This is a genomic window from Dysgonomonas sp. Marseille-P4677, assembly GCF_016652235.1.
Taxonomy (GTDB): Bacteria; Bacteroidota; Bacteroidia; order Bacteroidales; family Dysgonomonadaceae; genus Dysgonomonas.
In genome coordinates, this window is record NZ_JAEPKU010000012.1 from 1 (window position 1) to 56,037 (window position 56,037).

The window sequence follows — 56,037 nt, forward strand, 5'->3', positions numbered from 1 at the left end:
CTGCATTTACAATCATATCATAATGGACATAGGGTGGTTGAGGTACATTTATATTATACAGCATACCGTCTACCTTACGCTTGTAGACATCTAATTTACCATATAAACGATTATTAAATAATGAATAGTCTAACCCGAAATTAAGCTCCTTCTTCTCTTCCCACTTCAAGTCAGGATTGACGTTATGGGTAGATCCGAATGTACGAACCCATTCATTATTTATAAACCACCATTGATCCGACCCATACATCAAAGTTGATTTACCTGCCGAGAAACCATTATTACCGGTTATTCCATAGCCAACTCTTAATTTTAAATCATTAATAAAACTAAGATTTTCCATAAATGATTCTTCTGAAATCCGCCAGCCTCCAGATAAAGACCAAAAATCTCCCCAACGATTATTTTTTCCAAACTTAGAAGAACCTTCATGGCGCAGACTTGCCGTAACCATATATTTATCTTTGTATGAATAATTCGCACGCCCGAAAAAAGCAATCAGACGCTCTCGTGCATCTTTAGACGAAGACATTTCAGCTTCTCCATCCGAAAGATATGTCCCGGCATTCATATCCCAAACATCAATAGCATCGACCGGAAAATTGAAATTGGTCATATCCCACTTTTCACGATTTGTTTCAAAGAAACTATATCCCGCTGTGGCATTTATGCTATGCCCATTAAAATCTTTTATATAATTTGCATAAGAGTCTAAAGAAACATCGTCTCTTTTATCTATACCAAGCTTTGCTCTTCCTGTACGTTTTGCTTCCTGCATTTCTTTTGTCCATCGAGAAGTATATTCATGAAAATCCCACTGTCTATTTTGATAACCAATTGTTGTCTGAAATGAAAATTCAGGAGTGAAATTCAATTTTATCGTAACATCACCATTCAGCCATTTATCAAGTCCTCCATTATTCTTCAAATTACTTTCGGCCAATGCATTAAAATCTTCCCAACCTCCAAGCCAGATATTATAGCCAGTATTGCTTGGGTCGTTTGGATTATAAGCTGGACGTGTTGGATTAGACTTCAAAGCCTGATTGAAATTTGGCTGATGATTAGTTCTCTTTGCTTGTCTGTATGCAGCATGGGTTTTTAATTCTAAAAAATTATCTATAAACTTGAAGTTCGCATTTATGCGAGCTGAATAATCTTTTCTTGAATCGTTAATAACAACTCCTTTTTGATCTTGAGTAGTAAATGTTGCATAAACATTTGAATATTTAGTTCCACCTGTCACATTAAAAACCTGACGATGTGAAAATGGAAGATCCTTTGTCAATTCATCGTACCAGTTAGTATCTCCACCATAATCTTTCCCCCTATTGTACTCCAGATATTCTTGTGCAGACAAAACTTCCGGTTTTTTACGAATTGATTCTGTAGTAAACTCTCCTGTATATGTGAACTTTATACGACCTTCGTCTGTAGATTGTCCTTGCTTGGTTGTGATAAGGATAACTCCGGCAGCCGCACGTGTTCCATAAATAGCTCCGGCTGATGCATCTTTTAACACATCTATAGATAATATATCTTCCTGATTTACTGAACGAATATCCCCGCCTGGTATTCCATCTATAACTACCAAAGGCTGCTGACCGGCATTAATGGAACCGACCCCACGCAACTGAATTTCATTACTCGAATTAGGGCTCGATGTACCTGATATAACCAATCCTGATACTTTTCCTTGTAAAGCAGTAGCTATACTAGCGCCACCAACACCTTGTACCAAGTCTTTACTGCTCAATGAAGTAATGGAACTTGTAACGGCTCTTTTCTCCATTGTACCGTAACCCACTACTACAACCTCACTCAAAAGAGTATTATCTTCATGCATCAAGACTCTTAGAGGTGAATCGGAAGCTTTTACTTCCTGATTGGAGAAGCCAATATAACTAAATGTGATATTCGTTCCTTTAGGCACTGAGATTTCAAATTTTCCATCTACATCAGTAACCGTTCCTTGATCACCTCCTTTTACAGTAACACCGATCAGTGCAAATCCATCCTTATCGATCACTGTACCTGTTACCTTTTGCAAAGGCCTATTCTGGCTTATACCCTGCTCCTCTTTTCTTAGAACTATCTGATTCCCAGAAATTTCATATATAATTCCCTTTCCCTGAAAGACTTTATCTAAAGCTGTTTTAATTGAAGTATCTTTATAGTTTACATTAACTTTCTCTGAAAGGTCTAGTGTATTATCAAACATGAAAGTATAATTTGTAGTTTTCTCTATTGTTTTTATCAAAGTTTCTAAACTAACATCCTTCATATTTAAATTTACAGTTTGCTGTGCTTTTATCGGCAATATGAAGATAGTCAAGCTACAACAAACGATTAAAGTGAGTTTCTTTAGCATTTAATTGAATTTTAAGATTAGTAATTGATGTTTTTTAATTACATTTGAAAATAAGCAAGCCTCGTATAAGCTACGTAAATTACACAGCTTAATAAACTATTAAGAATAAGGGCATTGCTATCTTCGGGGTGTAAAGAATGGCCGTTCTTTACACCCTTTTTTCATGGTATTCTATTTATAGATTATGGTCACCTCCTTTCCATTAATATGATATTTCAATGGTGTCATTTTATTCATTAGTTCAAGTATTTCGGTAAGAGTTTCGGTTTTAATTCTAAATCTGTACCTCAAATTTTCTTTAGGTGATACAACTTTAATATTTACACCATACCAGTTTTCCATCTTTGAGAATACTTCATCTGTCGATGAATAATCAAAAATGAGTTCATCAAAGGTCCATGATATATAATTATCGGGATCGAATGTATGCCTATCCAAAAAACGCGTGTTTTTATTAATCGAAACTTCTTGATTTGGTTTTAGTTCGGTTAGTATTTTATTTGTATTATTTTCTAAGATACTCACTAAACCTTCCTGAAGAGATACTTTTATGTCAGGCGATTCAGAATAAGCAGCAACCTTAAACGTAGTACCATGTACCATAACATCTAAATGATCAACCCTGACTATAAACTTATTCTCCTCATCTTTAGTAACATCAAAATATGCTTCACCTTCCAGGTATACTATTCTGTTTTCTACATTAAATTGATTACTTAAGGTTACTTTGGTATCAGAATTCAACCATACTTTTGTTCCATCGGGTAAAAACAATTGTCCCTTTTCGCCCTTCGGCATATACATATATGTAAACTGAGGCTCATCGAAAATGCCCCCTCTTCCTCTAAAAAAGTTGAATCCGAGCATAATAAGAATTGCCACTGCTGCTGATATGGAACAACAATAAATTAATATGCGTTTAGAATATCTTTGGGATGTTTTAACCGGAATATAATCAATAATACTATTCCAAATATGAACCTTCGATGCTTTTACTTTCTTATCTATATTTCTATCTGATAAAATCCAAGCTTTTTTAAACTCCATGTATTCCTTCTTATTTTCTTCCGATTGGGCACACCATTGCAATAGAAATGTAATTTCATCATCGGAAGCTTCTCCGCTCAGACTCCTAGATATTATATCAAAAATATTATTGTTATTCATAAAAAAAATCAAGATTCTTTATATATATCACTTAATAAGAATAAAACCCCTATAGGAATTATTAAAAAAAACAATTTACCACCAAAGAAATAAAAAGCATAATGATTTCGTAATACGATTTAAGATTGTCTCGAATACATTTTAAAGCGTAAGACATTTGGTTTTCAATAGTCTTCACAGAAACATTATGCTTCTTGGCAATTTCTTTATATGAGAACTTTTCTTCTCTTACCAATCTGTATACAATCTTGGCCTTTTCAGGTAAAAGATTCACTGATTCTTGCACTTTTTCATAAAACTCTTCAAAGTCAATAATATCCGTTGCTTCTTCATTAATCATTTCCTCAATAAAGAAATCCTCAAGTAGATTCTTGCGATTCCGATTATTTCTAATAGCATTAATGATACGATTACGAACTACAAGATACAGGTATGCTCTAATATTAGTAATAGAAACGTTTTCCCTGTCTTCCCATAACTTAAGAAAAGCAGACTGAACAACATCTTCGATTAAGGTAAAATCAGTAGTGAACAAATACAAATACTTACAGAGCGAATGATAATATAAATTAAAAGTATGCTCGAACTCTTTTTCATCCATCATATTTCCCGTGAATATCAGATTAAATACAGGGCCTAAAATCAATTGTGTAATCACAATTGAATAAATCAGTAGAAAAACTCGTCTATTTATAAGGCTCAAATACAAATGTGGCGAAAATAAATAAAATAATTTCAGATTTCATTTGTTTTTTAATCCCCATCCTATACCCCCAAGATTATGATTGATTTACAAAAAAGACCTGCTAAAATTAGCAGGTCTTCTATTTTATTCTTTGCTTATCGTATCCTAGAATAAGTTATTTCTTTCAGAAAACTGGCTTAGAAGCCGATAATGAAGGTGATCCTCCCGATACATAGGGCCAGTTATCACCACTCCACTTTATTTCGTCCAATAACAAGACTCTTCCTTTAGGATTTTGAACATCTACACCATGATAAAACAACCAATCTTTACCACTTTTATCTTGTACTATCTCGGAACAATGCCCATTACCTACAAAACGTGAATTGGGGGCAATAACCACTGTATAGCCATTTTCCATCATATCCTTTCCCGACTTGTCGAAATAAGGGCCGAATAAAGATTTAGAACGCCCAACAACGAGTTGGTATGTACTATTTATCCCTTCGCAACAAGAGCCGATCGATGCAAATAAATAATAATATTCTCCTCTTTTATGTATATAAGTCCCTTCAAAAGCTGTTCCGGCTATTTGTTTTTTTTCAGCTCCAGACTTTATAGATAAGCCGTCATCACTTAGTTCTATACCATAAATCCCCCTAAAACTTCCCCAAATAAGGTATTTCTTTTCCTGATCTTCTATATAAAACTGATCTATAGAATTCTGCACATCTATTTCATTACTTCTAAAAAGCTTCCCCTTATCTACAAACGGGCCTTCAGGCTTGTCTGAAACAGCAACTCCAATGCCACAAGTCCATTCTCCACCCCAAACAGACATAGAGTAATAAAGACAATATTTACCATTTATATAATTAATGTCAGGTGCCCAAATTCCTCCATTAGATTCAAAACTGGGACGAGTATCTTCTGTAAATGCAGTCTTTACAAAAATCCAATCTATTAAATCTTCAGATTTATAAATCGGAACATTCCGTGTATCCTCAGTTGCATACAGGTAAAAAAAGCCATCTTGTGCCTTGATTATTGTAGGATCGGGTAAACTTAAGGCTATTACAGGATTATGATATTTACTATCTACGACAGGCTCATCTTTCTTATCGGTATTATTACATCCTACAGAGACAAGAGAAGCCAGAAACAAAATAAAGAACAGGATGAAATTGTATTTCTTCATTACTATACAGTTTTTTTGACAAAATATTACATGTACTACTGAATTCGACTGGGCAAAATATCGATTTATATACTTAGTTGTAAGTTGAACCAAAATATGTTTCAGGGCAAAAGAAACATATTGTATCCGATTGCGAATACAGAAGAACAAATGTAAATAGCTTTTAGATGCAAAACAATATAATTATATAAAAAAGCTACACTAAAAGTAAAATTGACTAATTTTAGACCTTTATAATTAGAAATATGAATTTAGAATCACTAACATCCGAAGTTTGTAAAATAGCAAAAGCTGGTGGTAAATTTTTATCAGAAGAAAGAAAAGTTTTCAATAGAAATAAGGTTGAGGAGAAAAACGCTCACGACTATGTATCATATGTGGATAAGGAAACCGAAAAATTATTAGTTCAAAAACTATCAGAGCTTCTGCCCGAAGCTGGCTTTATTACAGAAGAAGAAACCGTAGAATTTACGGAAAATGAATATTACTGGGTGATAGATCCTTTAGACGGAACAACTAATTTTATTCACGACAATGCGCCATACTGTGTAAGTATTGCATTAACTTACAAATCAGAACCCATAATCGGAGTTGTCTATGAGGTTTGCCGCGACGAATGCTTCTATGCATGGAAAGATGGAATGGCGCACATGAATGGTAATCAGATTTCGGTTTCTAATACAGGTGACATGAATAAAGCTTTGGTTGGACTTGATCTGCCATATAACGATAAACAATACAAGCCTGTCATTAATCATCTTATGAATACTTTATATGGAAATGTATCTAGTATTCGTATAAATGGATCTGCCGCTATGTCTTTATGCTATGTCGCTATAGGACGTTTCGATTTGTGGGTTGAAGCGTATATCAAACCTTGGGATTTTATGGCAGGAGCTTTAATTGTACAAGAGGCCGGAGGTATGATTACAGATTATAGAGGAAGTGATAACTTTGTTAAAAGTCATCATATTGTGGCTACTAACAATTTATTACATGAAAATACCTTATCTCTGGTAACCCCTTTCATCGATTCTTTGTAAAGGATCATTTTTTATAATCAAAATATAGAAGAAATACGTAAAATTTCTTTCTTATTACATGAAATATTTAACTGTTTTTTCCATCCTCGCTTTGCAAAGGAGATTAAAAAGTAATACTTTTGCTGTTCTTAAAAAACACTAATATAAAAGAATGGGAAAAAGCCTTGACATCGAATCTATATATAATATCTTATTCAAAGGTAAAGAATTTGTTGTAAGTCAAGAATCTATTTATGTTGTAAAAAAAAACTACGACTTTTTAAAAGAATTTTCTAAAGATAAAATCATTTACGGTATCAACACCGGTTTTGGTCCTATGGCTCAATATCGTGTTGATGATGCTTTTCTTAATAATTTACAATATAATATTATCCGGAGCCATTCTACCGGAGCGGGTAAACCTCTGAATGAGCTTTATGTAAAATCGGCCATGATAGTTCGCCTAAACAATTTGCTACAAGGTAAATCCGGTGTTCATCCGGAACTAATTAGGCTTTTATCTGATTTTATAAATAAAGGAATCTGCCCTTCCGTGCCCGAACATGGTAGTGTCGGAGCCAGCGGAGATTTAGTCCAACTAGCCCATATAGCACTCACTCTGATAGGAGAAGGTGAAGTCTTTTATAAAGGAAAGCTAAGAAATACTTCCGAAGTATTACGGGAAAACAATCTGACTCCTATTTCGATGCACATTCGCGAAGGCCTTTCTGTGACCAATGGCACGTCGGTGATGACAGGTATCGGCTTAATCAATCTTATTTATGCCAAAAGGCTTTTACATTGGGCTATTGTAGCATCAGTAATGGTCAATGAAATAGCTTCTTCGTATGACGATTTTATGTCAAAAGAACTCAATACTGCCAAGCATCATAAAGGACAAAACGAGATAGCCTCAATAATGCGTAATTGGAGTAAGGACAGTTCTTGTCTACTGAAACGCGAAAATTACCTATACAATAAAGAAAATAAAGACACTATACTTAAACATAAAGTACAGCCTTACTATTCGCTGCGTTGCGTACCACAGATACTGGGTCCAATATACGATACTTTGATATACATCGAAGATATTTTGACAGATGAAATCAACTCAGCATGTGATAACCCCATAGTAGACCATGAAAGTGAAAATGTATACCATGGTGGAAACTTTCATGGAGACTATATCTCTTTTGAAATGGATAAACTGAAAATTGCTATAACTAAGCTGACAATGCTTTCGGAAAGACAACTTAATTACCTGTTTCACGATCGTATAAATGAAATACTACCTCCATTTGTAAATATGGGAGTATTAGGTCTGAATTATGGTTTGCAGGCTTCACAGTTTACAGCAACATCTACCACAGCCGAAAGCCAGACTCTGTCTTACCCGATGTACGTACATAGCATTCCAAACAACAACGATAATCAGGATATTGTAAGTATGGGAACCAACTCTGCATTACTTGCTAAAACTGTTATTGATAATGGCTATCAGGTCATGGCAATTCTATTTATGGCAATAGCGCAAGCTATCGACATTTTAGACATACAAGATAATTTATCACCCAATACAAAAAATATCTATACCGAAATCAGAAATATTTTTCCTAAATTCGTTGAAGATACTCCTAAGTATAAGGATATAGCAAACCTAACTGATTATTTAACTAACAAAGAGATAGAAAAAACCTTATTATGAAATATGCACTGGTAACCGGAGCTAGTAAAGGAATAGGTCGTGCCATTAGCCTAAAGCTGGCCGAAATGGGATATTACATCCTTATCAATTATAATGCAAGCTACGATGATGCTATAAAGACGCTGGAACTGGTAAAAGAAGTTGGCTCTGATGGAGAACTCTTGAAATTCGATGTATCAAACAGTAATGAAGTGAAACAGGCTTTAGATACTTGGACTACGCAGCATAAAAACGAGTACATCGAAGTGTTGGTTAACAATGCCGGTATCAATAAAGACAATCTGATGATCTGGATGCCAGAAGAAGACTGGAGCAGTGTCTTAAATATAAGTTTAAACGGTTTTTTCCATGTAACACAGTATATGTTGAAAAATATGCTTGTAAAGCGATTTGGCCGAATTATAAATATTGTATCTTTGTCCGGCATTAAAGGGATGAAAGGGCAAACCAATTATTCTGCAGCAAAAGGAGGTCTCATTGCAGCAACTAAGGCCCTTGCAGCCGAAGTTGGTCCAAGAAACGTAACAGTAAATGCTGTAGCTCCGGGATTCATTGAAACAGACATGACTAAAGATCTTCCTGAAAAGGAATTGAAAAATATGATCCCTGTCGGGCGTTTTGGTACAGCAGAAGAGGTTGCATCTTTAGTAGGATTTCTTGCATCCAAAGAAGCTTCATACATTACAGGCGAAGTAATTTCTATTAATGGCGGTATATACACCTGAAGATACTATTTAAAAGCATAATGAAGAGAGTTGTTATTACAGGGATGGGAATTTATTCCTGCATCGGGAAAAACCTTGATGAGGTTAAAAATTCACTATATCATGGCAAGTCCGGCATTGACATTGATTCTGAAAGAATCGATTTCGGTTTTTTGTCTCCTTTAACAGGTATATTGAAAAGACCGGATATGAAAAAGTTACTCGATAGAAAAAAACGTAATTTTCTGGCCGAACAAGGAGAATATGCTTATGTGGCAACTCTTGAAGCATTCCAAAATGCAAAAATTGATGAGTCCTTTCTCGAAGCTAATGAAGTAGGCATACTCTATGGAAACGACAGTAGCGCACTACCGGTTATTGAGGCTGCTGATATTATTCGAAATAAAAAAAATACAGTACTAGTAGGTTCAGGATCAATATTTCAGTCGATGAATTCGACCGTAACAATGAATCTTTCTGTTATTTTTAAACTCAAAGGAATCAACTTTACGATATCAGGTGCATGTGCAAGCGGCTCTCACACTATTGGGCTGGCATATTTCCTTATAAAAAATGGACTACAGGACTGCATTCTCTGTGGAGGAGCGCAAGAAGTTAATCCTTATGCTGTAGGAAGTTTTGATGGTTTAGGTACATTTTCAAAACGTATAGATGAACCAACTAAAGCCTCTCGTCCATTCGACAAAAATCGAGATGGATTAGTTCCGAGTGGAGGTGCAGCCAGTTTAGTTGTAGAAAGCTATGAATCTGCAATAAAACGTGGAGCACCTATATTGGCTGAAGTTATAGGATATGGTTTCTCTTCGAATGGAGATCATATTTCCACACCAAATATAGACGGTCCGGTACGCTCACTTGAAATGTGCATAAAAGACGCTCGTATAAAACCCGAAGAAATACAATATATCAACGCTCATGCCACGTCAACTCCTATAGGAGACATGAATGAGGCTAAAGCTATACATAATGTGTTTGGAAACCACAAACCGTTTGTGGCATCTACAAAATCGATGACCGGACACGAAATGTGGATGGCCGGAGCAAGTGAAGCTATTTATTCGATACTTATGATGAATAACAATTTCATAGCCCCCAACCTAAACTTTGAAGAATCCGACGAAGCATCGGCTTTGCTAAATATACCTACTAAACGTATAGATACATCATTCGATATGTTCCTATCTAACTCTTTTGGTTTTGGAGGAACAAACTCAACATTAATAATAAAAAAATTCAAAGAGTAATTAGCCTTTAATGGAAATGACAAACGAAGAGATAATAGAAAAAATCAGAGAGACTCTGTCCGAAGAATTCGAAGTGGATATTGAAACAATACAACCTAGCGCTCCACTGATAGAAACGTTAGAAATGGACAGTCTCGATTTTGTGGATATGGTTGTACTTATAGAGCAAAATTTTGGGTTCACCGTAAGTGGAAATGATTTTGTAAATATAAAAACCTTTCAGGACTTCTATGATTTTATCATAGACCATCTGAACAAGCCAAATGACGAAATGGAAGGGTAAATCCAGAGGTGGAGCATTCGGATACCTGTTCTTTATTTTCTTAATAAAGAAAATTGGAATAAGAGCTGCTTATATATTTTTAGGTACGATTGTCTCATACTTCATCCTATTTGCACCTAAAGCAACAAAAAGCATTTGGAATTATTCTCGCAAAACACTAAACCTAAACGTAATACATTCTATAAAAATGCTTTTCCTCAACTATTATCGGTTGGGACAAACACTTATAGATAAAGTAGCTGTTGGAAACGGAATGAAAGACAAATACAATTTCCGTTTCGAAAATTACGACAAATTTCTAGATATACTTAATGCCGATACCGGAGCCATAATAATCGGTGCTCATATCGGAAACTGGGAAATTGGAACTCCTTTTTTCGATGAATACGGTAAAAAGATTAATATAGTACTGTATGATGCAGAATATCAAAGAATAAAAGACGTTCTACAGCAAAATACGGTTTCGGCAGATTTTAAAATTATTTCGGTGAATAATAGCGACCTTAACCATGTCTTTGCTATTAAAGAAGCCTTAGATAATAAAGAATATATTTGTTTTCAAGGCGACCGATATGTAAATGAAGAAAGATGTCTTAAAACTACATTTATGGGGAAAGAAGCAAATTTTCCTTTAGGACCGTTTTTATTGGCAGCCAAGATGAAAGCTCCTGTTGTATTCTACTTTGCCATGCGCGAGCGAAAAAAAACATACAGATTTCATTTTATACAAGCTACATCTTATAGAAAAGAAGACAATATTAGATCGGAACAACAACTTTTGAACCAATATGTCTCAGCTGTAGAAAGCGTTATTTGTAAATATCCCGAACAATGGTTTAATTATTATAAATTCTGGAACGAAAAATGAAATCTCAGTAAAATACCGATTTTTCCTAAAATTATAACTCTACTAAATATACACCTGTTATGAATCTATTCCCCGCCTTACATAAAAGATACTCCGAAGAACAATATTCGGCATCCGAAGCTCAACGGATTGCCCAAGAAATAGCTTTTGGACCTATTGTATTTCAGGTATCACGACTTATGGTTAAATTTGGAATATTTGAACTATTATCAAATCACCGGGAAGGATTAACTATTGAGGAAATAGGCAACGAGAAGAAATTATCGAAGTATGCTATTCAAGTATTGTTGGAGTCTTCATTATCTATAGGAACAGTACTGACCTCTAATGACCGTTACACTCTATCTAAAATAGGCTGGTTTCTACTGAATGATGACATGGCACGTGTAAATATGAATTTTAATCATGATGTAAATTATCTTGGACTCTTTAATCTGGAAGAATCTCTATTAAACGAGAAACCGGAAGGGTTAAAAGTATTTGGTGAATGGCCTACTATATACGAAGGATTATCTCAGCTACCTGAAGAGGTACAGAAAAGTTGGTTCGATTTCGATCATTTTTATTCCGATAATTCGTTTCCTCAAGCACTGGATATCGTTTTTAGAAATAAACCTCGCACCCTGCTTGATGTTGGCGGAAATACAGGTAGGTGGGCAACAAAGTGTGTAGAATATGATATTGATGTAAACGTCACCATCATGGATCTGCCACAACAACTAGAACTAATGAAAAAGCACATAGACGGATTGGAAGGTGCGAATCGTATACATGGTTATGGATGTAATCTTTTAAACAAAGATGTTCCTTTCCCTAAAGGATTCGATGTTATATGGATGAGCCAATTTTTGGATTGTTTTTCGGAAACGGAAGTAACAAGTATACTTACTCGTGCAGCCGAATCTATGACAAATTCTTCATTCCTTTATATCATGGAAACATTCTGGAATCGTCAAAAATTTGAGACTGCAGCCTACTGTCTGACTCAAACGAGTCTATATTTTACAGCAATGGCAAATGGTAATAGCAAGATGTACCATTCTGACGATATGGAACGTTGTGTGAAAGACGCCGGACTTGAAGTAGTAGAAATACACGATGGATTGGGACTAGGCCATAGTATTATGATATGTAAACGAATATGAAAAATCAAGCAATTATAGAAGGAAATAGTATATTGGATTTGATTCCTCAACGTCCGCCAATTGTAATGGTAGATAAGTTTTATGGGATTGAAGAGAATACTTCATATACCGGATTGACTATTACTGTCGATAATATATTTGTAGAAAATAATAAATTAAAAGAGCCCGGTATCATAGAACATATCGCACAATCGGCAGCTTCTCGTATAGGATATATCTGCCAGCAAGAGAATATTGATGTACCGTTGGGTTTTATCGGATCGGTAGACAAACTTACGATACATTCCTTACCCTTAGTTGAAGATAATCTACATACTGAAATAAAAATAATACAAGAAGTTGCTGAAATTACATTGATAAGTGCATCTGTGAGATCCGGAAACAGCCTTATTGCTGAATGCCGGATGAAAATATTTTTGAAAAAAGAATGAAAAAGCATAGATACGGATTAAAACAGCCATCACTAACAAACAGAACTTCGCTAAAAGTACGCTTTAGCGAAGTGGACTCTATGAAAATTGTCTGGCATGGTCAATATATAAAATATTTCGAAGATGGCAGGGAATCGTTCGGAAAACAATATGGAATAGGCTATTGGGATATCTATAACAGTGGCTTTACAGCTCCGATTGTCGATCTTGCTTGCCAATACAAACAGTCGCTGACTTTTGGAGAAGAGGCTATAGTGGAAACACATTACATTGCTTCTGATGCGGCAAAAATCATATTCGAATATACGATTTACAAAAGTGATGGAATAACAGTTGTTGCTACCGGAAGCACCATACAAGTATTCTTAAATTCGGAAAATGAACTGGAACTTACTAATCCGGAATTCTATGTGGAATGGAAAAAGAAATGGGACATTTAAAGAATACATATATCATCGCTGACAATATCATCAGCTCTCTGGGTTTTACCACTCAAGAGAATATAGATGCTATAGATTCATATAAATCGGGAATTACCTTTACTGATACAGGCGAAATATCCGATACTCCTATTCTTGCGGGATTGATAAATAAAAATAAACTATCTAAGTTAATTGATAAATACAATCTGGAAAAATACACCAAAGCAGAACAATTAATTATACTTTCAATCAAAGACTTACTATCTAAAAAGAAAATAACTTTAGATGAATGTGGGCTTATTATTTCTACCACAAAAGGAAATATCAACTTATTACAAAACCATACAGAGACAATTGACAAAAATATTTTCATAAGAGAAAGTGCGTCTCGAATCACCAAATACTTTGAGATGGAAGATAAGGCTATGGTTATTTCCAACGCCTGCATTTCAGGAGTATCAGCATTAATAGTTGCTCGCCGTCTTCTACTTGGGAGAGGTTATAAACACATAATTATTACGGGAATAGACGTATTATCACATTTCATTTCCAGCGGTTTTCAATCATTCCGATCCTTGAGTGAAAATTTATGCAAACCTTATGATTCAGAAAGAGATGGTCTGAACCTAGGTGAAGCCTGCGGCAGTATTTTACTATCTATCGAAGAAGAAAATAATAGTATCGTCCTCAGAGGTGGAAACATAAGTAACGATGCAAATCATATATCAGGCCCCTCTCGTACGGGAGACGGATTGTATTATGCTATAAAAGGTGCTATGGATGAAGCCGGAATTAAACCTAAAGATGTCGACTATATAAACTTACATGGTACTGCCACTGCTTTTAACGATGAAATGGAAGCCAAAGCTATTCATCTAAGCAAATTGAATGATGTTCCTATAAATAGCCTAAAGCCTTATTTCGGGCATACATTAGGAGCCTCGGGAGTCATAGAAACGATCATTTGTACTCATGAGTTGAGAAAGAATACGATATACGGCACACTCGGATACCAAAATAATGGAGTATCCTTACCTTTAAATATAAGCAACAAACATCTTGGTAGAGATAAGATTGATACTTGTCTAAAAACTGCTTCTGGATTTGGAGGGTGTAATGCAGCTATTGTCTTATCAAAACACAAGAATCAGCAGGAAAGTTTTATAGAAGATTTTAGATTAGAGCAAATTAGAAATTGCATAATAGAGAACAATACTATAAATGTAAATGGTGAAGTCGTTTTTAATTCATCATCAACAGATTTCTCCGTTTTCATCAGAGAAGCCTACAAAAACACAGAAGACAACAACCAAAAGTTTTATAAAATGGATGATCTCTGTAAACTAGGATATATTACAGCCTTATATTTACTTGATCAGATATCATATTCTCCCGATGAAATAGGAATTATCCTATCAAATTACTCCTCTTCTTTGGATACCGATATTAGACATCAACGTATTATAGATAAGGATGGAGACAGTGCAGCTAGTCCGGCTACATTTGTATATACGCTTCCAAATATCGTTGCGGGAGAAATCTGTATCCGCCATAAAATACAAGGAGAAAATACATTCTTTATTGAGTGCCCGAATAATTTAGATAAGCAAAATGAATATATAAAACTTGCCATGACCAGAGGAAAACTGCATCTTTGCATAACTGGCTGGTGCGAGTATATCGATAACAAATACAAAGCTGAATTTCGACTTATAAAAAAAGAAATATGGAAGAATTAATAGAAAAGCTAAAAAAAGAACTGATAGAAGAATTGAATCTGGAAGAAATGACTCCTGATGACATCGATGCAGACGCACCTCTATTTGGAGATGGGCTTGGTCTGGATTCGATAGATGCCCTTGAAATAATCCTTATACTGGAACGTAATTATGGTATTAAAATTAAAAAACCAGGAGAAGGCGAAGGCCGTGAGATATTCAAATCGGTAAGATCATTAGCTGAATTTATTTCTACACACCGAAAGTAATGCAGATTTATATTACAGGAATAGGAATTGTATCGGGAATAGGTATAAACGTGGAAGAGAACCTTCATGCTATTCGCGACAATAAACATGGTATGGAAAAGGTTAGTCTTTTCCCTTCCTCCATCGATGTTCCTGTATGTGAAGTAAAGTACACAAATACTCAGCTAACGGAATTGCTGTCTCTTTCAACGCATAAAACATATTCTCGAACAGCCTTATTAGGGATATTAGCTGCCAAAGAGGCTTTAAACGATTCGAAAATAGATATAAATGCTCAGCGGATCGGTTTTATATCTTCAACATCTGTCGGTGGAATGGACTTAAGCGAAAACTTCTATGTCGATTTCAAAGAAGATCAGACAAAGGGACGATTACGAAATATTATCCACCACGATTGTGGAGACAGTACTGAAATAATAGCATCTTACCTCGGTATCGCTGACTTTGTCACTACTATCAGCACAGCCTGTTCTTCTGCGGCAAATGCAATCATATTGGGCGCACGAATGATTAAAAATGGATTGTTAGATGCCGTCATTGTCGGAGGAACAGATGCCTTATGCAAATTCACATTGAATGGTTTTAATTCATTAATGATTCTTGATAAAGGACATTGCAAACCATTCGATCACGCACGCGAAGGGCTAAACCTTGGCGAAGGTGCAGGATATTTGGTCTTGCAATCAGATAAAACTTTAAAAAAAGAACCTTACTGTACTCTATCAGGCTACGCAAATGCAAACGATGCTTTTCATCAAACAGCGACCTCATCCGAAGGAAATGGGCCTTATCTCTGTATGAAAGAAGCTATTAAGATGGCCAATATACTTCCCGAACATGTGGATTATATAAATGTACATGGCACAGGAACGCCAAATAACGACCTCTCGGAAGGAAAAGCTATTATGAGAATTTTTGGCGATAACATTCCTAAATTTAGTTCTGTAAAGCCATTTATAGGACATACATTAGGAGCTTCAGAGGGTATAGAAGCTGCCCTTTCCGTTCTTTCAGTTTATAAAGGTTTGGTATATCCCAACCTAAATTTTAAAGAGCCTATAGAAAATACGCCCCTTATACCTGTTTCTAGATGGGATAGTGGCTTATCAATTAAGCATGTATTATCTAATTCTTTCGGCTTTGGAGGGAATGATTCTTCTTTACTTTTTTCAGCAATAGATAAAAAATGAAAAAGCCTTGTTACATAAATTCATTTGCTTCTATCCATCCTAGCGGCTTCACTGGGGAAGATAGAATGCTTCATGCAATTGAACCTGATTACAAGGAGATCATAACCAATGCCAATATGCGCCGCCGGATGAGTCACATTATAAAAATGGGTGTCGCTTGCGGACTGATGTGTCTTGAACAAAATAAAGATAAGAATATTGATGCTATTATCACAGCCACAGGATTAGGCTGCCTTGCTGATACCGAAAAGTTCTTAAACAATCTAGTTGAGAATGATGAGCAATTACTAAATCCATCAACATTTATCCAATCTACATTCAACACCATAGGTGCACAAATAGCCTTGCTTACGGGAAACCATTCCTACAATAACACCTATGTCCATCGTGGCCTCAGTTTCGAAAGTGCTTTGATCGATGGCATGATGAAAGTATGGGAGGGGAATAAACAAATTTTAATTGGTGCTGTAGACGAAGTAATTTCTACAGAATATACAATATTGAAAAGATTGGGAATGCTTAACAATATTAATATAGGTGAAGGTGCCCATTTTTTCACATTATCTTCCGAGAAAGATATACAAACATCTGTTGAATTAATGTCGGTAAGAACATTCACAGGAAAACTCCGATTTGAAAAAATATTGCAAAATACAATTGATTTCTTAAAAGATAATAAGCTGGAAACAAGTCAAATACATCACCTTATCACAGGACGTAATGGCAACAAAATAAAAGATAATATCTATAATGATATAGAAAAGCTATTTCCATCGGCTTCTACTTCAACATTCAAAGATATTTGTGGCGAATACCCTACAGCTTCGGCTTTTGGCATGTGGCGAGGAGTTAATTTACTAAAAGAGGCTGATAACGTTGAATATCTGCTTATTTACAATCATTATTACAATATAAATCATTCTTTGATCTTGCTAAGAAAATGTTGATATACCTTCTGCCCATAGTCATTATTTCTGTTATATTCCTTGTTTACGCATCATATAGCATTCAATCCGGAATATATCTGAAAGCATTATGCAGAAATCAACTCAAAGGAAAAACAATAGCTATTACATTCGACGACGGCCCCGATAGAGTACAAACGCCCAAAGTACTTGACATTCTGAAAGAATATAATATTACAGCCTGCTTTTTCTGCATTGGCAGTAAGATTGAAAATAACGAAGATATTCTGTTAAGAATAAAAGAAGAAGGGCATTTGATAGGAAATCATACTTTTAACCACTTTTTTTCGTTTCCTTTGTGTTCATACCGACAGATGGAAAAAGAACTGAGAGATTGTGAAAGAAAAATAGAAGAAGTTATAGGTGAGAAAACGATTTTGTTTCGTCCTCCTTTCGGTATAACAAATCCTACGATAGCAAAAGTAATTAGAGCAATGGGATATATCACCATCGGCTGGAATATCCGCTCTTTGGATACTTGTAGGAAAGAAAAAACGATTTTGAAAAGAATAAAACGAGGATTAAAACCGGGATCAGTCATTTTATTACATGACCCTCTGCCCTCTAGTGAAAGGCTCTTACGTAAAATATTAGAACTCGTAAAAGAGAATAATTACACAATAGAAAGAATAGATAAATTATTCGATATACCTAAAACAACGATATGAAACACTTGTATATTTATTGCTTATTAATTTTCACCTGTCTACCTCAAGTAAATGCACAGATGAAAAAGATGAAAGATATAGATGCTTTCAATAAACGTATAGTACAAGAAGCCGTATCAGTAAAAAGCATAGAAAGTGATTTTACTCAAATAAAGCATCTTGATTTATTCAACGAAGACATAACATCAAAAGGTAAATTCTATTATAAACACAGTGACAAAATAAGTCTTGACTATAACCATCCAACAAAATACCTGATTGTCATCAATGGTGAGAAACTAAAAATTGTATCTGATGGTAAAAAAAACGTTGTAAATCTTAAGTCGAACAAAGTAATGACTGAGATGCGGGCTATGCTTACAGCCTGTATGTCGGGAAATATTTCCCGGATATCGGGTTACAGCATGGAATATTTCGAAGATGCCGGTTCTTATCTTATCAAGATAAAGCCAACGAACAAATCGATACAAGCTTATATCTCAGGCTTCGATATCTACATGGATAAAAAAGATATGTCTGTATCTAAACTACGAATATCCGAAAATGCTACTGACTATACAGATTACCTGTTCCAAAATAAAAAATTTAATACATTGACAGATGATAAAAAGTTTTCGGTTAATTAGTATACTGTTAGCTTGTATACTTTTTGCATCTTGTTCCAGAAATACATATCCGTTGAAAACCGGTACTTCCCCTATTATATCTGTTGGAAATGAAGTACAGAAGTACAATATGGCGCTAGACTTTGCAGGAAAACATTTCAATGGAATGTTGATAGCTAAGAAAATGAATAATGGGGAAATACGTATAGTGGCATCGACCATGTTTGGTCTTACAATTTTCGATTTTGGGCTAGAAGGTGAAGATTGGATGGTCTACAGCTGCATAGAACCTATGCGTAAGGAACGTATCCTCAAATTGTTTGAAAAAGACTTCAAATTTCTATTCTTACAGAATAGAGAGGTAAAAAAAATAGAAGAGAAGGAAGAATACACTAAATTTGTAACAGGTGGAGGAATATCCAAAGGTGTTATTCACCTCACATCTGCAACAAGTGACAATCCCGAGAAAGTACAGATTAAACACTCATGGCTACGACTGACCATCAAGCTGGAAAAAATGAATGAGAATAATGCTACTGAATAATTTTTACGAAATAATAAGTATAACCGAAGAAAATTTGGTACAGACCTTTAATATAAGACTAAATTCCTCTCATCATATATATGAAGGGCATTTCACAGGTCATCCAATTGTTCCGGGGGTTTGTACATTGCAAATAATAAAAGATTGTGCGGAAACGATTATCCATAAGAAATTTGTGTATGCACAGATATCCTCTGCAAAATTTTTATCTTTAGTTGACCCTAAAGAGAATGATCTTATAGAAATAAATATTTCATTAAAAAATACAGATAATAATCAATATTCATTAATAGCAGAAGGTAAATATCAAAATACAGATACTATATTTATCAAAGTAAAAGCCACTTTGAAAGAGATTGATAATGAGTGAATACATCGATATGATGACATGGCAGGAAAAATTAAACAGCCTTAGCATCGTTGTTATTATACCTACATATAATAATGACAAGACTCTTCTGTCTGTAATTGAGGGCGTAAAACGATACAGTAAACACATTATAGTGATCAATGACGGTTCTACTGATACTACAGCACAAATACTGGCTACAACTACAGATATACAAACTATCACTCATCCTGTAAACAAAGGAAAAGGATACGCATTGAAAACAGGCCTGCTTGCTGCAAAAAAACTCGGATTCAGATATGCCATAACCATAGATTCGGATGGACAACACTATCCTTCCGATATCCCGGCTTTTGTCGATGAAATAGAAAAGCTGCCCGATACTATGCTTGTAGGGGCAAGAAATCTTACGGCCGACAATATGCCCGGTAAAAATACTTTTGCAAATAAATTTTCTAACTTTTGGTTTCGTTTAGAAACAGGTATAAAACTAAATGATACCCAGTCGGGATACCGTCTATATCCGCTTCATCGTATCGGAGAAATGAAATATTGTACGGCTAAATACGAATTTGAATTGGAGATGATTGTATTTCTGGCATGGAAAGGCGTAGATGTAAAAAATATTCCTGTAAATGTATATTATCCACCGGAGGGAGAACGCGTGTCGCATTTTCGACCGTTAAGAGATTTTACACGTATTAGTATACTTAATACAATACTTGTAATCATCACATTCTTATGGATACTTCCAATGAAGTTTTTCAAAAAACTAACGTGGACTAATATTCGTGCTTTCATCGATAAAGAAATTCTAAAATCAAAGGATACAAACAAAACAATTATATTATCAATCATGCTAGGTGTCTTTATGGGAATTGTTCCTATTTGGGGGTATCAGATGATTGTGACTGTTTTCTTAGCACATTTCCTGAAGCTGAATAAAGTAATATCATTGGTTGCATCCAACATCAGTATACCGCCAATGATGCCTTTTCTGTTATATGGTAGTTATGCAACAGGTTGTTTTCTGACAAACAGCCCCGTAACATTTGACTTTATCGACGTATCACTTGATAGTATGAAAACCGTTTTATTCCAATACCTCACAGGAAGTATCATATTTGCACTACTTTGCAGTATTATTGTGGGTATTATTTCAGGCTGTCTTTTATTGATATTTCGCAAAGAGAGGCAAGCAATAGATATTTAACTTAAATATAAATGAGTAGTTTTTTTGTAAATCTATATACATATTTTACACGACATAAAATAATTCTTTATTTGTCACTGATAGCAAGCATAGCTATTATGGGATATTTTGCTCTGCAACTCAAATTTGAAGAGAATATAACCCAATTCTTTCCAGATACAAAAAACGAAAAAAATCTGAATACAGTCTTTGATAATCTGCGCATCAAAGATAAGATTATTGTTATATTCTCTTCTTCTGACAATAAGGAAGAGACAGACAGCAATCTATTAATAGAAAGTGCTACACTATTTAGTGATAGCTTGCTGGCTAAAACAAAAGAAACACATGTCAATAACATACTTATCCGTATAGATGACAGTCTGAAAATAGAAATGCAGAACTTTGTTTACAATAATCTGCCTATTTTCTTATCCGACAGTGATTATTTGCGAATAGATTCGCTTTTTACTAAAGAAAAGGTGGCGGAGGTTATGCAACGAAACTACTCTAATCTGCTTTCCCCTGCCGGAAGTTTTCTCAAAGAATATATTATGAAAGACCCCTTCAGCCTTGGGGGAAATGCACTGAAAAGGTTGCAGGACTTTCAACTGGATAGTAACTTTGAACAACAAGACGGCTACATCTTTTCTAAGGACGGTTCCATGCTATTCATATTCATCACGCCTACTCATAGTATGGGAAGCACCGGCAAAAATGATAAGTTAATCACTGCCATCGAAGATGAAATTGCAGCAATCAATAAGGCTTATCCGTCAATAAAAGCTGAATATTATGGAGGACCTTCCGTAGGAGTATATAATGCTCGTCAGATAAAAGAAGATTCGGTGATGACCATCACTATATCTTTAGCAATCATAATCACTTTTATCCTATTAGTTTTCAAGCAAAAACGAACAATCTTTCAAATTATCGCCCCAAGTATTTTTGGTGGATTATTCGCTTTGTTTATAATTTCGCTGATAAAGGGTAGTATTTCGTCCATTGCTGTAGGTGCCGGCTCGGTAGTTATGGGTATTGCTTTGAGCTATTCTATACATATGGTTGTCCATCAAACCCATGTATCGTCTGTGATACAACTGATAAAAGAACTCACCTACCCTCTTACTGTCGGTAGCTTCACCACTATAGGAGCATTTTTAGGACTACTTTTCACCAGTTCGAGTTTATTACGAGACTTCGGTTTGTTTGCGTCTATGGCGCTTATTGGAACAATTATTTTTTGTTTGATATACCTTCCTCATTTTCTGAATGGTAAAGTGCATCAAAAAAGGAGCCTATTATTACGACTTATAGAGCGTTTCAATTCTTATCGTTTCGATAAAAATAAATGGCTGGTAGGCGGGATTCTGACTCTCACCGCCATTTGTATATTCACCTCGCGCAATGTGGGTTTCGATGCGGACATGATGCACATGAATTATGAGCCTGAACATCTGAAAGCAACAGAAAATAAAATATCTACGTTGATAGATAACGATAAGAAAACGATCATTTTTGCGAGTGTAGGTAAAGACATAAACGAAGCAACAAGAAATTATAATAAGACTAACAAGACATTATCTGATCTCGAATCGCAAGGTTTGGTTAGAGCCCATGCCTCTGCCTATTATTTTCTTATACCTAAGGATATACAAAAGGAACGTTTAGAGAAATGGAATAATTATTGGACATCTGATAAAAAAGAATATTTAAAAAGAAATGTGCAAAGCGAAGCCTCGGCGCTCCGCTTTCGTCCCGAAGCGTTCAACCCTTTTTATAAATGGATTGATTCTGATTTTAATTTACATGATGACTATATAGAAACAAACAAGCTGTTAGGCGACTGGCAAAACTCTACACCCGGTCTTACTATGTTAATATCGCAGGTACAACTCGATGACAAAAACAAAGATGAAGTATACCAGTATTTCGATAATAGTAATGAGGTAGTCATATTAGACCGTTCATACTTTACGAACAAATGGGTTTCAGCTATTAACGATGATTTTTACCTGATACTGTTTATCTCTTCATTCCTCATATTTTTCACCCTGCTCATTTCGTACGGACGCATAGAACTTACTCTGATAAGCTTCTCTCCTATGTTTATCAGTTGGATTATCATTATCGGAATAATGGGTATTACAGGTATGGAGTTCAATATAATTAATATTATCTTATCCACATTTATATTCGGCATAGGCGACGATTTTAGCATATTCATCATGGATGGCTTACAAAATAAATACAGGACAAATAAGCCAGTACTGAACGGACACAAAACAGCCATTTTCTTTTCAGCCTTTACCATTATTGTTGGTATAGGAGCGCTTATATTTGCACAACATCCAGCACTCCAATCTATTTCGGTAATGTCTATATTAGGAATGATCGTTGTAGTTCTGGTTTCATATACTATACCACCTATACTTTTTCGTATATTCATTTCGTCGCAAACAACTAAAGGCTTACCTCCATACACACTAGCTTCAATACTTATAACAGCATTTATTTATGGACTTTTCCTCGTAGGATGTCTAAGTCTGCGCCTGATAATGTTAATCTTATACCTTATACCGATAAAAAAGGTCAAAAAAAGACAATTCATATGCTTTCTGCTAATGCTCACCTGCCGCTCGATTTGCTTTGCAGGATTTGTATTGAAGAAGAAAAGGATAAATATAAGTAAAGAAACATTTAAGAAACCAGCAATTATTATTGCCAACCACCAGTCTTTCCTCGATATCCTTCTATTACTTTCTCTTAGTCCGAAACTAGTGATGGTAACAAACAAGTGGGTATGGAAATCACCGTTTTTCGGTTCTATAATAAGGTACGCAGGCTATTTCTGTACTAGTGAAGGCTATGAAAACTCTGTTTCACACATAAAAGAACGTATAGAAGAAGGCTTTTCGGTGGTTATATTCCCTGAGGGAACTCGTTCGTATGACAATAAATTGAAACGTTTCCATAAAGGAGCTTTCTATCTTTCCGAAACGTTGAAAGTGGATATTATACCTGTCATATTATATGGCACAGGAATGGTTATAGCTAAATCTCAGCCGTTTTATCTGAAACGGGGATATGTAGTTACTAAAATCCTACCACGCATTATATATCAAGATCGCTCTTTTGGCGATACATACAAAGAACGGACTAAAAAGATAGCATCTTATTTCGCTACCGAATATAAAACGGTATTAAAAGAATACGATACTGTTTCCAATCCTTATTTTTATAATATGTTGGTTAAAAACTACATTTATAAAGGTCCTGTTGAAGAATGGTATGTACGTATAAAAGTGAAGATGGAAAGAAATTACAAATTATTTGACGAACTTATTCCTAAAAAAGGGAAGATCACCGATATAGGATGCGGATACGGAACTTTAGGATATATGCTTTCTATGCAGTCGAATGAAAGGCAGATATTAGGTATAGACTACGATGAAGACAAAGCAAAAGTAGCACAATATGGCTATCTACACAGAGAGAATACAGAATTTATACATGCTAATGCTCTCGAGTATCCATTACCAGAAAGTGATGTATTCGTACTTAACGATATGCTGCATTATATGAGTAGCGACAAACAAGAGGATTTATTAAAAAGATGTGCAAAAAACCTTCTTCCTGATGGAATCATTATCGTGCGTGACGGAGATAAGCAAGATAAGGAAAAACAATGGCTTACAAATTTGTCAGAAATACTTTCCACTCGTATCTTTGGTTTCAATAAGACAAAGGAAAAGCTATGCTTTACATCTGCCGAGCAATTATATACAATAGCTAAAGATTGTAACATGACAGTGGAAAGCTTCAAGAATGATAAATATACTTCTAATACGATCTTTCTATTCAAGAGAAAAACAAATGAGTAAATACGATATTATCATAGCCGGAAGTGGGCTTGGCGGACTCGAATGTGCGGCAATTCTTAGTAAAGAGGGATACAATGTATGTGTCCTTGAAAAAAATGTATTGTTCGGAGGATGCTTGCAAACATATAAAAGAAAAGGGCATTTACTTGATACCGGAATACATTATATAGGGAGCCTTGATGACGGGCAAATAATGAACCAGTATTTTAAGTACTTCGGTATAATTGATAAGTTAAAGATGAAAAGGCTCGACACCGATTCATTCGACACAATATTCTATAAGAATAAAATATATAATTATGCAGTCGGTCACGATAACTTTGCAGATACATTATCTAATTCTTTTCCACATGAAAGGGAAAACCTAAAATCGTATGTATCTGCACTAAAAGAAGTAGGCAGACTCATCGATATAGACACGCTCAAAAAAGGTATCATAGCACAAAACGGCATGAAGTACTTCTACGCCTCTGCTGCTAACACAATAGCTGATACTGTCAACGACGAAACGCTGAAAAATGTTCTGGCTGCAACATCTATGCTGTATGGAGGTATCGAAAACATGTCGACATTCTACCACCATGCAATGATAAATAATTCGTACATAGAAAGCCCTTATCGCTTTATGGACGGAACAATGCAAATAGCAGACAGGCTGATAGAAGTGATCAGGACAAATGGAGGAACAGTCCTAAATAACAAAGAAATAACTCGGCTAATAGTAACAGACAATGAAGTAACTGCTGCAGAAGTTAATAATGAAGAGATTTTCGAAGCTGATCATTTTATATCGAATATTCATCCCAAACGAACGCTAGAAATATTAGATAAGAGCCGTTATATAAAAAATGCATATATATCACGTATTAATGCTTTACCAAATTCGTTTGGTATATTCACACTCTATCTGGTAATGAAACCAAATACTTACCCCTATATCAACAGTAATTATTATGTGCATGGGACAGATAATGTATGGTACAATCACGACTCATCTAGAAATAAAGTAAACAATGCCCTCCTTTGTTTTCAGTGTAACAATAATAGTAATTACACTGATGTAATCTCGGTTATGTCGTGTATGTATATGTCGGAGCTGAAAGAATGGGAACATACCTCTGTTGGTAAAAGAGGCAATGATTACATCACGTTCAAGAAAGACTATTCAAATAAATTACTTGAATTCCTAAAAACAAAAGGCTTTGATTTTACTGATAAAGTAGAGTCGATGTATACAACAACACCATTAAGTTACCGCGACTATACAGGAACTCCTTATGGATCTGCATACGGAATAATTAAAGATTATAAATTTCCCGAAATAGGTTTTATATCAACTAAGACCAAGCTGAAAAACTTATACTTTACAGGTCAGAATATGAATGTACACGGAGCCTTGGGCGTAACGCTTACAGCTATGTTTACTTGCTCCGATTTTGTAGGACAAGAATATCTAGCAAAAAAAGTTGGAAATGCATAAATATCTGAAAAGAGTTGTTCGAATAAGCTTATATGTATTACTGGTGTTCATCCTTTCGCTGGGAGGAATTATCGGCTACATGTACTTTTCAGCTGATATGTGTATCCCTGAAATTACGGAAAAAGTACCCGATCATAAATTAATAATAGAAGATAATTATCGACAATGGGGAGAAAATTATCTGCGGAAAAGTGAAAGCGGACTATGGGAATTAAAGGTTACAGGAAGTGATTATGAACGTGGAACTGCCATAGGTAAAATGTCTGAAGACCTGCTCTATTATCAGGAAAAAGTATTTGTTGACCAAATAAAAGAAATTGTACCATCCGGAAGTTATCTGCGATTTCTAGGCTTCTTTACCATCCTCTATAATCGTAATCTGGGTAAGAATGTACCAGAAGAATATAGGCGTGAAATCTATGGAGTATCGCAAGCCTGCTCCGATGAATTTGATTATATAAGCACCCCTTACGAAAGACAACTCAATTATCATGCAGCACACGACCTCGGCCATGCTATGCAAGATTATATGTTGGTAGGATGCAGCTCCTTTGCCACGTGGGGTTCGCAAAGTACCGATTCGACACTGATAATCGGGCGTAATTTTGATTTTTATGTAGGCGATGATTTTGCAAAAAACAAAGAAGTATTATTTTACGAACCCGACAAAGGATATAAATTCGTTTCCATTGCATGGCCCGGAATGACAGGCGTATTATCGGGAATGAATGAAGAAGGATTAACAGTAACAATAAACGCAGCAAAATCTTCAATTCCCACTTCGGCAAAAACTCCTATATCCATTCTTACACGTGAGATCCTACAATATGCATCGACAATAGAAGATGCATATGAAATAGCAAAAAAGAGAGAAACCTTTGTGTCTGAATCCATCCTGATAGGTTCGGCTAAAGATAAAAAAGCCGCAATTATTGAAAAATCGCCGGATAATATAGGATTATTTACGACCTCCGAGGAACGGATTATCTGCACCAATCATTTTCAGTCGGATATCTTTGCCAACGATGAACGTAATCTGGAAAATATACGTACAACCGATAGTAATTACCGATATAAACGACTGACCGAGCTTCTCGATAAAAATAAACCTATAGATGAGAAAAAGGTAGCCTCCATACTTCGTAATACAAAAGGATTGAAAGAGAAAGAAATCGGTCTGACAAATGAAATGGCTATAAATCAGTTTATAGCGCATCATTCAGTAATATTCAAACCGGAGCAACGCATAATATGGGTATCTACCCACCCTTGGCAAATAGGAAAATATGTTGCGTACGATCTGAACAAGATCTTCAAAGGAAATCCGGATTTCAGAAAAGAAATATATTCAGATGAATATACAATAGCAGAGGACTCTTTAAGATATAATAACACGTATACCAACCTAATAGCATACAAAGATCTGACAAAGGATATAAAAATTCAGATTAAAGAAAAGTCTACAGTAACAGAAGATATGCTAAAAATGTATGAAGCCACCAATCCCGAATATTATCATATGTATGAAATAATAGGTGATTATTATGATTCGCAAGGAGATAAGAATAAGGCTAAAATATATTGGAAAAAAGCTCTGACTAAAGAAATACCCAAAATCTCGGAAAAGGAGAGAATTTTGAAAAAGATAAAATAACCGTATTATGAAAAAATACCCTGACATACAATTTCAACCGACTGACGTTATTAAAAATTTTCAGGAAGTACGACTACAAGATTCTCTTAAATATCTGCAAGAACATTCTGCTTTTTATCAAAGAATGTTCAAAAATAATAATATCGACATAAACGAAATAAAAACGATAGAAGATTTACAGCAGCTACCGGTAACAACTAAAAATGATCTACAACAATACAGCAAAGATTTTATCTGTGTAGACAAAACTGAAATAATAGACTATGTCACCACCTCCGGCACGCTGGGCGAACCTATTACATTCGTACTCACATCGAAAGATCTGGACAGACTCGCCTACAACGAATATTTATCTTTCACTACTGCCGGATTTACAAATAGGGACATCATACAACTAATGACAACAATAGACCGCCGTTTTATGGCCGGACTAGCATATTTTATGGGAGCACGTGAACTAGGGATGGGAGTGGCTCGTGTAGGAAACGGAATACCTGAATTACAATGGGATACGATAGATCGAGTAGAGCCAACCTGTGGCATAGCTGTGCCTTCCTTTCTTATAAAACTAATCGAATTTGCAGAAAAGAATAATATAGATTACAATAACAGTTCAATCAAGAAATGTCTTTGTATAGGAGAGTCTCTTCGCAAAGAGAATTTCGAACTGAACACTTTGGGAAAACGTATTCAGGAAAAATGGAATTCTCTACAATTGTACTCTACATATGCTTCCACTGAGATGCAATCCTCATTTACGGAATGTGATAGTTTTTGTGGAGGACATTTACAACCTGAACTTATTATTGTTGAATTTCTCGATGATAATGACATGCCTGTTTCGGAGGGTGAAGCAGGAGAAGTCACTATCACAACACTTGGTGTGGAAGGAATGCCCTTACTCCGATTCAAAACAGGTGATGTTTGTTATCATTATAATAAGCCTTGCACATGCGGAAGAAATACGATACGACTTAGCAGCGTGCTTGGTCGTAGAGGACAGATGATAAAATATAAAGGAACGACACTTTATCCACCGGCATTATTTGATATACTCGACAATGTGCCCCATATAAAAAACTATGTAGTGGAAGTTTTTACAAACGATTTAGGAACAGATGAAATACTAGTTCGCATAGGTTGTGATGAAAACAGAAGTGAAGCTTTTGTAAAAGAAATAAAAGACATGTTCAGGTCTAAAGTCAGAGTAGCACCTAATATTAGCTTCGAATCGCCTGAATATATAGCACAAATACAAACTCCGCCAATGAGTAGAAAGGCCATTAAATTTATAGATTTACGCTAATATTTTGGGTGAGATACGGCTTTTTCTTACATTTGGTATAAAATCAACAATAAAAATTTTATTCTTATGAAAAAATTAATTTTAGTTATGGCACTTTTGGCAAGTATTTGCAGCTTTGCCCAAAATAAGGAAATACTGAAAGACATTAACAAAGTCGAATTCTATGGCGTTGATTTCTCTCATGTAAAAGTTTATGAGGCTAAGGAGTCGTCCGAACAATTCAAAATTGCATTTCAGGACATTAATAATCTTTTCATTTCGGAGGCTAAAAAATACAATGTATCTAAAGCTTTAAACAGAGAGGTTGCGGGTGTTCACGTTGACAATGTTAAAGATCGTGCATATAAAATTGATACAAAGGATTTGTTTACATCTAACGCAGATTATCAGATAGAGGACAACACAATCAAAGACATTTTAAAATCTCTGGAGATAAATGAAAAAGAAGGTACAGGAGTGATTTTGATTGCGATTAAACTAAATAAATTACAAAACAGAGGCTACTATCGGGTAGTATTTTTCGATATCAAAACAAGGGATGTTATCGATAGCTGGAATACAGACGGAAAAGCCCGTGGTTTTGGCTTAAGAAACTTCTGGGCGCATTCTGTATATAATGTACTTAAAGATATGAATCTGAAATAATCTTTGAAAAATAAATAGATTTTTAGAAATCTATTTATCTATATAACGAATCTATCTTCTCTGAGATCAAAGAACAGGTAGATTAGAAAGTAACAAACATGGGCAGAGATGTCACTTTTGTTACTTTTTCTTTACAAGTGGTACAGAACTTAAAAGATGAAAGATTCTTAAATCATTAAATATTAGTGTAAGTTTGTCACTTTTTAGTTAAATTTACAACTTATGTGTAACAGAAATATTACACTATATCTGTACAACTTTGTCACTTTTTAGTTAAAAACCAAAATATACAATATCATGTTTTCAAAAGAAACCTATATCAACCGCCGAAATCAATTGAAAAAATCAATTGGTTCGGGCATCTTATTATTCCTTGGGAACGACGAATCAGGAATGAATTACGCCGATAATACATATCCTTTTCGTCAGGATTCAACATTCCTTTATTACTTCGGTTTACCTTATGCGGGATTGGCTGCTATTATCAATATAGACGAAGATAAAGAAATCATCTTCGGAGATGAACTTACTATAGATCAAATAGTATGGATGGGAACACAACCTACACTGAAGGAAAAAAGCGAAAGGGTTGGCGTAGCGAGTACTCAACCATATCATTCTCTGGGTGAATACCTTTCTAAAGCTGCCACTAAAGGACAGAAGGTACATTATTTGCCAACCTACCGAGCCGAACATAAATTGAAACTTATGGATTGGATGGGGCTAAAACCGGCCCAACAGGAAGCTTCTGTTTCATTTATTCAAAGAGTGGTAAATCAACGTAATTATAAATCGGAAGAAGAGATTGCCGAAATAGAAAAAGCTTGTAATATTACGGCCGATATGCACATAGCAGCAATGAAGAAGGTGCGTGTGGGAATAAAAGAATACGAAGTGATGGCTGCTCTCGAAGAAGTGGCTTATGCTGCAGGCGGAAGATTGTCTTTCCCTACTATTGCTACAGTGCATGGAGAGACTCTTCATAACCACTATCATGGTAATACAGTGAAAGAAGGCGACATGTTTCTGATAGATGCCGGTGCAGAAACTGAAATGGGATATGCTGGTGACATGTCGTCTACCATCCCAGCCGGAAAGAAATTTACAACACGACAAAAAGAAGTATATGACATCCAGGTAGCGTCGCATATAGCTGCAGTAGAAGCCTTACGTCCGGGTATACCATTCAAGGAAGTATATGAACTATCGGCAAAAGTAATTTGTGAAGGTATGAAATCCTTAGGCCTGATGAAAGGCGATATGGCAGAGGCTGTACAAGAGGGTGCTCATGCAATGTTCTTCCAATGCGGATTAGGTCATATGATGGGATTGGATGTACATGATATGGAAAACCTGGGTGAAGTATGGGTCGGCTACGGCGGTGAACCCAAGAGTACTCAATTCGGACGTAAGTCGTTACGATTAGGACGCAAACTGGAACCGGGCTTTGTACTCACTATAGAACCTGGAATATATTTTATCCCTGAATTAATAGACTTGTGGAAGAGCGAAAGAAAATTCGAACAATTTATCAATTATGATAAACTTGAAGCATATCGTGATTTCGGCGGATTACGCAACGAAGAAGATTACCTGATTACTGAAACAGGTGCGCGCCGACTAGGGAAAAAGATCCCACTCACCACCGACGAAGTCGAAGCTCTGCGATAAACGATGCAAGATAGCAACAAAGCTCTTATATACGGTGGAATAGCTGTAATAAGCTGGTCGACAGTAGCTACGATGTTTAAGATGGCTTTGAAGTATCTGTCCCATTTCGAGATGCTCCTGATTGCCAGTTTTACAGCTCTTTTCATATTCTGTATTGTAATGACAATATTGAAAAAGTGGACAGATTTAAAGAAACTCCCACCAAAGCAATGGGGATGGTTTGCACTTGTAGGGTTACTCAATCCTGTAGCCTATTATCTGGTCTTATTCAAATCGTATGCTCTGTTACCGGCACAAGTGGCTCAACCTATCAATTATGCGTGGCCAATTGTCTTATTGGTTTTATTGGCTATAATCGCACGTCAGCCTATACCTAAGCTTAAATATATCGGTATGGTATTATCTTTGGGTGGAGTAGCTATCATATCCTTGGGATCGGGAGGTATTAGTGGACAGAGTCTGCCTTTGGTGGGCCTATTGTTGGCATTTCTCAGTGCCTTTTTGTGGGCTACTTATTGGATTGTCAACAATCAGAATAAAAAGGTAGACGGAATTGTTGCCTTATTCCTCAGCTTCCTTTTCGGATCTGGATATCTTTTTATAATAGCCTTGTTTGTAGGAGTAAATCTTAATTCAATCCCGGGAATACTATCCAGTATCTATGTAGGTGCATTCGAAATGGGTATCCCATTTATATTCTTTGGAATGGCAATCCGGAAGACTAATAATCCGGTCTTAGTAAACCAGATGTGTTACTTATCTCCATTCATATCACTCTTCCTTATCCATATGATACTTGGAGAGCAGATTTATGTGACGACTTACTTAGGTTTGTTCCTTATTGTGTTTGGCATCATATTTAATGAATACCTCACAAAATATTTTAGAAAGAAGACTATTGACTAGCCTTCTTCTTTTCTATAAAATCGGAAGGTAAAACTCCGTATTGCTTCTGAAAGCATTTGGCAAAATAGGAAGGATTATTAAAGCCAACCATATAGCAGACCTCATTTACTCTATATTTATTTTCATAGAGTAATTCTGCCGCCTTCTTAAGCCTCATCAGTAATAATAATTTGTTAGGAGTAACAGCCGATACATTTTTTATTTTAGCAAATAAGCCTGAACTACTTATATGTAATTCATCTGCTAACTGCTCTATAGTAAAATCTACATTAGACAGGTTATTCTCTATCACATCGTTTACCTTTGCCAGGAATTCGGCATCGGCACTGTTTCCTGCAATACTTTTCAATGAAGAAAAAGGTGCCTCAGCAAATTTCTTCATCAGAACCTCTCTTGATTTTAAAAGATTCTTTATCTGAGCAAAAAGATAATCTATAGAGAATGGTTTTTCGATATAAGCATCAGCACCAATCTCTAAAGCTTCAATCTTTGATGTAATATTCGTTTTAGCCGTCAGCATTATTATGGGTATATGACTCCATAATATATTCTTTTTTATTGCATTACAAAACTCTATACCATTCATATTAGGCATCATAATATCACTTATCACAAGATCTACTTCTTCCTTTTCTAATAGACAGATCCCCTCCTGTCCATCTTTTGCTAAAAGAATAGTATAAGACAACTTTAGGTTCTTAGCAATAAATTCCCTCATATCGGCATTATCTTCTACAATCAATACAACCTGTTTATCCTCATCTATAAATAGTTCCTCATTGTCTACATCGAATGAAGTCATTAAATCCTGCTCTGTTTCATCAATCTCTATAGGAGCAACTTGGATAGGACATTGCCGTATGACCGGTAAAAAGACAGAAAAGGATAAACCTTTTTCAGGTTCACTGTCGATCTTTATTTTGCCATCGTTAGCATCTATTATTGATTTTACTAAATACAAGCCTAAGCCTGTACCTGATTTATGCACTCCTGATATTTGATAGAATGGCTTGAAGATTCTCTCCTGTTCGCTTTCAGATATGCCCGGACCATTATCCTTAACACAAATCTCATACAGACCACGATCTATCTTGGTACGAAGTATAAGTTCGACAGAATCTTTTGTATACTTGGAAGCATTATTTAGTAAGTTGCTTACAACCTTTGTTAAATTTTCCACATCAATTCCAGTACAAAAGTCCACACTATCATATGTATACACAAAGTTAATCTGCTTATGATCCATAAAAGGTTTAAAACGGTCGTACATGTTTTGTAGAAACTCATGTACGTTCTGATTGAATAGCGATATCTGGATAGCTTCCTTTTCGATCTTTCTGAAATCAAGTAATTGATTTACCAGATTAAGAAGTCTCTGGCTATTACGATCTATAATATTCAGGTCTCCTTTTATTTCTTCAGGAAGAGATCGGGCTGTTTTTATTATTTGTTCTAAAGGACCAATAATCAGACTTACCGGTGTGCGTATTTCATGAGCTATTGTCGTAAAGAAATTTATCTTTGAATCATATGCCTCTTTCTCCTGTTCATTCTTTATTTTCTCTATCCTTTCTTTATTTCGTTTTTCATCTCTTTTGCGCATGTAGTATAGAAGAGCAATCAAAACACCGATAATCAATATAATATAAAAGCTTATCGACCACTTGTTCCACCAAAACGGCGGAGTTACGACCAGTTTAATAGTCAAACCATCAGTATTCCAAATCCCATCATTATTAGAGGCTCTCACCTTAAAGTAATATTCACCGGGAGGTATATTGGTGTATGCGGCCTTACGTTCTTTCCCCACATAATTCCAATGCTTATCAAAACCCTCAAGAATAAAAGCATATTCATTCTTTTCAGGGGCAAAATAACTTAGTGCAGTATATTCGAAGCTAAACCCATTCTTATTATATGGCAAGGTTACCTGAAGAATACTGTCGTTGTTATATGACATGTAGTCATGTATATTAACAGACTTATTGAACAATTGAAAGTCTGTTATCTCTATTTGCGGAATATGTCTGTTAATTATAATTTGCTTGGGGTAAAACGCATTAAATCCGTTTGCTGTTCCTAAATAAATTTTACCAGAAGACGTTTTCAAACCCGATTTACCAGTGAACTGATTGCTCAACAAACCATCATCTTTGGTGAAAGTTCGATATTTATTTTTTTGAGGATCGAAACTTACAAGTCCTTTGGTGGTAGCTATCCATAAAATCCCATTATCTGAAAATATACTACTGATAGCATTACTCTGAAAGTCTACCGAGTTTTGGATAAAAGATTTTGAATTGAAATCGAAACTGCATAATCCACTATTGGTTCCTATCCAAAAATGATTGGTATCATCAAGACAAAGGCAGATAACATCATTGCTAATAAGAGAGGAGTTATTGTTAGGATCGAATCTATATACATCCCATTCCTCTGTATCCAGATTATAGGAATGCAAACCATCACCTATCGTTGCGAACCAAACTCTATTACCAACCTGAAGTATATCTATAACCAGCGTATTGAGTTTCTTTAAACGGCGAAAGCTATCTGTTTTACGATCATAAATATTTATACCTGTAGTAGTGCCAATCCATATGTTTTCATACGAATCCTTATAAAGAGCATATATATTATTAGCATCTAATGTAGTTTCATCGGAAGGATTATTATAATAATATCGAAACCTCTTGGTCGTCAGGTCCATTACATTCAGTCCTCCTGTGTATGTCCCTATCCATAATTCATTACCATCTATACATAAGGCATGTACATTATGGAATGAGAGGCTATTCTTTGTTTTATCCGGCTTGTATACAGTAAACTGTTCCGTCTTAGTATTAAAAAAGTTTAAACCACCCTCATCTGTACCTATCCATAAATTTCCTGATTTATCTTCACAGAATGTACTGACAACATTGCCGCTTATAGAATTCTCATGTTTATTATGAGTATAACTTGTAAAATAGTTTCTATTTGGAGAAGCATAATTTATTCCACCATAATATGTACCAATCCAGAGTCCGCCTTCCCGATCTTTAAATATCGGATATACAAAACGATTAGACAGTAAGGGTTCTTTTATATGTGCATCTCTCCTATTACCGATTACGGACGATACATTAAATGATGTCAGACCATCATTCGAACCTATAAGCAGCATTCCCGGCTCATATTCCATCATAGAGTGGATATGCAATATTTTATCTACATTCTCAGTGTTTAAATAACTTCGTTTAACCCCTTCCTTTTTATCTACTTCTAGTAAGCCATTAGTCCATGTACCAATCCACAAAGTACCAAATGTATCTTCAAGCATGCTATACCCTCCCAGTTTCTTCAGCATCTCGGAAGATACCTCCGGAAAAGCCGGAACAAAATCATCCGTTTGTTTATTGTACTTATAAAGCTGATAACGTGTGTTGTTAGCTAACGCCCATATAGTACCGTTCCGATCTTTATAAATACAAGTTGTATAAATAGGCTCTTGTCTATTATCTATATATTTCTCGAAAGAATGCATTTTAAGAAGGTCCAGTTCCTTATCATAGAAAAATACCCCTTGCCTGAATGAACTTATCCACATGTTTTCATTTTCATCAGCAATAATGTTCTGTATTTTATCATTAAGCAGGATATTATTTTTCGTCTTTTTATTAAAATAATGGAATTGATTGTTACGAGAATCATAAATTGAGATACCGGTTTCTGTTCCTACCCACAACTGACCATTAATATCTTCATAAAGAGCGTATATATAGTTATTTATAATAGAAGTACTATCTCGGGGGGTATTCCTAAATGAACGAAAACTATAACCATCAAAACGGTTTAAACCATCCTCTGTTCCAATCCATATATAGCCTTTCGAATCTTGAATTATAGTATATACAGTATTCGATGACAATCCGTTCTCAACCATGTAATACTTAAAATTAAGCTCTATACCAAACAATTGAGACGATAAAATAAAAAAATATACTACGAATAGGAATAGACGTACTCTTTGTGTTTTCATATAGCATATAGATTTTAAGTGTAAATATCGCACTTTTTCCGATAACACAAAACTCTAAAAAGATAACAATAAACTCCAACACAATATATAACAATCTATATACAAGATACTTACCATAAAACAAACAAAATATATAAAAAAATAATTTGGATAAAATTCTCATTGTTTTAGAGAATTATTGTATATGTCAGATATAATTTCCACGTCCTTTGTAATAAGAGATACCTCTTTTCTCTTATTCAATAAAAATCACCTTAAATCTAAATCTTATTATACGTGAAATTTGAATCATAAGACCAACGATTATACTCTGGAATATAACATACAATGAAAGCCTAGATAAAGGAACAAACAATGGAGACACATTAAACAAACGGTTAGTAGTTTATTAATTCGAAACTAATTAAATCTAAAGATGAGAACAAACCTTCTAAAAATCAAACACAAAACAGCATGTTGCCTGTTATTGGCATGCATCATGTTAGGTGGCCTGACCTATCCTCAGACATCGGTCGCCGAAAATAGTAAAGAAATGCAACAATCCAAAACAACTGTAACAGGTACTGTTTTAGATGAAAATGGTGATGCTCTTATAGGAGTATCCATAGTAGAAAAGGGAACAACCAATGGAACAACAACAGATATAGATGGTAAGTTTTCTATCTCAGTTTCAAATCTAAATGTAACATTAATGATTACATATGTCGGATATGAAAAACAGGAAATCAGCTTAAACGGAAAAAAAGATCTTTATATAATCCTCAACGAAGATACTAAAATACTAGATGAGGTTGTAGTTATTGGTTATGGAACACAACGAAAGGGAGATGTTACGAGTGCTATTGCCAGCGTTAAAGCCGAAGACTTTCTTGCTGGTAATATACAAGATGCATCACAACTAGTGAAAGGCAAAATTGCAGGTCTTACCATAACTAAAGCATCTGGAGATCCTAATGCTTCATCAAGTATAAATCTGCGCGGAATGATATCTATAGATGGAAATCAAAATCCATTAGTACTTATAGACGGAAACCCAGGAGATATGTCAACTGTTGCCCCAGAAAATATTGCATCAATCGATGTATTGAAGGATGCATCTGCAGCTGCTATCTATGGAACAAGGGGTGCCGGTGGTGTTATAATCATTACAACGAGGTCAGGAAAGCGCGATACAAAGTCAGTTGTTAACTATTCGGGATATGTTACCTCTTCTTCATATTACAAAAAAGCCGATTTCATGACACCGGAAGATATCCGCGCAGGTAAAACTACATTCAAAGATTTAGGATCAGACACTGACTGGTTGAAAGGAATCTCACAAAACGGCTATACACAAAATCATAGCTTAAGTATAAATGGAGGTACTCAAAGCACGACTTATGCTGCAACAGTTTCTTATCGAGAAGAAGACGGAATGATTAAGAATACTGGAAATAATGAACTAAAAATGACATTTGACCTAAGCCAATATTTTCTGAAAGACTTAATAAAAGTCAATCTTAATCTCGTAAAGGGTATACATAATCACGACATTGCTGATCCCGCTTATGCATATAGACAAGCGATGATTCGAAACCCGACCGCACCTGTATATGACAACGATGGAAGCTACAGAGAGGATTTTTCTGTCCTACAGTATTATAACCCAGTCGCCATACTAAATGAAAAAACAGGAACAAACAGAAGTGAATGGACTCGTATGACGGGTAATATAACACTTGAACCTATCAAAGGTTGGAAAACAAATCTTATGCTAGCATCTCACACTAGTTTTTCAAATGATAAATCGTACACAACCAGCAAATTTTACACAGCAGAAACGAACAATCGTATAGGAGAAGCATATAGATCATCTTATGAAAATAAAACTGATCTGGCAGAAATCACCTCAAAATATGATAATGTCTTTGACAAACATCGTATGTCAATTATGGTTGGATATAGTTATCAAAAATCGACAAGTGAAAGTTTCTCCGCTTCCAATTATGGATTTCCTACCGACTATTTCGAATACAATAATCTTGGAGCCGGTACTGCTCTAAACAAGGGTCTTGCCGGAATGGGCAGCAGCAAAAGCGAAAGTAAATTAGTTGGTTTTTTCAGTCGTGTAAGCTATGGTTTTGATGATAGATATAATGTCCTGCTAAGTATACGACATGAAGGTTCTTCTAAATTTGGGGATAACCATAAATGGGGTAATTTCCCTTCTATATCTTTAGGTTGGAATATCAATAATGAGAAGTTTATGAAAGATTTCTCTTGGCTAAATAATCTAAAGTTGCGTGCCGGATATGGTGTGACCGGAGTTATTCCTAACGACCCTTATCAATCAATACTCCGTTATTCATATAGTAAGGGTAATTATTACAATGGAACAGAATGGCTCAAGGGATTAGGAGCTGTTTCGAACTCAAACCCTAACCTAAAATGGGAAAAATCCAAAGAGTACAATATTGGACTAGATTTTAGTCTGCTCAATAATCGTTTTGGTGGAACTATCGATTATTATACAAAGAAAACCTCCGATTTACTATATTGGTATAATGTCCCTGTTCCTCCAAATCTATACGGACAAACACTTGCAAACGTAGGAGAAATGGAAAATAAAGGAATTGAAATCATGTTGAATGGGGTACCTGTTCGTAATAAGAATTTTGAATGGAATACAACAATTACAGCATCAAACAATAAGAATAAACTTATCAGTTTATCGAATGACTTATATGAAACTGAAAATTACCTTCTAACAGCGTATGCTACAGACCCTATATCATTGCCAACACATAAAGTAGAACTTGGTATGTCTTTCGGTGAGTTTTGGGGAATGAAATCTGTAGGTCTTAGTGATGATGGATTCTGGATGATCGAAGACCCCAAAACAGGAGAAGCTGTGAAATTTAATGACGATATAAAAGCTGATGAAAATTATCGCCAATATCTGGGAAGTGGATTACCTAAAGTAACACTTGGCTGGACAAATACTTTCCGTTATAAAAATCTTGATTTAAATATGTTATTTACGTCTCAGTTAGGACATAAGATATTGAATACCCAACGTATGTTCTATCAAAATAACTCTATTGCTTATAATAGATTACGTTCGGCAGGCGATGATGTGTATGGCGTTAGACCTCTATCAAACTCTCTGACGCAAACATTTGTAAGTTATTATTTAGAAAATGGAAATTACCTGAAACTAAGTAATCTTACACTTGGGTATACACTTAATTTACCCAAATCAGTTCCTGTAAGTAATTGTAGAGTATTTATTACCGGAGAAAATCTATTTTGTATAACAGGATATAAAGGGCTTGACCCTGAACTAAATTCCGGCAATTTCAAATCTGCCGGTACTGACGATCGTGACAAATATCCAACAATTCGTTCTTTCACTTTTGGACTAAACCTAATATTCTAATAAATAATAGATTATGAGATCAATTAATCTTAAAAATATATTTTTAGCTGCTACTGGAAGCTTATTAATATTAAGTTCTTGTACAAACCTTGATGAGAAATTATACTCCGAACTTCCGGGAAATGGAAATTATGAGTTCTCAGACGATGACATTCAAGCTATGTTTGGACCTGTTTATCAAAACCTTCGTTGGACATATTGGGGATGGAACGGGGTATTCGATATATATGAAGAATCTTCCGACCTAATCATGACACCTTCTCGCATTGGAGTGGGATGGGGTGATTTATATGTTACTATGCATAAGCATACATACACAAGTTATACAGGGCATTTCTATACTCTATGGCAACAAGGATATGCTACTATAAACAGTTGTAATCAATTATTAGAACGAGATCTTATTAAAAATTCACCAATCGCAATGGCCGAACTTCGTGGAGTTAGAGCTTTAATGTACTATCTCTTATTTGACAACTTCCGTAATATACCTATAGAAACCGCCTTTACTCAGCCTGATGGCTATCTGCCAGAACAAGCTTCACCACAAGAAGCATTTGATTTTATTATTTCTGAGGTAGAAGATATTAAAGAAATTTTAAAAGGAGAAAGTCCTGGATATGGACAATTTAATTACTATGCAGCATGCATGCTTCTCGCAAAAATGTATCTTAATCATAATGCATGGTTTGGAATAACAGACAATTCATATTACGAAAAAGCATATAATGAGGTTGATGAGGTTATAAAGAGTGGTAAATACACTCTATCAGGATCATATAAGGAACCTTTCAAAGAAGACGGATCGACATGTTCTGAAATTATTTATGCTATAGTATACGACTTTAAATACGGGTCAGGTAATTATCTGTCAAATAAATGTCTACATGGAGGAAGTAAAGAAACATTCGGACTTAAAGCTGCTCCTTGGAATGGAAGCTGTGCTGTACCCCAATTTATTGATACATATGATTCGGATGACACTCGCTTTACTGATACATGGCTGATGGGAGTACAAAAAGATCGCTCGGGGAATACTATCATGGTCGATGGAACAACTCTCAATTATACTCAATCTGTACATAGTATAGACAATCCAGGAGCATATCAGATGGAAGGAGCTCGTTTTCAAAAGTATGAAATAGTAGCAGGCGAGAATGGTACTTATGGAGATGATGTTCCGTTCTTCCGTCTTACTGATGCTTATATGATTAAAGCTGAATGTTTATTACGTTTAGGCGGTTATAACGGTGAATCGGAACAAACAGCGGCCGACATAGTAACGATGATTCGTCAAAGGGCCTTTAATAATACGAATCCGACAAAAGCCACACGTACTGTAGCTAATCTGAAAGCTGGAAGCGTGTATGCTTATGGACATCAGGAAAATACAGCTGAAGCAGGGAAACCTGATAACTGGATAATCACTCATGAAGGGGGAGAAGATATTCAATTTGGCGGATTATTGGATGATCTTGCGTGGGAATTTGTCGGAGAGCACCATCGTCGTCAAGACTTGATACGTTTTCGTATGACAAGTAAAAATTCTAATGTATATCTGGGTAAATCATGGTTCTGTAAAGATGCACAGGCTGACCCTAATGATGTCCATAAAAATATATTCCCTATTCATCAGGATTTTCTCAATTCTAACCTAAAACTTAAGCAAAATCCTGGTTATTAAGAATGTTACAACAAATAAGAATCAATTATGAAAAAATATTTAATATATCTGCTTTCAAGCTGGTTTATCATATTTAATATCGGCTGTACTGATTATGATGATTTCACGAAAAAACATGTATATGGCGATCAGAACGTATATGGCGATAAAAAGATATATATTCCTATTGACCTAAAAGATAATAACTTCGATGATGATAATAGTAAATGGAGCTATAAGCGGAGTCGACAAAGTGAAAACTTCATTTGCTTCTGGGAAGAAAAATTCGGAGATGACCCAACCTATGCAAAACCTCAATATGCTGTAAACATTAATGATTTACTAGCCAAAGTAGAAAGCTTCTATGATGTATATACAAATAAAATGAAGTTTATCACCCCTGGTCAATCCAAAACAGATAAATATAAGATGATGATCTTTTTAAATTATGACACGGAATGGTTAGCAACAGGCTCTGGCTATGATGATGAGATAGGTGCCTTATGGATAAATATTCCTGCAGCACAGCCTGTAAATGAAACTATGGCTCACGAAGTAGGACACAGCTTTCAATATCAGGTTTATGCTGATGATGCCGCAAAAAAATCGGGCTTTCGTTATGGATTTGGAATAGATGGAGCTGGAGGAAATCCTTTTTGGGAGCAAACAGCTCAATGGCAATCATTTAAGATTTATAAACAAGAACAATTTACAAGCAGTTATTTTAACGAGTATCTAAAATATTGTAATTTAAATGTATTACACGAAACTCCACGCTATTCAAACTATTTCATACACGATTACTGGGTCGATAAACATGGACTTGAAATAATATCAAAGATATGGCGTCAGTCACAATACCCGGAAGATCCTATAGAAGCTTATCAGCGCATAACCGGAGTCAATCAAAAGATATTCAATGACGAATTCTTCGACTACGCACGTCGTATGGTAACATGGGATTTAGAATCTATAAGAGAGTATGGGAAAAACTATCTGACGCGCCCACAACCTTCTATGGAAGAAATTGAAGATGGATTCTGGCAAATAAGCGAAGAAAATTGTCCCGAAAATTATGGATATAATGTAATCAATTTAAATGTTCCCGATGGAGGTACCACTGTATCAGCTAATTTCGAAGGGCTTATCGGAGCAAATGGCTATCGCTCTATAAAAGTAGAAAAAGCTGGATGGCGCTATGGTTTTGTTGCTCTTTTAGAAGATGGTTCTACAGTATATAGTGACACCTATGATGAGAATAATGGCACTGTAACGTTCAATTGTCCTGATAAATGCAAAAAACTATGTTTTGTTGTAAGTGGAGCTCCTACCGAACATTGGCGTCACGAATGGGACAATGATACTAGTAATGATGAACAATGGCCATATAAAGTGAGATTTAATGCAACTAACCTTTATGGCAAAATATCAATTGATCCTAATGCAGATCCTAAAGATATTACATTAACTTATGACGTTGCAATGGCTGCTGCAACTATAGACTATGACTATATCAGTGTCGAAGTTGACATAAATCGCTTATGCGGTGCATTTGTTCTTTATCCTGATCAAATATCTAGTAAGATAGACAAAAAGGAAATAGAGTATTCTGCCATAAAACCAAGTGGAGAATTAGATTCGACACCAGCAACGGCCAATTATCCAGGACATTGGTTTGATGGTAGTGGAAATGTCTGCTCTTGGGGGGATAAAGCCAGATTTTTCTCTGAATACGATTCAGCTAATTTTGTTTTTAACATAGGACAATACCCCGGTAAAAACAAATCAGGAGATAGAACGACTATCAAACAATCATTTATATATACCAATAACGAAGGTAAAAGGGCACAAGCAACATTCATCTTTAATGTTACTATTCAATAAAACTAAAAATAAATGAAAGAAAAACTAGCATTATTTATTGTCACGGCAGCATTAATGCTCTCATGCAAATTGACAGAGGAGCCATCTCAGGTTCAACTCGGCGAAATTAAAGAAGTTCCATTTACAGATGTCCACTTCACTGATGAATTCTGGTTGCCACGAATGGAAATAAACAGAACCGTTTCTATTCCGTCAGCGTTTCACCAATGTGAAATCAATGGGCGATTTGATAATTTTGCTTTAGCAGGTGGATTGATTAAGGGTGAACATAAGGGAGACTTCTCTTTCGATGACACCGATCCATACAAAATTATAGAGGGAGCTTCCTACTCTTTAGCCGTAAAATATGATCCAAAACTGGATGCATACCTAGATAGTGTTATTACACTAATAGCTGCGGCACAAGAACCAGACGGTTACCTGACAACATGTGTGACCAACAAGTGTACTCGCCTGTCGGGCTGGTGGGGCAGTGCCCGTTGGGAAAAGATAAACAGTCACGAATTATATAACAGTGGCCATTTGTACGAAGCTGCAGTAGCTCATTATCAGGCAACAAAAAAAAGATCTTTACTCGATGTTGCTATCAAGAATGCAGATTTAGTGTGTCAAGTGTTCGGTCCAAATGAAGGACAGAAACATGTACCATCAGGACACCCGATCATCGAAATGGCATTAGTAAAACTATACAATGTCACAAATGACAAAAAGTATTTGGATATGGCCCGTTATTTTGTAGATGAAACCGGAAGAGGTACTGATGGACATAAACTTAGTCCATACAGTCAGGATCACAAACCAATTTTGGAGCAGGACGAAATAGTAGGACATGCGGTGCGTGCCGGTTATCTTTATTCAGGAGTGACGGATGTAGCTTCTATGTTACATGACAAAGAACTGTTTAATGCTGTAGATCGTGTTTGGGACAATATGGCTAGTAAGAAGCTCTATATTATAGGCGGAATCGGTTCGCGTGCTCAAGGTGAAGGCTTTGGCCCGAATTATGAACTAAATAACTTCAACAATTATTGTGAAACTTGTGCTTCCATCGCCAATGTATACTGGAACCAACGCATGTTCCTTGCTACAGGAGAATCGAAATATGTAGATGTTCTTGAAAGGGCTCTTTACAATGGACTTATAGCAGGAGTTTCTCTGAGTGGCGACAGATTCTTTTATGGTAATCCGATGGCCTCAGATGGTGGATTCGAAAGAGCACCTTGGTTTGGCTGTGCCTGCTGTCCGGGCAACGTGACCCGTTTTATGGCATCCGTACCGGGATATGTATATGCTGTCAACAAGAAAGATATATATGTAAATCTATTTGTAGAAGGTAATTCTAAAATCAAGCTAGATAATAGTGAAATCGAATTAGCTCAAAAGACAAAATATCCTTGGGAAGGAGATGTTGAAATTGAGGTGAATCCTTCTGTTAAAGATAAATTTACGATACTTCTACGTATCCCAGGATGGGCAAAAAATAAACCTGTGCCTTCCGATCTGTACCACTATGTAGATGGAGCAAACCCCGATGTGAAAATATCAGTGAATGGACAAGATGCTAAAAAGGCAATTCGAGGCGGTTATGCTGTAATAGAACGCGAATGGAAATCGGGTGATAAGATAGCTATACATATGGATATGCCGATAAGAAGGGTACAAGCTCATAAAGAGGTAAAATATGACGAAGGTCTATTATCAATAGAACGTGGCCCTATCGTTTATGCACTGGAAAGCATAGATCAGAAGAATAATTATTTGTTTGATATCGTTATTCCTCGCGATTCGAAAATAGATTCGCATTTCGAAAAGAATCTCCTTAATGGAGTTATGGTTTTGGAAGGAAATGCCTCTATTATAGAAAAAGACTCGACAAACGGAAAGCTAATTGAGCAACCGTTTACATTCAAAGCTATTCCTTATAGCACATGGAACAACCGTGGACAAGGTCAACTGGTAGTATGGACTGCCGAGACTTCTGAATATGCAATTGTCAAACCGGAACCTACAATCGCATCTCAGGCATGGCAAGTAGACGGATGGGGTTTCAAGGATCAATTCGAGCCAAAATCATCTGCCGATATTAATACTCCGTACCATTATTGGTGGCTCAAGGCCGGAACTGAAGAATCGATCGGTTACAAGTTTAAGAAACCCAAAACAGTATCCAATGTGGAAGTCTATTGGTTAGCCTTCGAGCATTACGATGTCATTTACAAAGCTCCTGAATCATGGAAATTATTATATAAAGATGGTAATTCGTGGAAAGAAGTTAAGAATACATCTCCATACGGAACTGAACTTGATAAATATAATAAAGTTACATTCGAACCCGTAACTACCACCGAATTAAAGATGGTTGTACAACTACAAAGACCTAAAGCTAAAGATTCTTCGGATGAAAACGGGCCTCAAGTTGTCGATGTAGGACGAAAAGGGTATTCAGGTGGAGTTATCGAATGGAAAGTTAACAGATAAATAATAGACAATGAAGATTAGACTTTTACATACATTCTTTTCTATCATATTCATAATTTCGCTTTACAGCTGCTCCGATAAAAAGGGGCAGCTTTCTTGCAAAGAAGCAAAAGTAACAAGTGTACCCGATTCTTTACATCTCGATCCTTTTTATAAAAAATATATTGATGCAAATGGAATACCTGTAGTCTCATCGATGAATGTAAATGACTCTGCTCTTATCAGAGCTAGTAAAGTTATTTATCAGATATTATCGAAACGGGAAGATGTTAAGAAAGCTATGATCGCAAAGGGATGTAAAGTTATGATTATCGGAGAAAAGGAAGAAGTTTGTGATATACCCGAATACAAAAAGATTTGCGATACCCCCGAAAATATCGCATACTGGAATAAACGGGCACGTGGATTTGGCGGAGCTCCGGAACATGATTCTAGTGCCAGTTGCGGTGAGGAAAATATTATTTGTCTTCCAGGTGATAGATATAAAGGTGAAAGCATACTTGTACATGAGTTTGCACATATCATTCATATGGTAGGTATTTTAAATATTAATCCTAATTTTGACAACGAACTGGAAACTTTACGTCAGAAAGCCATTGAAAAAGGATTGTGGAAAGACACATATGCCATTAGTAACAAAGAAGAATATTTTGCGGAAACAGTTCAATCGTTTTTCAACTGCAATAAATGCTCGGATCAACCTAATGGTGTACATAATTCTATCAGTACTCGGGAAAAGCTGAAATCGTACGATCCCGACATATATAATTTGTTGTTACAATATTTCGCGGAAGCAGAACTATATTTATGTACCGACAATAGATCTGATATATAATGAAGATGCCAAGAAAAATACTTTACATATTATTTGTATTGTTATTACCCATACTCCTGTATGCTCAGGAGGTAAAATTCAATACACCGGGAGCAGGTAATCCTATAATCCCCGGTTATTTTGCCGATCCTACTGTTCGTAAATTTGGAGACACTTATTACATCTATGCCACTACAGATGGCACCGGCCTTGGCGTCGGTCCGGCTCAGGTTTGGAAATCGAAAGACTTTGTCAATTGGACAATAGCTCCTATGAATTGGCCTGATGCACATCAAATATGGGCTCCGGATGTTATGCAAGGTACCGATGGAAAATATTATCATTATTATAGTCAGGCTTGCAAGATATTTTGCGGGGTATCTGACAATCCTACTGGTCCTTGGAAAAATATTTTGGGAGCTGATGAAGCAGTACTAATCCCAGACAGATATGTAAAAATGTCGATTACACTCGATGCTCAAAGCTTCATCGATGATGATGGCTCTACTTACCTATATTGGGGAACATGGGGTATATATAAAGATCATGGTTGTGGTGTAGGTAAATTGAGTGCCGATATGAAAAGTCTTGTAGACACGGCACTAATACCAAACACGCAAGCAACTGAATTTTTCGAAGCTCCTTATGTATTCAAACGCAATGATATCTATTATCTGACTTATTCGTCAGGATCTTGCCATGACCATACTTATCGGGTACAATATGCGACAAGTAAAATAGGACCGATGGGACCTTTCGAATTTGCGGATAATAATCCCATATTGGCAACAAACTCAGATACCACTATACATGGACCCGGACATCATAGTATACTGAAAGAAGGTGACGACTATTATATAGTCTATCACAGGCACAACATTCCTCAATCTACTCGTGGATTCTTCAGACAAATAGCTGCCGACAAGTTGATTTTCGATAAAAACGGAAGAATACTAAAGATAGAAGCTGGTCATAAAGGAATCGGTTATCTACAAAAAGATTCCAATCCATACAAAGATATTGCATTCGGCGCCAAAGTGAAGGCCTCGTCTTATTACGATGAAAACTTTAAGCCTAAATATGCCGTAGATAATAACAATGCAACTTTGTGGAGAGCAAAAAACTGCTCTGAAAAAGAATGGATCGAAATAGATTTAGGTAAAGCCCAGTCTGTAAAAAGAATTTGGACTCAATTTGAACATGCCACATCATTTTATCAATATTTGTATGAAACATCAACTGATGGTAAAAACTGGACTGTATTTTCCGACAAACAGAATAATACCTTAGCAGGTAGTCCAATGACAGATCACGGTGATATCAAAGCCAAATATATACGCTTAACAATAAGCGGTAACGAAATGAATGGTTTGTTCCCTGCTGTTTGGAATATCAAAGTATTTTCTGAAGGGAAAGATCCTTTTCCTGCGAATGAAATGCTATTCAACAGACAAGCTGCAACTGCTGTACCGAAACGCAGGGGATTATTATTCGAAATCAATGCCAATGATTATCAAATAGGAGAATTGGCGGGCAGAATAACAAATAACAGAGATACGAAACAAGGATTCAATGCCATTTCAATGGCTGTACCCATAAAAGATCATAAAAGTAAAAAAGCATTTGCATTTAATGGGTATCAACAATTTAAATCTGATTTTGGACTACCTGAAACTATGACGGGTAATGCACCTTACAGTGTTTCGGCGTGGATAGCTTCACCATATCCAAAAGAAAACGAATGTATTATAGATATAAACGAATCTTATGGAGAACTTGAAAAAATAATTTTCGGGTATGGAACAAGCGATAGAAGTGGTATCACGATGCACCATGGCTGGTATGAAGACATGGGGATAAAAGATATGGAAACAAGTGATGAATGGAAGCATATCGCCGTAACCTTCGACGGATATAAAGAGCGGATATATATTAATGGTATATTCGTTAAAGAAAAAGATATATTCCTGCGTGTTGGAAAAAGTGAAAGGTTAACCCTAGGTACTAAATTTGACGGAGAGCATCAATTTAGAGGTTATTTGCATTCACTTCAATTCTATGACATACCTCTAAAGCAGGAACAAATAACAGAATTATATAATCGATAAAAATAAAATACTCTATGAAAAAGTTAAGCTTAATTGTTCTTTTTATAGTCTTATACTGGTCTACAGCCTATGCCTGTAATCATTCGGGACATATAAGTGCCGAAGATAAGAAAGACTATCCTATTCAGCCGGTAGCTTTTACATCGGTTAAATTCTCCGATAGCTTCTGGGCTCCTCGCATCAGAATAAATCAGGATGTAACTATCCCTATTGCATTAGGACATTGTTATAACACTGGGCGAGTAGACAACTTTAAGAAAGCGGGAGGCCTTATGCCCGGTTACTTTGGAACCCAACTGACTTTCGACGATACCGACATCTATAAAATAATAGAAGGTGCCTCCTACTCTATTCAGATGTTTCCTAATAAGGAACTTGAGTCCCGTATGGATACACTCATTTATTATATCCAAAAAGCTCAGGAGCCCGATGGTTATCTTTTTACGGCCCGTACTGCAGGCGAACCGGGAAATCTACACGAATGGGTAGGTGAAAAACGTTGGGAAAAAGATCCGGAACTCAGTCACGAATTGTACAATTGCGGACATCTCTATGAAGCTGCCGTAGCACACTATCAAGCAACAGGAAAACGCACATTACTTGATGTAGCTATTAAGAGTGCAGATCTTTTAGTAAAAGACTTTGGTCCTGGGAAATTAGCTTATGAACCCGGTCATCAAATTGTAGAAATGGGGCTGGCTAAAATGTATCGTGTTACAGGTAAAAAAGAATATCTAGATTTAGCTAAATATTTCCTCGATCTGAAAGGACATGGAAAAAGTGGTGAATATAGCCAAACACATAAACCTGTAATAGAGCAAGATGAAGCTGTAGGCCACGCTGTACGTGCTGCCTATATGTATTCCGGAATGGCCGATGTTGCGGCACTGACAGGCAACGAAGCCTATCTGCGTGCGATAGATAAAATTTGGGATAATGTTGTTACTAAGAAATTATATATCACAGGAGGTATAGGAGCAACAGGACATGGCGAAGCTTTCGGAGCAAACTATGAACTACCTAATATGTCTGCATATTGTGAAACATGTGCTGCCATAGCAAATGTGTATTGGAATCACAGATTATTCCTATTGCACGGAGACTCCAAATACTATGATGTATTGGAAAGAACACTATACAATGGACTTATATCGGGGCTTAACTTAGAAGGTAACCGCTTTTTCTATCCTAACCCTTTAGAATCGGTAGGCCAACATGGACGTAGTGAATGGTTTGGCTGTGCCTGCTGTCCTAGTAATGTTTGTCGTTTTATGCCTTCTATACCCGGATATGTATATGCTAAAAAAGATAATAAAATATACGTAAACCTATTTGTAGAAAGTGATTCAGATATAGAACTCGGCAAAAATAAGATAAACCTGTCTCAAAAAACAGGCTATCCATGGGATGGTAATATAGCGATTAATATAAATCCTGCAAAGTCTGAAAAATTCGAGATATTAGTACGCATACCTGGTTGGGCTTTAAACAAACCAGTACCAAGTGACCTATATACATATTTGAATCCGAAAAAAGAAACTGTAAAAATTAAGATAAATGGCAAAGAGGTTAATTATACCATAGGAAGTGACGGATATGTAGCTCTTTCTCGAAAATGGGAAAAAGGTGATAAAATAGAAGTCTCGTTCCCGATGGATATACACAAAGATGTGGCAAACGAGAAAGTAGAAGACGATAGAGGTAAGGTTGCTATAGAACGTGGACCGATCGTATATTGTTTGGAGTGGGTAGACAATCAGGACCGTGTATTAAATGCTGTATTGGAAGACAATGTAACTTTTTCAGAAAGTTACCAACCAAAAGAATTGAGTGGTATAGTAAAACTTGAAGCCAATGCTAAAAGCGCATCGAGAGATAAAAATAATAATGTAATAGTGGAAAATAAACATCTGACTGCTATTCCATATTACGCATGGGCAAACCGAGGTTCGGGAGAAATGGCTGTATGGATTCCACGTACTGTAGAATCGACTCGCCCACTGCCACCACCGACCTTCTGCACATCGGCAAAAGTTACGGTTTCATCTCCTAACAAATCGATGAGCAGTGTAAACGATGGTTACTGGCCTAAAAACTCGAATGACCGACATGTTCCGTTCTTCACTCTTTGGCCAAAAAACAATTCGCTAGAGTGGATTGTATATGACTTCGATAAACCCGAAACATTCTCTACTGCATCTGTATTCTGGTACGATGATGGTCCTTGGGGTGGATGTCGTATCCCTCTATCATGGAATGTACAATATAAAGACCAAAACGGTGAATGGAAAGATGTAAAAACTAAAGCCCAGCCTAAATCAGAAAAAGATGTGCTGAATAAGGTAGAGTTCGAAACTGTAACAAGCCAAAGTGTGCGTCTGCAATTTCAACTACCCGCTGAAGAATCGACCGGTATTTACGAATTTGAAGTAAAGTAAGGCCATAAATCATATCAAGGATATGTAGAATTATTGATGAAAGTTGTTCTACATATCCTTTGTTTTTATGATATATCTTTATCTATACAGTTGCTATACAAATAAAAACGTGTTTTATTTAATGACTGAAAGAGTAACAATGATAATCAACAAAAAAGATGTAACCTTTGTCACTTTTTTGTTAAAAAGGAAAATCAATAATAGTTAGCAGATGTGTTACTTTTGTCACTTTCTTATAGGAAGGCCTTAAAAAATCTATTTCTAATAATTTACAATAATGAAAAAACTGTTATTTTTTTTCTTATTCCTGTCTATCTATTCCTACGGACAAAGTATAGATAGCCTATATAGACGAGCCGATTCGTTTAGAGGCAAATATGCTACCAAATTTTACAATGGTCTGTCCGATATAAAAGCCATTAATGACACCCATAGTTTTTGGTATCTTACACAAACTCCCAATGGAAATGAATACTTTATAATAGATGCCGATACGAAGACTGTGTATCAAGCTTTTAATCAACAAAAACTAGCTTTAGCTCTAACTAATGTAACAAATAAAGAAATTAACCCATATAAGTTACCATTAAGATCATTGCAATTCTGCAAAAATATGCATTCTATTTATTTTTATGTAGATGAAACGAAATATAATTGTAAACTGACTGACTATTCCATAAACAAAGATCTAAACCAAACATCACGCAATGAAAGCTATTGGGGTGGTGTATTTAAAGAAAACAAGAAAGATAAAATAAAATCACCTGACGGAAAAAAAGAAGCTTATATACAAGAAGGAAATCTATGGATTACGGATATCGACACTAAAAAAGATAGAAAAATAAGTAACGACGGTTCGGTTTACGAATATTATTCGTCCAATATTTATTGGTCTCCAGACTCTAAAAAGGTTGTATGTTGCCGTTACCGTCCGGCCGAAACTCGGAAACTTCTTATAATATCGTCATCGCCTAAAGATCAGCTTCAACCCAAAACAGAAGAGTATGATTACCCAAAACCGGGTGATGCACTCCCTATAAGACGTCCGGTAGTACATTTAATAGATGAAAATAAATCTATTGAATTCTCAGTACCCGATGTAGAACAGCAATTTGACCTGAGTAATATAAGATGGAATAAAAACAGTGACTCTTTCACTTTTAACTTTAATAAGCGAGGACATCAACAGTATGTCATCTATTCCGGAGATATTGCGACAGGTAAAGTTAGACCTATTGTGGATGAACAAAGCCCGACATTTGTTTATTATAATATGCTTTATCAATACTGGTTCGAAAACGGAAATGAGTTACTATGGGTATCAGAACGCGATGGCTGGCGACATATCTATCTTTATGATATCGCTTCGGGTAAAGTTAAAAAGCAATTGACAAAAGGTGAATGGGTAGTTAAGTCTGTCATCAAGGTGGATGAAACAAAACGAACTCTTATATTTAAAGCCTGTGGCATGGATAAAGATGAAGATCCATATCTCGAAAAATATTATTTGCTAAATATGGAAAGTGGAAAGATCAAGTCACTTACACCAGAGAACGCAAATCATAGTGTAACCTTTTCTACCGATTATTCTTTCTTCGTCGATAACTATTCACGTGTAGACCTCTCTCCTACTATTGTAGTAAGGTCGACAGAAGATGGTAAAGTTATATTTAAGCCTCTACAACAGCCGGATGCATCAAAAGCAATTGAAGCAGGTTGGAAGATACCTGAAGTATTCTCGGCTAAAGGACGAGATGGTAAAACAGATATATGGGGGGTAATCATTCGTCCAAGCAACTTCGATCCAAATAAGAAGTATCCTGTCATTGAATATATTTATGCGGGTCCACACGATTCACATGTACCTAAATCATTCGCAATAAGCCACCGTTGCAGCGAATTAGCCGAGTTGGGCTTTATAACTGTTATGATAGATGGCATGGGTACAGCTAATCGTTCTAAAGCATTTCATGATGTGTGCTGGAAGAACCTTAAAGATGCGGGATTCCCCGATCGTATATCATGGATGAAAGCCGCCGCAACAAAATATCCTGAAATGGACATAGAGCATGTGGGTATTTATGGTGGTTCGGCTGGCGGACAAAATACAATGGGAGCATTATTATTTCACCCCGAATTTTATAAAGTTGGAGTAGCATCATGTGGCTGTCACGATAACCGTATGGACAAAATATGGTGGAATGAACAATGGATGGGATATCCTATCGGCAAAGAATACGAAGAATGTTCGAATGTTGTGAATGCTAAATTGCTTCAAGGAAACTTGATGCTTATACTTGGAGAATTGGATAATAACGTCGATCCATCCAGTACATTACAGGTAGCCGATGAATTGATCAAGCATAATAAGGAATTTGAATTTGTTATACTACCCGGAGCTAGACATACATTGGGCGAAAGCTACGGAGAGCGTAAACGACGAGATTTCTTTGTAAAGCACCTATTAGGGATTGAGACTCCCAAGTGGAATAAGTAGCCAGATACAAAAAGAGCAGGCTTTCACCTGCTCTTTCTAAGCTTTATAATCGTACTGTTATTATTCAGCAGTACCCTCTTCGTCATTTACAGGGGCAATCAGTTTATAACCTTTACCGTGTATGTTAATGATTTCGATACTAGGATCAGGTTTCAATAACTTACGCAGTTTAGTGATATACACGTCCATACTACGAGCATTGAAGTAGTTATCATCCACCCATATTTGTTTCAGGGCATGGTTTCTCTCCAATATATCGTTTGCATGAGCGCATAAAAGAGCTAATAGTTCAGCCTCTTTCGTCGTCAATTTAGTACTATTTCCATTTATAGTCAATATTTGCTTTTGAGTATCAAAACTCATATTACCAAATTGATAAACTTGCTGTTCTTTATTTCTTTTGCCTTTTACACGGCGGAAAATAGCCTCTATGCGAAGAACAAGTTCTTCCATACTGAATGGTTTAGTAATATAATCATCAGCGCCAGCTTTGAAGCCTTCGAGAATATCGTCCTTCATATTTTTGGCTGTCAAAAATATAATCGGAATCTCTGTATTTATAGCCCTGATTTCTTTTACTAATGTAATACCATCTTTCTTAGGCATCATCACATCCAGAATACATAGGTCGTATTTTTCTTTTACAAATCCTTTGTACCCAACTTCACCGTCAATGTAAAGGTCAGTATCATAACCTTTTGCCTGAAGATACTCTCTCAGCAACATGCCAAGGTTTTCGTCATCTTCACATAAAAATAATTTCAATTTTTCTTCCATAACTTACTTATTTACATACAATTTATTTGAGTTGCTCATTATTCCTCATTACTGGCAGGCAAATTATAAACTTGGTTCCTTTTCCAACTTCACTCTCCGCTTTTATAGTTCCTTTGTGATCTTCTACAATTTTTCTCACGTAAGCCAAACCTAAACCAAACCCTTTTACATCATGTCGGTTGCCGGTTGAAACACGATAAAAACGCTCAAAGATCTTTTTCACATATTCTTTCTTTATACCTATTCCATTATCTTCTATTGCAATGTACAACTTATTATTATTGTTCCATGTACGTATCATCAATTCTAATGGAATATCTTCTCTTCTATATTTTACCGCATTGTCTAATAAATTAAACAACACATTTGTTATATGCATTTTATCAGCTTCTATAGTAGAATCTGTAGCTTCTAAGTCAATATCTAAATTACCTCCAAATTTTTCAACCTTTATTTGAAAAGTATTTGCTACACTAACTACAATATCATTAGCATCCAGCTCCTTCATTTTTAATGTTGCTTTCTGCTTTTCAAACAAAGACATTTGTAAGACTTTCTCTACTTGTAAACTCAATCTTTCTGTCTCATCGTTTATAACACCCGATATATGTTTAAAGACTTCGGGCGATTTAATTATTGAACCATCTTTTAGCATCTGAGCGGCTAATGATATAGTAGAGACAGGTGTTTTAAGTTCATGAGTCATATTATTCATAAAGTCACTTTTCATTTCCGACAAACGTTTCTGACGGAAAGTTGTATAGATAATGATGATAAATGTCACCAATAATATAAAGGTAAATAAGATAGAAGGATATATAAAAGAGACTTCACTAAAGAGATACTTTTCCTTATTAGGAAAATATACCTTCAAATATGTAACCCTATCTTGCGGATCGTTAGGAAATAATGCCTGAGGATAATAGTCTTTTCGGTTATTAACTATCAATAATGGTTGTCCATTGATAGGTTTATTGTTCTTGTCTACGACTTCAAACTGAAAAGGCAACTCTATACCATTACTTTTTATTTCATTTCTAATACTAGCTTCTAATGTTTTGAAGTTTATTCTCTCTTCTATCGGAACATTGCTGGCAGTATTTATTATCTGCATAGCAACCTCATTTAACAAATCAGTTTCATACAAAAATCTTTTTTTCTGTTCATCCTGCATATCAAAAATTGTCTTTGATATTGCATTGGTTCCTTTTTTACCGGATGATTGGAATATCTGACTATTAGGCTTGGTTTGTACTGTACTTGAGGCATTGTATTCCATATTAATAATGCCCGTATCATCAGCTGACACTTTAAACCGCTGTTGATGAGTTACAGTCTCTTCTGACAGTTGATTTCTTAATGACAATGACCTGTTATAGGCTGCAGTTTGTTTCCTCTGGGCTTCTTCAAAAGCTTCATACATATACTTCTTTGTCTGATCAAGTTCCAAATTTCGAGCAACTTGAGACAAACTCCTATTAATAGCTTCATTAAATTGATCGCTCCTTAAACGTATTGATTCCTTGAGATACATTATTTGTAAATACAACAAGCCAAAGAACGCGAATGCCATTATTCCAGCAAGTATCCATATTGTAGATTTCTTCATTTCTAGCTTCTCCAGTCT

At 35.7% G+C, this 56,037-nt stretch carries 40 protein-coding genes; 33 read left to right on the top strand and 7 right to left on the bottom strand.

Annotated features, from left to right (window positions below; translation table 11 throughout):
• The 4 genes from JGH11_RS04280 to JGH11_RS04295 all read right to left on the bottom strand — a co-directional run.
• On the bottom strand, positions 1 to 2,371 hold a 2,371-nt coding region (locus tag JGH11_RS04280), incomplete at its 3' end, for a SusC/RagA family TonB-linked outer membrane protein (protein WP_201110332.1).
• Positions 2,372 to 2,542: 171 nt separating this feature from the next.
• Positions 2,543 to 3,538 carry a FecR family protein gene (locus JGH11_RS04285; RefSeq protein WP_201110333.1) on the bottom strand — a complete coding sequence of 332 codons (996 nt, stop codon included), beginning with the start codon at positions 3,536 to 3,538 and terminating at the stop codon, positions 2,543 to 2,545.
• A 61-nt stretch (positions 3,539 to 3,599) separates the two neighbouring features.
• Positions 3,600 to 4,196 carry an RNA polymerase sigma-70 factor gene (locus JGH11_RS04290; protein ID WP_201110334.1) on the bottom strand — a complete coding sequence of 199 codons (597 nt, stop codon included), beginning with the start codon at positions 4,194 to 4,196 and terminating at the stop codon, positions 3,600 to 3,602.
• 211 nt (positions 4,197 to 4,407) lie between these two features.
• Positions 4,408 to 5,421 (bottom strand): family 43 glycosylhydrolase, encoded by a 1,014-nt coding sequence (locus tag JGH11_RS04295; RefSeq protein ID WP_201110335.1) that lies wholly within the window; start codon positions 5,419 to 5,421, stop codon positions 4,408 to 4,410.
• Positions 5,422 to 5,666: 245 nt separating this feature from the next.
• Here JGH11_RS04295 and JGH11_RS04300 point away from each other — a divergent pair, with 245 nt between their 5' ends.
• The 25 genes from JGH11_RS04300 (at position 5,667) to JGH11_RS04420 (ending at position 32,312) form a co-directional block, all read left to right on the top strand.
• On the top strand, positions 5,667 to 6,464 hold the full coding sequence (locus JGH11_RS04300; protein ID WP_201110336.1) for an inositol monophosphatase family protein: 798 nt from the start codon (positions 5,667 to 5,669) through the stop codon (positions 6,462 to 6,464).
• Between the two features lie 151 nt (positions 6,465 to 6,615).
• Positions 6,616 to 8,148 (top strand): histidine ammonia-lyase, encoded by a 1,533-nt coding sequence (hutH, locus tag JGH11_RS04305; RefSeq protein ID WP_201110337.1) that lies wholly within the window; start codon positions 6,616 to 6,618, stop codon positions 8,146 to 8,148.
• Complete coding sequence (fabG, locus tag JGH11_RS04310; RefSeq protein WP_201110338.1) at positions 8,145 to 8,873, top strand: 3-oxoacyl-ACP reductase FabG; 729 nt, start codon at positions 8,145 to 8,147, stop codon at positions 8,871 to 8,873. Before hutH ends, fabG begins: the two co-directional genes overlap by 4 nt.
• Positions 8,874 to 8,893: 20 nt before the next feature.
• Positions 8,894 to 10,117: a beta-ketoacyl synthase gene (locus tag JGH11_RS04315; RefSeq protein WP_201110339.1), complete on the top strand. Its 1,224-nt coding sequence runs from the start codon at positions 8,894 to 8,896 to the stop codon at positions 10,115 to 10,117.
• 16 nt (positions 10,118 to 10,133) lie between these two features.
• The gene (locus tag JGH11_RS04320) at positions 10,134 to 10,400 is read left to right on the top strand and encodes an acyl carrier protein (protein ID WP_201110369.1); all 267 of its coding nucleotides are present in this window, start codon (positions 10,134 to 10,136) and stop codon (positions 10,398 to 10,400) included.
• Positions 10,381 to 11,268 carry an acyltransferase gene (locus tag JGH11_RS04325; RefSeq protein WP_201110340.1) on the top strand — a complete coding sequence of 296 codons (888 nt, stop codon included), beginning with the start codon at positions 10,381 to 10,383 and terminating at the stop codon, positions 11,266 to 11,268. The genes JGH11_RS04320 and JGH11_RS04325 overlap by 20 nt, the downstream gene beginning before the upstream one ends.
• Positions 11,269 to 11,327: 59 nt before the next feature.
• Positions 11,328 to 12,413 carry a class I SAM-dependent methyltransferase gene (locus tag JGH11_RS04330; RefSeq protein WP_201110341.1) on the top strand — a complete coding sequence of 362 codons (1,086 nt, stop codon included), beginning with the start codon at positions 11,328 to 11,330 and terminating at the stop codon, positions 12,411 to 12,413.
• The gene (locus tag JGH11_RS04335) at positions 12,410 to 12,844 is read left to right on the top strand and encodes a hydroxymyristoyl-ACP dehydratase (protein ID WP_201110342.1); all 435 of its coding nucleotides are present in this window, start codon (positions 12,410 to 12,412) and stop codon (positions 12,842 to 12,844) included. Before JGH11_RS04330 ends, JGH11_RS04335 begins: the two co-directional genes overlap by 4 nt.
• Complete coding sequence (locus tag JGH11_RS04340; protein ID WP_236263858.1) at positions 12,841 to 13,284, top strand: thioesterase family protein; 444 nt, start codon at positions 12,841 to 12,843, stop codon at positions 13,282 to 13,284. The genes JGH11_RS04335 and JGH11_RS04340 overlap by 4 nt, the downstream gene beginning before the upstream one ends.
• Positions 13,272 to 15,005 (top strand): beta-ketoacyl synthase N-terminal-like domain-containing protein, encoded by a 1,734-nt coding sequence (locus JGH11_RS04345; RefSeq protein ID WP_201110370.1) that lies wholly within the window; start codon positions 13,272 to 13,274, stop codon positions 15,003 to 15,005. Before JGH11_RS04340 ends, JGH11_RS04345 begins: the two co-directional genes overlap by 13 nt.
• Positions 14,993 to 15,253, top strand: coding sequence for a phosphopantetheine-binding protein (locus JGH11_RS04350; protein ID WP_201110344.1), 261 nt, complete (start codon positions 14,993 to 14,995; stop codon positions 15,251 to 15,253). The genes JGH11_RS04345 and JGH11_RS04350 overlap by 13 nt, the downstream gene beginning before the upstream one ends.
• Positions 15,253 to 16,443: a beta-ketoacyl synthase gene (locus tag JGH11_RS04355; RefSeq protein WP_201110345.1), complete on the top strand. Its 1,191-nt coding sequence runs from the start codon at positions 15,253 to 15,255 to the stop codon at positions 16,441 to 16,443. The genes JGH11_RS04350 and JGH11_RS04355 overlap by 1 nt, the downstream gene beginning before the upstream one ends.
• On the top strand, positions 16,440 to 17,390 hold the full coding sequence (locus JGH11_RS04360; protein WP_201110346.1) for a beta-ketoacyl synthase chain length factor: 951 nt from the start codon (positions 16,440 to 16,442) through the stop codon (positions 17,388 to 17,390). Before JGH11_RS04355 ends, JGH11_RS04360 begins: the two co-directional genes overlap by 4 nt.
• Entirely contained in the window at positions 17,384 to 18,076 is a 693-nt protein-coding gene (locus tag JGH11_RS04365) for a polysaccharide deacetylase family protein (protein ID WP_201110347.1), read from the top strand. Before JGH11_RS04360 ends, JGH11_RS04365 begins: the two co-directional genes overlap by 7 nt.
• The gene (locus JGH11_RS04370; RefSeq protein ID WP_201110348.1) at positions 18,073 to 18,702 is read left to right on the top strand and encodes an outer membrane lipoprotein carrier protein LolA; all 630 of its coding nucleotides are present in this window, start codon (positions 18,073 to 18,075) and stop codon (positions 18,700 to 18,702) included. The genes JGH11_RS04365 and JGH11_RS04370 overlap by 4 nt, the downstream gene beginning before the upstream one ends.
• Positions 18,677 to 19,225: a hypothetical protein gene (locus tag JGH11_RS04375; RefSeq protein WP_201110349.1), complete on the top strand. Its 549-nt coding sequence runs from the start codon at positions 18,677 to 18,679 to the stop codon at positions 19,223 to 19,225. Before JGH11_RS04370 ends, JGH11_RS04375 begins: the two co-directional genes overlap by 26 nt.
• The gene (locus tag JGH11_RS04380) at positions 19,203 to 19,595 is read left to right on the top strand and encodes a hydroxymyristoyl-ACP dehydratase (RefSeq protein WP_236263859.1); all 393 of its coding nucleotides are present in this window, start codon (positions 19,203 to 19,205) and stop codon (positions 19,593 to 19,595) included. Before JGH11_RS04375 ends, JGH11_RS04380 begins: the two co-directional genes overlap by 23 nt.
• Positions 19,588 to 20,787, top strand: a complete 1,200-nt coding sequence (locus JGH11_RS04385) for a DUF2062 domain-containing protein (protein WP_201110350.1) — start codon at positions 19,588 to 19,590, stop codon at positions 20,785 to 20,787. The genes JGH11_RS04380 and JGH11_RS04385 overlap by 8 nt, the downstream gene beginning before the upstream one ends.
• A gap of 11 nt (positions 20,788 to 20,798) precedes the next feature.
• Entirely contained in the window at positions 20,799 to 24,650 is a 3,852-nt protein-coding gene (locus tag JGH11_RS04390) for a trifunctional MMPL family transporter/lysophospholipid acyltransferase/class I SAM-dependent methyltransferase (RefSeq protein ID WP_201110351.1), read from the top strand.
• Complete coding sequence (locus JGH11_RS04395; RefSeq protein ID WP_201110352.1) at positions 24,643 to 26,130, top strand: NAD(P)/FAD-dependent oxidoreductase; 1,488 nt, start codon at positions 24,643 to 24,645, stop codon at positions 26,128 to 26,130. The genes JGH11_RS04390 and JGH11_RS04395 overlap by 8 nt, the downstream gene beginning before the upstream one ends.
• Positions 26,123 to 27,784 carry a C45 family peptidase gene (locus JGH11_RS04400; protein ID WP_201110353.1) on the top strand — a complete coding sequence of 554 codons (1,662 nt, stop codon included), beginning with the start codon at positions 26,123 to 26,125 and terminating at the stop codon, positions 27,782 to 27,784. Before JGH11_RS04395 ends, JGH11_RS04400 begins: the two co-directional genes overlap by 8 nt.
• A gap of 7 nt (positions 27,785 to 27,791) precedes the next feature.
• The gene (locus JGH11_RS04405; RefSeq protein WP_201110354.1) at positions 27,792 to 29,090 is read left to right on the top strand and encodes a phenylacetate--CoA ligase family protein; all 1,299 of its coding nucleotides are present in this window, start codon (positions 27,792 to 27,794) and stop codon (positions 29,088 to 29,090) included.
• A gap of 66 nt (positions 29,091 to 29,156) precedes the next feature.
• Positions 29,157 to 29,735, top strand: a complete 579-nt coding sequence (locus JGH11_RS04410; protein WP_201110355.1) for a hypothetical protein — start codon at positions 29,157 to 29,159, stop codon at positions 29,733 to 29,735.
• Between the two features lie 297 nt (positions 29,736 to 30,032).
• The gene (locus JGH11_RS04415; RefSeq protein ID WP_201110356.1) at positions 30,033 to 31,406 is read left to right on the top strand and encodes an aminopeptidase P family protein; all 1,374 of its coding nucleotides are present in this window, start codon (positions 30,033 to 30,035) and stop codon (positions 31,404 to 31,406) included.
• Between the two features lie 3 nt (positions 31,407 to 31,409).
• A complete protein-coding gene (locus JGH11_RS04420; RefSeq protein ID WP_201110357.1) occupies positions 31,410 to 32,312 on the top strand; it encodes a DMT family transporter in 903 nt (300 codons plus the stop codon).
• Here the strand turns inward: JGH11_RS04420 and JGH11_RS04425 are convergent.
• Positions 32,302 to 36,333: a two-component regulator propeller domain-containing protein gene (locus JGH11_RS04425; RefSeq protein ID WP_201110358.1), complete on the bottom strand. Its 4,032-nt coding sequence runs from the start codon at positions 36,331 to 36,333 to the stop codon at positions 32,302 to 32,304. The genes JGH11_RS04420 and JGH11_RS04425 overlap by 11 nt on opposite strands.
• A 415-nt stretch (positions 36,334 to 36,748) precedes the next feature.
• On the opposite strand from JGH11_RS04425, the gene JGH11_RS04430 reads away from it, so the two are divergent.
• The 8 genes from JGH11_RS04430 (at position 36,749) to JGH11_RS04465 (ending at position 53,633) form a co-directional block, all read left to right on the top strand.
• Positions 36,749 to 39,751 carry a TonB-dependent receptor gene (locus JGH11_RS04430; protein ID WP_201110359.1) on the top strand — a complete coding sequence of 1,001 codons (3,003 nt, stop codon included), beginning with the start codon at positions 36,749 to 36,751 and terminating at the stop codon, positions 39,749 to 39,751.
• A 13-nt stretch (positions 39,752 to 39,764) separates the two neighbouring features.
• Positions 39,765 to 41,435, top strand: a complete 1,671-nt coding sequence (locus tag JGH11_RS04435; protein WP_201110360.1) for a RagB/SusD family nutrient uptake outer membrane protein — start codon at positions 39,765 to 39,767, stop codon at positions 41,433 to 41,435.
• Positions 41,436 to 41,462: 27 nt separating this feature from the next.
• Positions 41,463 to 43,298, top strand: coding sequence for a DUF4859 domain-containing protein (locus tag JGH11_RS04440; RefSeq protein ID WP_201110361.1), 1,836 nt, complete (start codon positions 41,463 to 41,465; stop codon positions 43,296 to 43,298).
• A gap of 12 nt (positions 43,299 to 43,310) precedes the next feature.
• Positions 43,311 to 45,776, top strand: a complete 2,466-nt coding sequence (locus JGH11_RS04445) for a glycoside hydrolase family 127 protein (protein WP_201110362.1) — start codon at positions 43,311 to 43,313, stop codon at positions 45,774 to 45,776.
• Between the two features lie 10 nt (positions 45,777 to 45,786).
• Positions 45,787 to 46,611 (top strand): hypothetical protein, encoded by an 825-nt coding sequence (locus JGH11_RS04450; protein ID WP_201110363.1) that lies wholly within the window; start codon positions 45,787 to 45,789, stop codon positions 46,609 to 46,611.
• A 5-nt stretch (positions 46,612 to 46,616) separates the two neighbouring features.
• Positions 46,617 to 48,698, top strand: coding sequence for a family 43 glycosylhydrolase (locus JGH11_RS04455; protein ID WP_201110364.1), 2,082 nt, complete (start codon positions 46,617 to 46,619; stop codon positions 48,696 to 48,698).
• Between the two features lie 14 nt (positions 48,699 to 48,712).
• Entirely contained in the window at positions 48,713 to 51,136 is a 2,424-nt protein-coding gene (locus JGH11_RS04460; protein WP_201110365.1) for a beta-L-arabinofuranosidase domain-containing protein, read from the top strand.
• 277 nt (positions 51,137 to 51,413) lie between these two features.
• Positions 51,414 to 53,633 (top strand): S9 family peptidase, encoded by a 2,220-nt coding sequence (locus JGH11_RS04465; protein ID WP_201110366.1) that lies wholly within the window; start codon positions 51,414 to 51,416, stop codon positions 53,631 to 53,633.
• A gap of 60 nt (positions 53,634 to 53,693) precedes the next feature.
• Here the strand turns inward: JGH11_RS04465 and JGH11_RS04470 are convergent, their stop codons facing one another.
• A complete protein-coding gene (locus JGH11_RS04470) occupies positions 53,694 to 54,410 on the bottom strand; it encodes a response regulator transcription factor (RefSeq protein WP_201110367.1) in 717 nt (238 codons plus the stop codon).
• Positions 54,411 to 54,432: 22 nt separating this feature from the next.
• Positions 54,433 to 56,019, bottom strand: a complete 1,587-nt coding sequence (locus JGH11_RS04475) for a cell wall metabolism sensor histidine kinase WalK (RefSeq protein ID WP_201110368.1) — start codon at positions 56,017 to 56,019, stop codon at positions 54,433 to 54,435.
• Positions 56,020 to 56,037 lie beyond the last annotated feature (18 nt).

Coding starts and splice junctions, on each gene's coding strand:
- JGH11_RS04285 (WP_201110333.1), bottom strand. CDS start 3,538: ATGAATAACAATAATATTTTTGATATAATATCTAGGAGTCTGAGCGGA.
- JGH11_RS04295 (WP_201110335.1), bottom strand. CDS start 5,421: ATGAAGAAATACAATTTCATCCTGTTCTTTATTTTGTTTCTGGCTTCT.
- JGH11_RS04300 (WP_201110336.1), top strand. CDS start 5,667: ATGAATTTAGAATCACTAACATCCGAAGTTTGTAAAATAGCAAAAGCT.
- hutH (WP_201110337.1), top strand. CDS start 6,616: ATGGGAAAAAGCCTTGACATCGAATCTATATATAATATCTTATTCAAA.
- fabG (WP_201110338.1), top strand. CDS start 8,145: ATGAAATATGCACTGGTAACCGGAGCTAGTAAAGGAATAGGTCGTGCC.
- JGH11_RS04315 (WP_201110339.1), top strand. CDS start 8,894: ATGAAGAGAGTTGTTATTACAGGGATGGGAATTTATTCCTGCATCGGG.
- JGH11_RS04320 (WP_201110369.1), top strand. CDS start 10,134: ATGACAAACGAAGAGATAATAGAAAAAATCAGAGAGACTCTGTCCGAA.
- JGH11_RS04325 (WP_201110340.1), top strand. CDS start 10,381: ATGACGAAATGGAAGGGTAAATCCAGAGGTGGAGCATTCGGATACCTG.
- JGH11_RS04330 (WP_201110341.1), top strand. CDS start 11,328: ATGAATCTATTCCCCGCCTTACATAAAAGATACTCCGAAGAACAATAT.
- JGH11_RS04335 (WP_201110342.1), top strand. CDS start 12,410: ATGAAAAATCAAGCAATTATAGAAGGAAATAGTATATTGGATTTGATT.
- JGH11_RS04340 (WP_236263858.1), top strand. CDS start 12,841: ATGAAAAAGCATAGATACGGATTAAAACAGCCATCACTAACAAACAGA.
- JGH11_RS04345 (WP_201110370.1), top strand. CDS start 13,272: ATGGGACATTTAAAGAATACATATATCATCGCTGACAATATCATCAGC.
- JGH11_RS04350 (WP_201110344.1), top strand. CDS start 14,993: ATGGAAGAATTAATAGAAAAGCTAAAAAAAGAACTGATAGAAGAATTG.
- JGH11_RS04355 (WP_201110345.1), top strand. CDS start 15,253: ATGCAGATTTATATTACAGGAATAGGAATTGTATCGGGAATAGGTATA.
- JGH11_RS04360 (WP_201110346.1), top strand. CDS start 16,440: ATGAAAAAGCCTTGTTACATAAATTCATTTGCTTCTATCCATCCTAGC.
- JGH11_RS04365 (WP_201110347.1), top strand. CDS start 17,384: ATGTTGATATACCTTCTGCCCATAGTCATTATTTCTGTTATATTCCTT.
- JGH11_RS04370 (WP_201110348.1), top strand. CDS start 18,073: ATGAAACACTTGTATATTTATTGCTTATTAATTTTCACCTGTCTACCT.
- JGH11_RS04375 (WP_201110349.1), top strand. CDS start 18,677: ATGATAAAAAGTTTTCGGTTAATTAGTATACTGTTAGCTTGTATACTT.
- JGH11_RS04380 (WP_236263859.1), top strand. CDS start 19,203: ATGAGAATAATGCTACTGAATAATTTTTACGAAATAATAAGTATAACC.
- JGH11_RS04385 (WP_201110350.1), top strand. CDS start 19,588: ATGAGTGAATACATCGATATGATGACATGGCAGGAAAAATTAAACAGC.
- JGH11_RS04390 (WP_201110351.1), top strand. CDS start 20,799: ATGAGTAGTTTTTTTGTAAATCTATATACATATTTTACACGACATAAA.
- JGH11_RS04395 (WP_201110352.1), top strand. CDS start 24,643: ATGAGTAAATACGATATTATCATAGCCGGAAGTGGGCTTGGCGGACTC.
- JGH11_RS04400 (WP_201110353.1), top strand. CDS start 26,123: ATGCATAAATATCTGAAAAGAGTTGTTCGAATAAGCTTATATGTATTA.
- JGH11_RS04405 (WP_201110354.1), top strand. CDS start 27,792: ATGAAAAAATACCCTGACATACAATTTCAACCGACTGACGTTATTAAA.
- JGH11_RS04410 (WP_201110355.1), top strand. CDS start 29,157: ATGAAAAAATTAATTTTAGTTATGGCACTTTTGGCAAGTATTTGCAGC.
- JGH11_RS04415 (WP_201110356.1), top strand. CDS start 30,033: ATGTTTTCAAAAGAAACCTATATCAACCGCCGAAATCAATTGAAAAAA.
- JGH11_RS04420 (WP_201110357.1), top strand. CDS start 31,410: ATGCAAGATAGCAACAAAGCTCTTATATACGGTGGAATAGCTGTAATA.
- JGH11_RS04425 (WP_201110358.1), bottom strand. CDS start 36,333: ATGAAAACACAAAGAGTACGTCTATTCCTATTCGTAGTATATTTTTTT.
- JGH11_RS04430 (WP_201110359.1), top strand. CDS start 36,749: ATGAGAACAAACCTTCTAAAAATCAAACACAAAACAGCATGTTGCCTG.
- JGH11_RS04435 (WP_201110360.1), top strand. CDS start 39,765: ATGAGATCAATTAATCTTAAAAATATATTTTTAGCTGCTACTGGAAGC.
- JGH11_RS04440 (WP_201110361.1), top strand. CDS start 41,463: ATGAAAAAATATTTAATATATCTGCTTTCAAGCTGGTTTATCATATTT.
- JGH11_RS04445 (WP_201110362.1), top strand. CDS start 43,311: ATGAAAGAAAAACTAGCATTATTTATTGTCACGGCAGCATTAATGCTC.
- JGH11_RS04450 (WP_201110363.1), top strand. CDS start 45,787: ATGAAGATTAGACTTTTACATACATTCTTTTCTATCATATTCATAATT.
- JGH11_RS04455 (WP_201110364.1), top strand. CDS start 46,617: ATGCCAAGAAAAATACTTTACATATTATTTGTATTGTTATTACCCATA.
- JGH11_RS04460 (WP_201110365.1), top strand. CDS start 48,713: ATGAAAAAGTTAAGCTTAATTGTTCTTTTTATAGTCTTATACTGGTCT.
- JGH11_RS04465 (WP_201110366.1), top strand. CDS start 51,414: ATGAAAAAACTGTTATTTTTTTTCTTATTCCTGTCTATCTATTCCTAC.
- JGH11_RS04470 (WP_201110367.1), bottom strand. CDS start 54,410: ATGGAAGAAAAATTGAAATTATTTTTATGTGAAGATGACGAAAACCTT.
- JGH11_RS04475 (WP_201110368.1), bottom strand. CDS start 56,019: ATGAAGAAATCTACAATATGGATACTTGCTGGAATAATGGCATTCGCG.